Below are 48,258 nucleotides of genomic sequence, written 5' to 3' on the forward strand. Positions count from 1 at the left end.
CTGATCAACGATCATATTGACCATTGCCTCGTCCACGCCGAGGAAGGCGAAGGCCCGCAGCAGGCGATCGAGCAATTCCGGTCGATCTCGAAATATTGGTAGCGATGAAGGCCGGCATTGAATCCCTCAATGCTCGAAAGCTGGCTGTCGGCTATTCGCGTGGCGGGTTTGATTGAAGTGGCTTGGACGAGCTATCGGCCTCCTAAAGTTCGCGATTCCACCTGATCGTCTGAATGTGACGTCGCGCAAATTGCGTCGGATTAACGGACGTCCGCGTCTGAGAAGCGCAGATCAGTCCGTGAGCGACCGGCATTGGGTCTATGCGGCCAGCTGGACGAAAGTTTGCTTCTGCACCCTGGCGGTTTGAATCGGCAGATAACAACCGGCTGAGTTCCGGCCGCCTTAGGGCTGGCGTGGTCAGCGGCGTCGGCCAGGCCGTCCGACGGCTACAGGGGAGCGCGTGCAGCCGTTCCAGCAGCTGGAGCAGGTCGCCGCATCGCAGTTTCAAAGTCATCCTCCCCGTGTCAAGATAGGGCGCGCGCGGCTGGTCGCCAAGTCAACGTTTTGAGCATCGTTGGACGAATGGGGTCTTCGGCCCGAGTAGAGACCACCTCCAAATCGCTGATGTTGCACGGGTTAAGTGCGACCCCATGCGGTGCTGGAGTTCCCCGAATACTAGCTGGGCGGAACCAGCAAGATTCCGTGTTGCGGGCTCATGTCGTCGACCGCGACGGGAAGTGCTCGCGAGTAGGCGCTGAGGCGACCGGACGTTCTCCCCTTCCTGTTGAGCAGTCCCCGGCGCTGGACAGATAGGACGGGGACGCATTCATTCCGCTGGCTCCTCGTCGCAATGGGTTGCCGCGGCGTCGACGAAAAGTGCGGCGAGCTCCGTCCCCAGCGCGGTCGCGATCCTGACCGCGGTCGTCACCCAGATGTTCTGCCTGCCGCGCTCGACCCTGCCCAGATAGGCCCGGTTCATGCCGGCGGCGCGCGAACGCCTCCTGCGGATCGCCGGTTGCCTCGCGCAGGGACCTGACCTTGACCCCGACGACCCTGAGTAGCTCGTCCGACATGCAGCGAAGCTAGCATCGCTCGCCGCTCATCCCAAGCCGGCGCAACCTGCTCGGCGCTCACGCCCCTATGGGCGTGATAGGTCTCCGGCCTTTGGGTCCCACCACGGCCGGTTGGCGTTCGGGGATACTCTGCCCGGGGTCCGCCAAAGATGGAGCGATCCGATGCCGGCCACCCAAATCACCTTCACCAGCTTCGATTCGCTTGAGGACGCGTTCATGGAGGTCGCGACGTCCTGGGGCCTGTCGCCGTCGGAACGCGAGGCGATCCAGGGGACGTCGTTCCCGAGCGGCTCGGGCCGCCGCCGCCGCTCGCGCTTCGTAGGTGACCGCATGGTCCTGGTCATTGAGATCGACTGGCTGCTCGGCGCCCGGATGGAGGAGCGCGAGATCCGCATCTGGCTCCGGCGCCAGGTCGCAGGCGTGTTCGGCTCCTCCCCGATCGAGGACATGTTCGGCTCGACCGACAAGCTGCGCCGCATCCGCGCGCTGCTGGCGCTCGAGGTGTCGCAGTGAGCGCGCGCGGGACGCCGATGCCCGGGCCACCGACGGGCGGCGGGCCACGACCCGCCGCCCGCGCAAGGGGACCACCATAATCAGGGAGGGCCAAGTGGTCAACGAGAACGCTATCGAGATGCGCGCGATGATGTCGCGCTGGGAGGAGCTGCGCGACCGTTGGGCGCTGCGGCCGCACGAGGAGGCCGGGCTGCTCGGCGGGGCCGCGCTGCGCGGTCCGGTCGGCGAGGTCGCCAGCTGGCGCGCGCCTCGCATGGAGCAGCGAATGCGCCTGCTGATCGACTTGGGCGTCGCGCTCGACCTGCTGCTGATCGACGGCGACAGGATCAACTACTGGCTGCGGCGCGAGCGGGACTCGATGGGCGGCCGCTCGCCCATCGAGGTGATGTCGTCCTCCGTCGAGTGGATACGGCAGCTGCGCGGCGTCGCGCAGGACTTCGTCCCGTGAGGCACGCCCTCGGTCCGCGCGCCGCGCGTCGCCGTGCGGACGTCGACCCGGCAGTCGCGGCGTCGGTCGTTGCGATCGTGGACACCGCGGCCCGAGCCGCCGCCCGCTTCGAGCTGGCCAGCACCGTCCGCCATGCCAGCCCCCTCCTCCTCGATGCGCTCGCGGCGCGGGGCGTGACGCTCGGATCCGTGCTCGAGCGCCTCGATCCGCTGTCCGTGCGCACGCCTTCGTTGAGGACGGTCGACCCAGCGAGGATGATCCTGCGCTACTACCGGCATTCCGCCCGGTCCGCGGCCTGGCATGCCTCGGAGCCGTCCGCGCCGCTGACCCTGGCGCCCCGGGAGTCGCTCCATCTCGTGCGCGCCGGGCCGCGTCTCGGACTGCGCGGCTGGGCGGGTCGGCTCCGCATGGCGTCGATCGGCGCCACCGCCTGGCTCGGCATCGACGACCGGCTGCCCGAGACGCTGGCGCTGGCGCTCCCGGGGCGGCACGTCGATGCGCTGATGGACCACCCGCTGCTGACCGGTCGCCGCTACGTCGTGCTCGCTGTGGAGCCGGGGGCACTCGGCACCGTCATCCGCATCCGCACCGGCCTGAGGCGCTGCCGGACGCCGTGGACGGCGCGGGAGGCGCTGGACGCGGGTGCGGACGAGCTCGGCTCGCTCCTGCGCGGTATCGCGACGTGACCCACACGCCGGACGCGTCGCCTCGGCCGGGCCGGAACGCGCGGTGGCGGGTCGAGTGGCGCGTGCCCGGGGACGCGCGCGGCGACCGGCTCCACGTGACCTGCCGCGAGGTGCGGGGCGCGGTCGCGGTCCGGGCGTTGGCGCTGGGCGTCGGGACCCGCGCGGTCGCCGGCGAGTTCCGCCTCTCGGCAGCAGGGCTGCAGCCGCTGGTGGTCGATCTCCAGCGGCTGCGCGACTGGGACCCCGCCTCGGCGCTTCCCGCGTCGTGCCCGCGCGCGCTTTGGTCGCTCGAGCTCGCCGAGATCGCCGCCGCGGACGATCTGCGGCATGCGGTTCGCGCGGCGACCACCGCCGCTATTTCGGCGGGCGTGCTTTCGGTTTCGGATGGAGCGGGGTTGGTACGGCTGGCGTGGGCGCTGGCCGGTGAAGGTCGCCGTGTTCCCTGATGATCGGCAGCATCGCCCGGCGCAGCCTCTCTTCTGACTCGGCGAGCTCGGCGGTCAGCCTGTCGATCGTCGCGCGGTCCTTCTTCTTCTCCGCCATGAGCCGATCGATCCGCTTCTGCAGGAGGGTCGTATCGACGTTGGCTCCGGCCTTCTTGGTGCCAGACCTGGACTTCGGGCCGCCTGCCGTGGACTCGGCGTCATCTGCGCCGTCGGAGCCTTTTTCGTCTGGCGGCCCGGCCCTGGGTGCCTCCGGCTCAGGATCGACGCGGTCGGCCGGGTCGATCCAGTCGGGATGCGGCCCGTGGGTGGCGACCCAGGCGCGGCGGATGCCGATCAGGGCATCCTCCACTCGGGCGAGGTCGCGAAGGCGCACGGCGCCGGCCCGGCCCTGGATCGCCTTCAGCGTGGGGAACTCGCCCGCCGTCACGAGCGCCGTCCCGGCCAGCTCCATCCAGATCCGCCGGGCGGGATCGAGGGCGCCGCTGTTGCGGCCGAGTGTCGCGGGCGCGATCTTCCGGTCCTGCCGCTCGACGCGGTCGAGCGTCGGCCAGGAGCCGCTTCGCGCGACGACGTCGCCCGCGGCCGCGATCCGGGCCCGGGCGATGGCGTTCTCGCTGGGGCCCTGGCCGAGGAACTTCTCGGAAGGCGCCGCCCTGGCGAGCGTCACCGATTTGCGGCGGCTTCTGCGTTTTCCCATGTGCCTCCTCCTAGACCATGAGCGCGTCAACGGGTTCGCCCCGCAAGGCGATCGTCACCGCGGCCAGCTTCTTCCTCTTGCGCACGGCCGAGGCCATGTTCGAGGTGCGCTGATTGGCGATCCGACCCATGTAGTATTGCGAGGTCGAGCGCTTGCGGTGGTTGAGGAGCGCCTGGACCGATTCCTCTGGCATCCCCGCCTCGCGGGCGGCATTCGCGGACGCGTGGCGGATGTCGTGGAAGTTGATGTCGATGACGTTGGCGAAGAGGAACGCGAGGAAGCGGTTCATCTCCGTGCCGTGGATGGCACGCCCGTTGTGCTGGAAGATCCAGGCCTCCGGCTCGGTCCTGCGGTCGCAGAGCTCCCGCGCCGGCGCGATCTCGGGAAGGAACCCGTCCATGTGGCCGTTTAGCCGGGCCACGTATTGCGCGATGTCGGTCGCGTCCTTGAACAGCTCCTGGCTGATCGCGAACTTCACTTCGCGGAGGTCGGGCTCGATCGCGCTGGTCTTCGGGATCGCGAGGAACGTCGGCTCGGCCTTGCCGGTCGACCGGTCGATCGGCAGCGCGTCGGCGTCCTGCCTGATCTGCAGCAGCTCTCCGAGACGGCACATGGTCTCGTCGGCCATCGCGAACCCCAGGTGGACGAAGCGCATCGCGAGCGCGAACTGGTCGAGCGGGACGACGTGCCGCTCCCGCTCGTTTGCCCAGCGCCACAGCACGCCGCGCTTCGCGTCGAAGTTCAGCAGCCCGGTCGCGCTGCCGTTGTAGGCCGGCAGCTTCCAGGTCACCATCTGCTGGTGCCGGCGGCGGCGCTGGCGGACGGTCATGCTCCCTGGAGCGACGAGCGTGCCCATGTTGCTGATCGTGACGAACCACGGGGTGATCGCCGCGCCACGTTCCTTCATCGGAGTGCATCCGCGCCACTCGAAGACGATCTCTGGATGCGCGTCGGGATCGGCGGCGATCTCGCGGAGATGCACGATCAGCTGCTCGTCCTCGGTGGAGCTCAGCCATTTCCTGCGCTCGGCGAGGTCGATCCACAGGTCGCGCTCGCGCCAGGCGCGCCAGTGGCAGATCTGGGAACCCGGCAGCAGTTCGCCCGTGGGCGTCATCACGGTCGTCTCGGCGGAGAAGCCCTCGAACGGCTCTTCGGGTGCGACGCCGTCCCCGGTGCTATCGTCGCCGCCGACGGCGTCGGCGGCGGCCTGCGCGAGCAGTTCCCTCGCCTGCGCCGCGGCCTCCCTCGTTTCGACCTTGAGCAATTTCCGCGCCTTGTCCGCGGTCGGCCCGGTCTTGGTGGCGAGGATGCGTCGCGCCGCACGGGCGGAATGGCCCACGGACCGGCGGTCCAGCAGACGCTTGACGGCTGCGGCCCCCTCGACCTGCGTGACGACGACTTGGTCGAGGCGGCACGCCGCAATGTCGCAGAGCTCCTCGTATCGCGCCGCGGCCTTGTCGCTGGTGAGCTTGCGGTTCTGGCGCCCTATGGCGGGCAGGTCCGCATAGTGCGCGTTCAGCCGCCCGACGAAGTCGAGACGGTAGGGATGTGCCGATGGTACCATCGCGGCGATGCCCCGCAATCCGTCTGGATCGTTCATCCTCGCATAGAGCTGGACCTGCCGCAGGATGATCATCGTGTCGCGGCAGGTCGTGTAGCGCGTGTGCCGGCTCAGCCTGACGCCGCTCGAGAACGCCATGTCGTCGAGCGCCGCCGCGACCTCCGACCCGGAGACCGTCGCCTGCCCAGGGTAGAGCCGTTCCAGGACTTCGTCGATCTGCCGCAGCTTGCGCACACCCACCTGGACGGCGTCCCGGCGCCGGTATGTGGCCGCGGCGACATACGCCCAGAGGAGCGCCGCCTGGCGCAGCGGGCCCATCCCCCAGGCCATGCGTAGCGCCTCGTCCTTCGGTCGGCCGAGGTCGTCGCCGCCGAGCAGGGCCTCGAACGCCGTGCCGGGTGCGCCGCGGAGGCCCGGCGCGGCCCCGAGCACCATCTCGTCGGACAGCCTCACGTCCGAGCCCCAACGTTGGCGCGGCACGCGCTGGACGCCGTCTCGCCAGATCAGCCTGCGCAGCTCGGGCAGCGTGTCCGGATGCAGTGGGGTGAAGGCGCCGAACTCGGAGGGGTGGTGGCCGCCGATCTGGAGGAGCCGCGGCAGCATGCCGTCGACTACCGCAAGCGGCGGCATCTCCCGGCCGGGAATCTTGCAGACACTCCTGGCGCGTTGGTAGCGATCAAAGTCGAGATGGGTGTGGGGATTGCCCATCGCCGCCACCCACTTGTCGTAGAGCGTCCGCCGCGTATCCGCGGGATCGAGCAGGATCCACCTCGTCGTGACGGCCGCGCCGTGCCCAACGACGCCGCCCCTCCTGACGAGGCCCAGCCCGATCAACTTGCGCATCGTCGGGCGCGTGGTGCCGAGCACCTCGCATGCGGCCTCCTGCCTCAGGCGGATCGTCTGGCCGGCGAGCAGCGCGAGATCGACCATGCCGTGGGCCTCCGCGTTGCCGCGGTCGGCCAAGTGCACGCGCGAGGCGGGCGTGAGCATCGTCATTTCTTTTTCCTCCTCGGCAGAGCGTCGTGGGCGGCCTGGGCCTCGGGCATCGAGAGGTATCCCGTGCCGATCGGCGCCGGCGAGGCCGCGCGCTTGGTGGCCCCGCGCTCGCGGCGCTTCCTGACGGCCTCGCGCTGGCGGCGGCGGCCGTCGCGGACGTATTCGAACGCGGCATACTGGCGTGTCTGGTCGGTCGAGAGACCGAACGCGTCCATGATCGCGTCCAGGCCAGCCTTGCGCTCGGCCTTGATCGTGGTCCGCTCGAACAGGTCGCGGATGTCCGAGCTGATCGCCGCGTGGCGATACCATTGCGACGTGGGGGCCCGGCTGGCCGTGTCGGTCCGGATCAGGACCCGGCCGTCGATCGCGTCGCTGAAATGGTAGTAGAAGCCGTCGTAGGTATACTTCGTGCCGAGCTTGCTCGGGAAGAGGGCGTAGGTCGCCAGCTCCGCCTTCGCTTCCTTCGACCCGTCCTCCCACAGCTCGCGTAGATGGTCGAGCATGGAGGAGTTGTGGCGGAAGGGATGCGGGTGCGGCGCCTTGTCGAACCTTTCCTTGATTCGTGCGAGCACCTCGTCGGGGAGGGCCAAAAGCAGGCACAGGTCGTCGCCGCCCCACTTCTTGACCGACCAGAACTCGTCTCCGAAGTCCGCCATGGCCCAGCCGAGCGCATTGCCTTCGGCGGCGCTGGAGTTGCGCGCGCCATTGTCCTGCATCACCATGGCTATGTCGAGGATGGTCGTGGGCACCTTGGCATCGATCAGCGCCTGCGTCATCTGCGGGGCGCAGGCCGACGGGTCCTCGATCGCCGGAGGACTGCTCTTGACGCCCTTGACGTGGAAGCGTCCGCCGGCGTGCTTGAGGCCGTGCTCGGGCTTCATCTGGTGCGCGAGCGCCCATTGCAGCTTCTCGGGCGCCGTCGCCTTGTGCCAACCGTTGACCTCCATCGGGTTGGCGGGGTCGGTGCGAATGCCGTCGCACAGTTTTACGTAGAGCTGCCTGATGGTCGAGACCGCCGTGCGCAGGTAACGCATCGCCGTCGGGTGGCTGACGTCGAAGCCGCCGTCGAGCCTGTTCTCGCCGGGGTCGACCACGCAGCCGATGCTCCGGAGGAAGGCCACGCAGCGCGCGACCGCCTCCTCGAAGGTCTCGGTCAGGAACGCGCGCGGACCTTCGCCCTCGCGGAACCTGAAGGCCAGGAAGCGACGGAGCCAGCGGACGTATTTCCTCGGTGCCTTCTTCTTACCGAGCACATGCCGGAAGGCGCCGCTGAGCACGAGGTCGACCCCGGTGGCCCCAAGGATCCAGCCGTCGTCGGTCATCAGCAGGCTGTCCTCGAAGTTGGCGGCGCCCGGGGCGGTGTGTAGCGGCAATGCCGCGATAGCCGCGCTCGTCCTGTTCCCAGCCATATTTTTCACCTCACAGTTGATTAATATCGATCTTTTTATTTACTACTGTTTTTACGACGTGCAAGATACTATCATACAGGACGTGCAAAAATGCACCTGCAATTTCCTTTAGCCATGATGCGTCTGATAGGATCAGACGATATTGGACGGCGTTCCGAGCTGCGGTCAGGCTTGTCATCCGCCATCACCGTTCGGTTACTGTCCAACATTCGCCACTGGTTGGCACGCCGCATCACACCGATGTCGCGCCGGTGGAGGAGACTATCTTAATGTCGCGACATGCAGAGGATCGCAGTGAGTTTGACGGTGTCGTGCCAGCCTTCAGAAGGCTGCGTTACGTCCGAGGCAAATCGCAAAAGGACGTAACGCACGCGGCATGCATTGGCATCCACCGCTTCCGCAAGCTGGAGAGTAAGGTGGAGCCGCAAGAAGATCTACGACGGCCTCCGCCGCGTGTTCAAAGGGTTTTGGGACCGCAGCGGACTCAAACGATCGAGCGCCGATGTGGAGTCGGACGTCGACGACTGGTGCCGAGTGATTGAAACGACCTTGGAACTGCGCAACCCGCTTGTGCACGGGGAAGAGCTAGTTTCGCAGCGCTTGGGCGATCTCGTAGTGGCACAGCCCCGCCTCGGATTCGGGTATGTCGCCGGCGAAGTCCTCGAACTCAACCTCTGGGACATCATGATTGTCGAGCGGTTCAGACGGCAGGGTCGGCACTCACGAGACGATGGCCAGGTCCGCCTCGACCGCCGCGGCAAGTCGCGGGTGCCACCGGAACTGGTCGAGGTGCGGCGCCCGCACGGCGGGCGTGGCCAGGTATTCGGCAAGCGCCGTCCATCCCGCCACCAGCGGTGCCTCGTCGCCGCGCTCGATGGCGAGTTCGTATAGCGTCAGCAGGAAGGTCGCGACGCAGTCGACCTGCGACTTGCGAACCGGTCCTTCCGGACCGCCGCGCCGGTCGACGAGCCGGTGGTCGGTCGGGATGCCATAACCCGCGCAGGCGTCGCGCAGGGGCGGCAGGGCGTCCCGGCGGCCGCGCTTGTGCGCGCGGAGCAGGTCGCGGTGGTCGACTATGTCGATCCGGCCAAGCCCGTCCAGCCCGAACATCCAGTTCGCCGCCGCCCGGCGGCGGAGCACGGCGACGTCGTGCGAGATGCCGTTGTAGGTCACGAGTGTGCCCTGCGCCTCGGCGAGCGCAGCGATGGACAGGTCGATGTCCATAAGCAGCTCGAATTCGTCGGCGTCGAACGCCGACCGCAGCGAGAAGCCGGACCAGCGGCCATCCGGCTCCTCGGTGGCGGACAGGCTCGAATATGCGGAGATGCGGTGCAGCGCGGGCCGCGAGACCTCCCGCCCGCGCGGCGCGATACCGACCGCCTTCGGATCGGGCAGCGTCTCGAGGTCGAGCACGAGCAGAGGCCCGACGGGGCCGATAGGCAAGTTGCTGGTCATCGGCTTCGCCTCCAAGCCCGTAAGGGGCGTGACGGGCGGATCGGTTTCCGCTGGACCCGGTGGGGACGATCGGCGATCCTCCAGCGACGCCCGGACCATCCGGGTCCAGGTGGGGACCACGCACGTGTTCGGGATCGGTTTTGGCGAGTTGGATGCGGTGGTGCGGATCCTGCACGGCATTGCGCCGGACAACGCCGCGCTGGTGCCACGCTTCAAGTATATGCAGCGGATGGGGTTTCCGGAGGGGGTCAACCTCGGCCGCGGGGTGCGGTCGGCATATGGTCTGGAGGAGGTGCTGAAGGTCCTTCTAGCCTTCGAGCTCCTTGAGACGGGCGCCGCGCCGAGCCGCGTGGTGCGCATGGTGCGGACTGGCTGGCCGGCGCTGATTCCGGCACTCGCGGTGGGCTGGCTGGCGACCCACGAGCGCGGTGCCCGTCCGCGCCGGCTGATGGTCTGCGCGAGACCCGGTGCTTTCCGCGAGCTGGGGGATGGCGACGACCCGTATGCGCCGGTGGCCGAGCCGCTCCGCGCGGTGCCGATGGATCGACTTGTGCAGTGGCTTGAGGCTTTCGACGAGGCGATGCCGACGACCGCGGCCGAGGTGGTCGGCGGCGATCCGCCGAGGCGTCTGGTGATCGATCCGATGCGGCTCGCCGGAGCGTTGCGCGCGGCGCTGCCCGCGATCTCGGCACTAAGGGCGGCCGACGTTGACGCGGCCTACGAGGCTCTGGGCGAGAAGGCCTTCGCCGGCGCACCGATCGCCGCCTGGACGGACGCGGCCCGATGGATGCTGCAGGAGGCGGAAGAAGCGCCGGAGGACGTGCCGGTCGGCGAGCCGCTCTAGCGGGCGAGCAGTCCCCGGAGCGTCGCCGCCCTGATCTCGCCTTCCCTGAACGCGGTGTCGGGAACCGCGACGCGGGCGCGGCAGAAGGCGAGCAGGATCGCGTGGGCCGCACGCGGCGAGCCTGCGACTGCGAGCAGCATCCTGAAGGAATGGTTCTGCATGAAGTCGAGATGGCGGAGGGCCTGGTCTTCCACGCCCCGGTTCTCGAGCCACCTCATAAGAGCGTATACGAAGGGTGCGCCGGGGACGACCTCCTCCTGCAGCGGGCGGTTGGCGTCGTTGTGGAAGTTCGCGACGATGGCGAGGGTGGCCGCGATCTTCCGTCGGCGCAGCGGCGAAGCGTCGTCGGCGCCCGCACGGCGTGACGGGGGGAGAGCCTCAAGCAGCCAGAGCGCCGCGCGCCATTGGTCGGCGGTGGATTCCGGCGCGGTGGATGGCGGTCGCATGGCGCAGGCTAGCCCGGTTGTGCGTTCCCCGCCAGCGGACGATGACATCAGCGCCGACGCGTTCGAACGGCGTTTGACACCAGCGGGCGACATCGACTTCTCGGCTATCGAGTTCCACAACGCGTCTGGCGCGGGCCGCTCCGACATCAGGCGAGCACTCGAGGCGGCGTTGGAACCGCCACCGCTTGGTCGCCCGAAACATTAGGATCGAGCCTCGCAGATCGCGTCGACCAAACTGGTCAGGCGGCGATCCGCCGCAGCTCACCCACCGTGTCGATCAGCGCCACGGTAAATATCTGCATGTCGGCCGCAGTCGTGAACCGGCCCGGCGACACGCGGAACGCCTGCCGCGCCCGGGCCGTGTCGCCGAACATCGCGAGCAGCACGTGGCTCGTCTCGACCTTGTCGGTCGCGCAAGCGCTGGACGCGGAAAAGCTGGCGACGTCCCGGAGACGATGCATCAGCGCCAGAGGCTCCACGCCGGCGATCGACAGCGAGAAGTTGCCGGGTATGCGCTCGGTCGGGTGGCCGTTCAGCTGCACGCCGTCGACGGAGGCCATGACGCGTTCCCCGAAGGCTCGACACATCGCCGTCAGGCGCTCGCCCTCCGGCCGCCCTTCCTTCGCGCAGATCGCCAGCGCCTCGGCCATGCCGACGATGAGCGGCACGTTGAGTGTGCCGGAGCGCAAACCCCGTTCCTGCCCGCCGCCGAAACCGACGGCTGAAAGGCGCGCGCGGGGACTGCGCGACCGCGCGTAGAGCGCACCGACGCCCTTTGGACCGTAGGCTTTGTGGCCGGACACGCTGGCGAGATGGACGTTGCTCGCCGCGACGTCGACGGACCCGTGCGCCATCAGCTGGGCGAGGTCAGCGTGGAACAGCGCGCCGCGCGCCTCGCACAGCGCGCCGATCGCGGCGATCGGCTGGATGGTGCCGACCTCGTTGTTCGCGCCCATCACCGAGACGAGGAGCGTGTCGTCGCGCAGGGCGTCGGCGACCTGTCCCGGATCTACTTGACCGAACTCGTCGACGGGGAGCAACGTCAGCTCGTATCCCTGCCGCGCAAGCTCGCGCATCGGCTCCAGCACCGCTGGATGCTCGATGGCGGTGGTGACGACGTGCCGGCGGTCTGGCTGGGCGCGTGCGGAGCCGAGGATGGCGATGTTGTTCGCTTCGGTGCAGCTGCCGGTGAAGACGATCTCGTTGTCGCGGGCTCCAAGCGCCCGTGCGACCTTCGAGCGTGCCTCGGCGACGGCGGTCTGGGCGGCGTGGCCGTGCGTATGCTCGACGCTCGACGGGTTGCCGAAGACGCCAGTAAAGTATGGAATCATCGCCTCGACCACGCGGGGGTCGGCCGGCGTGGTGGCGTTGTGGTCCAGGTAGATCGGAGACGTGCCGCCGCTCATGCGGCCGCCGCCAGCCGCGCTATGTCGGCGGGCGACTTCGCGCGGACCGATAGCAGGCCGACGCCACGATGGATGTGCGCGGCGAAGCGCAGGACGATCTCCTCGTTGGACAGCGGCTCGCCACGACCCTCGTCCTCCTCGACGAAGCGCACCATCGCGCCGAGGATGCCGGTGATCTCGCCGGTAAGAGTGTAGGAATTGAACTCCTTGCCCCGGTCGTCCGGCGCGCGGATGCTCTCGACGGGCCCTTCCTCGAGCGACATCATCGCGGCGATGCGGCATAGCAGGTTCGGTGTGAGCCCGGTGCGCTGCTGCAGCGAGCGCAGGCGGCTGGTGGCATCGAGCGACGCGTTAAGCTTGGTGTAGCGCACGGTCGTCCTCCTTTCCGTCGTCGAAGTATCCCGGCACGACCGATGTCGATCGCGTCTTGGGGTCGTAGTCGAGGCGGTATGCGTGACTCACGCTTCCGCCCAGCTTGCCGAGCAGCGCCTCGTCGATCTCGGTGTCGGTCGACAGAACGATCACCTGGTGGCTCGCCTCGGGGAAGTAGCGCTCTACGAGCGCGGTGCGGTGGTCGAGGTCGAGGCGAGCGAGCGGCGTGTCGATGATCATCGGCAGCGGTCGGCCGCTGGTGCGCGCGAGCGCCCACAGCATCGCGATCGCGTAGACCTGCTTCTCACCCGCGGACAGGCTCGACTTGGGGATTTCCCGCCCCGAGTGGTCGATGAGCATCGTCTCGAACGTGGCGCGGTCGATGCGCGCGTCGGCGATGAAGTCGTCCTTGCGGGACAGATGGTTGAACCGCGACACGAACGCCCGCTGCAGCTGGACCAGCTTCTGTTCGAGCAAGCGTTCCTCGTATTGCTCGAGCGCGGTGCCGACGCGCTGCGCGAGCGTCGCCCGACCGTCGGCGGCCTTGGCGTCGTTCTGCGCGCGGGTCAGCTTGTCCAGCGTCCGCTCGGCCGTCAACCGGCGGAAGTCGAGCTGCCTGAACTCCTCGATTCGCGTGCGAAGCCTGGCCTCGGACTCCTCGGCCTGACGCTCCGCGAGCGCGAGCTCCTGGGCCAGGCTGCTCGCCCCGTGGCTGCGCGCCCGCTGCAGGTCGGCCTCGATCGCTGCCAAGCGTTCGGTCTGTGCGTCCAGCTCCGACGCGAGGAACGACGCCTGCGGCGTGACGGTGTCACGGACCTGCCCGACCGCGTCGAGCAGTGCGTGGCGGTCGGCGATCGGCAGCGACTTCAGGATCGACCCGACGGACGAGGGCCTCGTGGCCTCATTCGCGAGGAAGCGCTCGATGTCGCGCCAGTGCTGGGGCTTCCATGCCGCCTCGCGTTCGGGCTCACCAACGGCGCGCCAGGCGAGCAGCCGCTCGCGGAGCGCCTCGGCCTCGCGTGTTGCCGCAGCGTCGGTCGAGGCGCCGATCGCGTGCGCTATGCGCCCTATGAGGCTGGGCGCAACGGCGAGTGGCAGCAGCCCGTTGGCGAGTTCGCGGAGTTCAGCGGCGCGGCGCGACAGCTGCGACCGGGCCTCCTCGCGCGCGGCGTCGAGCTTCTCCCGCTTGTTGGCTGCGTCGCCGCCTTCGGCGAAGAAGCGCCGCTTGGTGTCCTCGACGTTGGCGGCCGCCCTGGCGGCGGCGGCTTCCAGTTCGACGACCTCGTCGCTCATCGCCTCGACGTCTCGCTTCAGCGCCTGGAACTCTCGCTCGGCGGTCTCCAACTTGGCTGCGCCAGCGGAATCGGTGTGTCGCGAATGGCGGGCGAGGTAGAGCGCGAGGTCGACGCGCAGGCGTCCGACCAGCTCGATCCCGAGCAGGCCACGAACGGCCTCCGCAAGGCCTTCGTGCGATCCGTCGTGCGCGATGTCGGCGATCTTCTCGCCATCGAAGAAGAAGAACTGCGATACGCCGGGCGGCACGAGGTCCTGCAGGAACTGCGCCCATTCCTCGGGCGGCACCGAGGTGACGGGAGCGTCGTCCTTGAACAGCGCGAGCTTGTCGACCGTCCTGGTGCTGCCCGTGGGCCAGCTGCGTTCGACGCGGAAGCGCTGGACGACGCCGGCCTCGGCATAGTCGAACTCCAGGCCGACCGACGCGATGGCCGGAATCGTCCCGTCTGCCGCGACGTGCACGCGCGAGGCGAGGTGGCGCTCGTATTCGGTCTGGCCGACGCGGGTGCCGAGCGCACGCTTGCCGTAGAGTGCGAGCCGCACGGCCTCGAGGAGCGTGGTCTTGCCGGCACCGTTCTTGCCGCCGATCAGCACGACGGGACGGTCGTGCTCGACGTCGCGGCCGGGGACGAGGTCAAGCGTCTGTCGACCCGCGTAGAGTCCGAAGTTCTCGAGCGTGATCGTCCGCAGGATCATTGGATGACTCCCGCGTCGTCTTCCTCGGTGACCGGCGCGTCGTTAAGGTCCTGGCCGCTGTCGCCGAGCAGGGTGCGGCGTTCGGCGATGATGTCGTCTATGTCGCGCCACTCGCGCTTGAACGCGCCCTCGATCGCGGTGTGGACGCCGTGTCGGCGCTTCAGACCGTGCGATGCGCGCTCGACATCAAGCAGACGGACTACCAATTCGGTGGGAACGCCGTTCTCGGCGCAGATCGCGTCGAGCAGCTCGCCGTCGTCTGCGGTGAACGCGACCGCGTCCTCCGAGATCCAGTTCAGGTCCTTGCCGAGCACTTCGCGGACGATCCGCGGCACGGTGTCTTCCCAGTCGCCACGCTCGGTCCGCCACAGGCGCCGGATCTCGTGCAGCTCGGGCTCGGTGATGAGCGTCGTGTTCTCACCCTCGGGGGCGCTGGCCTTCACGTCCTTCTGCGTGATGAGCAGCTGTCGCAGCATCTTCTTGCAGTGGGCCATCGTGTAGGGCCCGGGCATCGGTCGGTCGGTCTCGCCGATGAACGTGACGGCGCCCGAGCGCCGGCGCGCCTCGCGGTATTTCAGCTTGTCGTCGGGCACCTGCGTCCTGGCGAGGTCGTCGCGGAACTCGAGCAGCGGCGTCATCCACTCCTCACCGGAATCGATCATCGCCTCCATCGCGCGGTCGCGTTCGACCACGGTGCACACCCAGCAGCCGAAGCGCGAGTTGCCGCACGACGGCGTGGTGTCGTCTACCACCAGCGGGCATTCGCCCGACGCCGCGTTGCGATACATGGCCACCAGGTCGCGGTTGTCGTTGCCCCAGGGCGATTGCTCCTGCAGCAGGTAGGTCCAGACCTCGTCGGTCGAGAAGTCGGCGATCGGCGCGTAGACGAAGGCGTTGAGCAGCGACGAGTGCCGCGAGAGGCGCGACCCCTCGATGCTGTGCAGCGACATGACCTGCGCCCGAGTGGCGGATTCCTGGGAGCGCACGCCAAGCACCATCACGACCTCGCCGAACTCGGCGACTCGGCTCTTGATGAACTCGTTGGCGGGCTCGATCTTCAGACGCTCGGTGCACCAGCGGAACTTGCGCGACGGTGCCGGGTAGCCCCGGCCCAGGAGGTTCACCCAGAAGCTGCGGTCGACGTCGGGCATCACCTTGTGCGGTTGAAAGGGCATGTTCTGCTGCTTGGCCGCGACCGCGATTCGCTCGAGCGACACGTCGATGTAGCGCGACACCACGGGCGTCTCGACGAGGGTGTCGGAACTGATCACGTAGACCGGCTTGCGGCGCTCCTCGGCGGGCAACTCGGCCAGCGCCGTCCAGATCAGCTGCAGCGCGGTGGTCGAGTCCTTGCCGCCGCTGTAGCCGACGACCCACGGTCGCGCGTCGGCCGCGTAGATCTGGCGGATCTCCGCGCGCAGTGTCCCGAGAGTGCTTCCGTCGATCGTCTGCCTGCCATTGCTCATGCCATTATTCTTCCCATACCCCATGTTAGCCGGAAAGATCGCCCGCGTGAATCCGTCGCGTGCGCCGCGGCGCGATATTCTTTTCGGAGGTGAGGTGGGCGACCGCGCGCGGAATGCCCTGTGCGGATCGTGCCGATCCGCTATCGTCGTCTAAGGGGCGTGGCGGCAGCGGAGGTTGCGATGGCGAGGGTGGACGGTGTCGGCAAGGTCGGCGTCGATCGGCTGAAGGCCTTCATCGAGACTGGCATGGCGATGAGTCATGTCTACCAGCCGGTGATGATCCGCACGATGCTCGAGGGCGGTGGTGCCGCCACCCGCCGCCAGATCGCCGCGGCGTTCCTAGGTGCCGACCTCAGCCAGCTCGAATACTACGAGAACGTCGTCAGCCGTTACCCCGGCCCCGTCCTTCGTCGGCACGGGATCGTCGAGTTCGAGCGCGGCGTGTATCGTCTGGCGCGCGATCTGCGCCGCATGGACGAGTGGCAGCGCGCCAGCCTGGTGGCGCTCTGCGACGCCAAGGTTGCGGATTTCGTGTCGCATCGGCAGGCGGCGGTCTGGGCGCACCGCTCAGCCAACGCCGACCCTCTGCCCGGCACGCTGCGGTGGCAGGTCATCACGCGGGCGATGGGGCGCTGCGAGGCCTGCGGCGTGAGCGCGCTGATCCGCGCACTCGAGGTCGACCACATCGTGCCGCGAGCCCGGGGCGGCTCCAACGACATTGAGAACCTGCAGGCGCTGTGCAGTACGTGCAACGTCCAGAAGCTCGATCGCGACGCCACCGACTTCCATGCCGCCCATGCGGATGTCACCCATCGGCGAGCCGGTTGCGGGATCTGCGACGCCGCCGGGCCCGACGGCCAGGATCTGGCGATCGTGGTCAAGCTTCCGTCCGGCCTGGCGGTCGCTCCCCGTCGGCACGGCGCAGGCTGGCTCGAGCTGTGGCAGCCCGAGGTGAATGCGCTGCGCCGCGTCGAGGCGTCATCGGCCGTGCCGCGGGGCGCGGCGATGAGCACCGTGATGGTGGGCGCTGGGGATGGCGACCCCGGGCATCTGGTCGTAACCTACGCGGGATGACAACGACCACCCCACCGCCGCCCCCGCCCAGTCCACCCACGCCGCTCGCAACCGGCGACGAGCTGGCGCTGGCCGCCTACAACCAGAATTCGGAGACGTTCCGCGCGCTGAATGCGCTGATGTGGCAGATCCCGCTCATCGCCATGACCCTCACAGGCGGGTTGTGGTTTGGGGTGGCCAGCCTGTCGAAGGAGGAGGGTCTGTCCTATCTCCGTCCGGGCCTGTTGCTCCTTGCCGCGGTGGGCGACGTGGTTCTCATCGTCGTGCTGGAGCGGCTGCGGCATATCATCGGCGAGTATCTAGCGTGGCTTCAGGCGGCGCAGCCGCGGGGCTACGTCGCGGCGACCGGGACGAGGTGGTGGAATTCGTCCAAGGTCGTGAAGGTCGCGTTCCAGGCGATGCTCGCCTTTGCCGCAGTGATCAGCTTCGTGCTATCGTGCCTGGCGATGGCAAGCACACTCGATCCAGGCACCTCGAAGCCTCCGCCGACCGTGGTCGCGTGGTATGACGCCCACGCCCGCGAACTCGCTGACGGCTATGAGGGCCTGGATGCCGCGCAGACCCATCCGCGGCTGTTCTCGATGCTCGCTGGCGTGAAGGGCGCCCGGATCCTCGACGTCGGTGCCGGCACGGGGCGTGACGCCGCTGCGCTGGCGGCGCTTGGCCATCATGTCACCGCTGTCGAGCCCTCGTCAGCCATGCTGCGCCTCGCCCGTGCGCTTCATCCCGGCAATGACATCCTTTGGCTGTCGGACGCGATGCCGTCGCTGGCGAGGGTTCGGGGCACATATGACGTCGTGCTGCTGAGCGCGGTCTGGATGCATGTTCCGCCGGCGGATCGCGCTGCGGCCCTGTCACGCATCGTCGACCTAACGGCACCGCGCGGTCGCATCTACATGACGTTGCGACTGGGACCTGGCGATGTCGACCGCGCCATGTGGTCGGTCAGCGCGGCCGAGGTCGAGAGACTTGCGGCGACGCGTGGCTTGCGGGTCCGGGATCTCGGCAAGCAACCCGACCTCCTCGGTCGGAATGACGTCACGTGGCAGACGCTGCTGCTCGTCCGCGACTGATCAGCGTCCGGTTGACGGCACGGTGGGAATGGCCGCACCCCAATGTGGGGCGCGGCCATTCGGTCAGGCCACGGCCTGGAAGATGTTGAAGGTCGGCGAGTCCAGGGCGACCGTGCGCGATCGTGCCGTGAGGCCGCGGCCCGCGCGGATCGTGCACGCGCCGAGGTTCGTCGGACGCCCGTGGCGCCGTTCGAGCCCCTGCTCGCCGATCGCGAAGTGGAAGGTTGCGGAGACCGGGCCGCGCGGCACCAGCAGATACCGGCCGTCCGCGTCCAGAGCGAGGACGCAGTCGTGCGTGGCGTACGCTCCATCTGCGCCGTTCTGCATCGACACGATGAAGCTCAGCGGCCCCTTTGATGCACCCACGCGTCCGAATTCGAGCATCACCACGTTCAGACCGCCCAATGAGGCCGCCTCGAAGATGCATTTCACGATCGCCGGGTCGCCGCCCTGCCGTGTGCTTGCGAAGATCGTCTTCGAATAGCGACCGGCGTCGGCGTCGACGAAACCAGCCTCCATGAGCTCCCGTGCGGCCTGCGCGTAGCGCTGTAATTGCTCGTGACCTGTAACCATCCCTTAATCCTTTCGCTGCTAGGCTGCGCCGCAGGCTTTTCCCATTTACCTGCTGAGCCACAGCCACTGCTTCTGAACAGCGGCGCCGCAGCGCCATTGCCGCCATGTCGTCCTGCAGGGCGACGGCGGCCGACCGGCCGGCGTGCGCATCGCGTGTCGGCGGATTTCCTGGTCTGAGGACGGTCGCGCGGGCGGGTCAGCCCAGCCAGGCGGCGAACATGCGCCCGAGGGACCACAATGCGGACAGTCCGCCCATCGCGACGGTCGCGCCGACCAGTGCGAATTCGAGCGTTGTCGCCACCCGACCCAACGCGGCCCGCAAGCGGGCTGGGCTAGACGGCCGGCGCGACGGCATCAGGCGCCTTCCGCTTCACCCACAGGTCAGAAGTGCGTGCCATCTCGATCAGCTCGTCGGGGAAGCAGCGCTCCTGGAACGCGACCGCCTCGTCGAAGCTGCCATGCAGCCACCGCTCGTGTTCATCCGGCATGAGCAGGACCGGCATCCTGTCGTGCACCGGCCGGATGGCCTCGTTGCAGTCGGTCATCACGCCCGAGTAGACGGGTCCCCATTCGTCGCTCATCCTCCAGAGCCCGGCCCAGGCGAAAATCGGCTGGTCTTTGACGTTGAACCAAGTACGGGTCTTCGAGCCCTTCGGCCCCTCGGCTTCCGCGAACGCGGTGACAGGGATGAGACAGCGCCACTGGGGCTTGGCGGCGAGGCCCTTCCACATCGGCTTGTTGAGGTCGGCGATGTTGTTGACGGGCTTGGGCTTCGCGGTCGGCGACATGCCCTTCAGGCGGAGCGGGAATCCCCATGCCATGGACTGCAGCGCGCGGACGCCGTCCACCTCGCGCACTACCATGCCGGGAGTGCCGGGATACACTTCCTCAGGCGCGTTGAGCTGCTGCGCCGGAACCCTGACGCCGAAGTGCGCCGCCACCTCGGCGGCGCTCTGCCGGACGGTGTATAGGTTGCACATCGCGGAAGTGTATCAGAAGGCCCGGCGTTCCGAAACAGCCTGATCAGGACAGCCCAAGTTCGGCGAGACCGGCTTCCGACGGGCGCAGGACATGGTCCGGTCAGGTAGCCCGATCCGCATTGTCGGGGCGCGGGATAAGATTCCCGAATTCGTGGATTGAGCAACATCGCCAAGGCGCGGAGAACGACGGATCATCGCTCCTCAGCGCCGTCGTCCACCTTGCCGAGAGACGGCATGGCGCCTAGCGCGGGATCGATCCGCCAGACGCGGCCCGACGCTCCGCAGAACGCGAGCCGCGGCTGGTCGATAGTCACCGTGATCGAATGTCCGAACTGATTCGAATGGGAGGACGCGTCGAGGATCGTCATGTCGTCGGAGAGCATGGCGTGCGTCACCAGCTGGGTGACCGGTCGTCCGAACTTGGCCGTGAGCACGGTCGCCGGGAGCGTCATTCCCGAGATGATGAGCTTGTCGCGGTTCCAGGCGAAGTCTTTGTTCCAGGGATCGTAGCCATGGCAGCTGAGCCTGTCGCTCTCGTCGAACACGGTCAGGTTGCCCGGCAGGTTGGGCCATACTCCAGACGCGATCTGCCGGAGCGCCGCACCGACGTCCATGTGGGTCGCTATGGCGTTCACCACCAGCTGATCGACCAGGCCGTCTGCCCCCTGTCTCGAGAGGACGCGGTGCATCTCGTAGCGTCGATCCATCTCCGGCCGCAGCTTGGCGAGCGCGGCGTCTAGCCGATCGGGGTGATCGGCCTGCTGCCACGCGACTGCGGGTCGCAGCGTGCGGTCGAGGCCCAGGAGAGCCACCTCGATCGGCAGGTCACCGGCGGCTGGCGGGATTTCCTCGCGGACGAAGCGGATGCCGCGGAGGACGACGTTGGTCCCCTCGGCCGACCATCCCGCCAGGATCTGGCGCGTGCGCACGCGCGCACCGTGCAGGATGTCGGCGAGCTGGTCGGCTCCCGTCGACTGGAGCTCCTCGACGGTCCTCACCACGAGATGGGCGACCGCCCCGCCGTCGCGGTCCTCCGGATCGCCCTCGATGTCCTCGTCTTCGGTCGATCCATATCTGACCACCAGCCCGGTGCCCGGGGCGAGCTCGACGACGACCTCGAAGTCGCATATGTCGAGGTAGTGGGCACGGATGCCGATCGACGTCATGCGGGTGCGTCGGTCGCCGATCCTGTGCAGACCCTTCTCGACGCCGTGGAGGATCCTGAGGGCGTGCGGACCGGCCGTCTGCCTTCCCTGGTTCGAGCGCCACACCTTCATGCTGGAATCCTTCCGTCCATGTCGCCGGCCTCGCGCCGGCATTTGCCGCTTGGTGTGCTCAGTGCATGCCCCGCCGGCCGCGTGAGAGGTATGGGGCGGGCTCCGCCTGGGTCACTCGCGGGACGCCGGCTGGGACCCTGGCGGCCGCTGATGCGAGCAACTCGCGGGCATGCTCGACGTTCTCGTCGAACGCCGGACCGGTGTGTATGTCGGTGACGCGGATGAGCGCCGACCCGTCGAACGCGAAGCCGAAGTCCTTGCCATGGGGGACGACGAGGAAGAAGCTCCCCCGATCTGTCCAGAGCTCACACTTGGGCCACGTCAGGATCGTCCCGTTGCGGTCCTCGCACAGGTAGATGTTCACCGGGCCCTCGGCTTCCCTTCCGGGCTCGAACTCCAGATGGATCACGTCCACGTCCAGCTCGGCGGTCGTTCGCGCGAGGAGCAGCTCGTCCACGAACCCCGGCGGACCGTATGAGAACATCACGGTAAGCCGAGGTTTAGGGGACGGCTGCCGCTTCCTGAGCGTCATCAGCCCGCCGAATGCGACGATGAACTTCTCCACGGCGTCGGTGTCTAGATCTTTCATGGAACTCTCCTTTCCTCGCCACCGGCAGGCGGCGTTTTCCACCTCTCTTAGGAGGCAATCAGGCCGCCCCTGGTCGAAGTCGTTCCTCTTCAGTGCTTTCGCCGCTGCCGCGCCTTGTGCCGCTAGGAGGCGTCTGCTCCGTGCCTGCCGGCTCGCTTCTCCGCCTCGATGCGCAATGCCTTCCTGACCATCGCCCTCGCCCTTGCGCACGGGGACGCGCCGGTCGTTACGAGCATCGTGGCGGGCCACTGCACCGGTGGTGCCAGGCCGGCCCTGTCGCCCACTGCCGCGAGGTAGTGCTTGAGGCGGGGGCGGCCTTCGCGCGTCCCGATCTCGCCCTTCCATGCATCGATCGGGGACGGTCGGCCGAGATAGTCGAGCAGGTTCTGGGCGGCTTGGCGTGCTCTGGTGCTGGACTGCGGGGAACCGTCACCCACCTCGGGCAACTTCCCCGCGATCTTCAGGAACGCGGCGGCGCGCTCGAGATAGGGGCCGCGGTCCAGGAAGCTGGATCCCGAGAACAGGTCGCTGACCGAGGCGCGGTGGGGGACCTGCCCAGCGCCCCAGCCGAAGCTGAGGTCGAGGTCACCGAACGCGGCGGACGCCCCCGCGGCGTCGCCGGACGAGCTCTCGAGGCGGGGCGCAACCAGCTCCACGAGCCTGCCACAGTCGAGGCGGAGCTCGGCCACCATGCCCGGCTCCCCGTCATGGTGGGTCTGGCTCGGAAGGTTCGCGGCGGTAGCCTGCGCCGGGCTTTCGGACGCGAACCCGTCGGGCAGGATAGCGACTACCGCCGAAAAGCCGGCGGGCATGCTTGCTGGCCTCGGGAGGATACCGCGCTCCACGGCCCCGGCTAAGATGCCACGCACGATCTCCGGCCAGACGCTCTGCACGATGCCGACCGCGTTCGACTGGGGGACGAGGAGCGCGTTTATCTCGAAGGCCGTGCACAGCGCCATCACACGCGGGAGGTCGTACTCGACCCTGTTGCCGGTGCCGAGCCTGATGGCGTCGGGGAACGGCATGAGGCGGAGCTTCTTGAACCTCCCGACCACGCTACGGCGGTCGCCGCCGGTCAGCTCGACCAGCACATTCTCCAGGTCGCCGTAGCGCATGCGGGGCCACATCGAGGCGACGCCGTTACCCCCGCCCGGGCCTTCTCTCTCGTGGTCGCTTTGCACGGGTTGGTCGCTCCGGTCTTTGGGGGTCAGTATTCGGTGGTCGAGGTGTAGGCGTTGCGCAGGCGCCAGGCCTGCAGGTCGGACCTGAGATAGAATATGCCTCGGCGCTTGAATTTCCGGCGGAAGGTTGGGCCACCTCCCAAATTCCGTAGATTGGATAGATGGCCTGCCGAGCAGTTGAGGAACTCGGCCGCGGCGTCCGTGTCTAACTCAGGTTCGTCCGGATCGACGTCCGATGGTGTGCGAGGCTCTTCCATGAGCTGCAGTTTAGTATACTATCGTATCCTAATCAAGTCCCTTGATCCTGGGCGCGCTTCCGGCGGCGCCTGCGTCGCGCCGGATCGAGCGCCCTGATGCCGTCGATGTCGCCGGCCTCCCAGCACTTTAACGCGGCGGCGAGGAGCTCGCACCACTTGTCGAGCGCCTCGGCCTTCTCGTCGTAATAGTCGTGCAAATGATAGATGCCGACGACCCCGGCGCGCTTGCCGGAGATGTGGTTTAGGATCGCCTCCGTATGGGGGAGCGCGATGCCCATGGCCTGGCATCCAGTCGCCAACGAACGTCGCACGTCGTGGACTACCCAGGGCTCCAGGCCCTCCCCCACCAGTGCGCGGGCGCGTTCGTCGGAAGCGCACAGCGCGACAACAGCCTCGTCTATCGCGACCTTGGCCTTGCTGAACCCGGAGATGGCAACGAGACCGTTGGTGGTGAAGACCGGCCCCCGGCGGCGCTTGGGATCCGGCTGCACCGTCTTGATCAGCTCCACAGCTTGGATCGGCAGTGGCACCAAATGGTCGTTGGCGTTCTTCGTCCGCGCCTTCGGCAGCAGCCAGTCGTCCGCATCGAGGTCGAGTTCGGACCAGGGGACGCCGGCGGTCTCGCGCAGCCGTTGCCCTAGCAGTATGAGAAGGCGGTGGAACGACCGGAAGGGCTCGACTACAGCCCCCAGCGCGACCCACAGCACGACCAGCTCGCCGAGCCGCAGGACGCGGGTGCGCTCCGCCTCCTTGTAGGGCGGTCCCATGCGTTCGAGCGGCGACCGTTCTATATGCCCCTTCTCGATCATCCAGTTGAACATCTGGCGCAGCCACTTGTGCGCCTTGTTGGCGGCCGCCTCGCTGCGCAGCCCGATGGCATCGAGCATGATGGTGACGTCCGCCTTGGTGATCTCTTCGATCGTCTTGCCGGCGAACGCCGGCTTGAGGTCTCGCTCGACGACGCCCTTGATGTCGGTTTCGCTGCGGAGCTTGTTGCGCTGGACGTGGTCCTGCATCCATATGTCCGCGAAGCTCGCGAACATCCGGTCGGCGCGGGCGTCGAGGCCGGCGATGGCCGCGGCGATCGCGGCGTCGCGATCCGCGACGTGGTCGATGCCGAGCCGGACCTGCGCGAGGAGTTCGACCGCGCGCTTACGGGCCTGGTCCGCGGTGAACGGGGAGCCGTGGCGCCCGATCGTCAGCGTGCGCTGCGGCGTGTCGCGCCCAGCCATTCGGTAGCGCAGCAGGTAGGTCCGCACGCCGCTGGCCGCGATGCGTACGCCGAATCCCTTCACCTCAGTGTCCCACAGCATGGCCCGCCCGCCCGCCGTGGGCGTCGGCATCGCGTCGACGGTTGACTTGTTGATGCGTGCGGTGGACTTCTTGCGCCGCTTCTTTGTATCACTTGGCACGTCGGTCTCCCAATATCCGGGAGGCCGATTTGGTCATCACCGGGCCATCACGCTGGAATTAAGAGTAACCAACGACGATGAGCTACAATGACGTATAATCTAATCATTAGAGGGAGTTAATAGCGTCCGAGGACGTAAGATTAAGTGTGGTGTTCTAAGATTATGAACCCTGCGATTCTTGGTAAGGCTGAGGTCGTGAGTTCAATCCTCACCGGCAGCACCATTTTCTCAATGACTTAGCTAATATTTGCCTTCGGGCGAAGTTTGCGCACAGGACCGGCACAGGACGTGCTGGGAACCCCTTCACACGGCCATGCCGTAATTCTTGGTAGTCGGCCATGAAGCGGAATGACCGAAATTAGGTGGGGGGTGGAAACTGTCGGCTAGTCAGACAGGGCGAGCGACTGTTTCTGGGCCGTTAGGCGACAGGCGGGTTCCGGCGCGGCAGTGCGAATTGCGGACATTCGGCTAGGCCGAAGCCACGATGATCCGCTACGCTCTAATCAGCGGCTGAGCCGCAGGTTCTATGCCGCGGCTCCTAGCTTTTCGATGCTTTCAGAATGCTGCGGAGCGACCGCTTTGTCCAATTCCAGCAGGTAGGCGACGTTCTTTTGCGTCTCTGCCACCAGCGCCGGATCGAAGCCTTTCCCGGTAAAGTGCGACAGGTCGTTGGCAAACTCATAGATCGCGGTCTTCCTGTGCGGGTCGAAATTGACCGCTTCGAGCTGGGCGCGGAGCGTCCGCTCGTGCAGCCGTTGGAATCCGTGACCCAGAAAGCGTGGCGGGAGTGTCCGGCTGTGGGGCGAAAGCAGAACCACAGCTTTACAACTTGAAGTATCAATCAGGTATAGGCTTGCGAAAACAGATCGTTAAAATACCTCGCGACCCGCGCATGTGCTTATTGGACTCGACAAAGCCCTATTGAGACGGCATGTTTCAGGGATCGAGATCGTTATCGCATAAATACGAGCACTATTGTCGATCATGCGTGCGTCAGCACCGGAATGCAGTCCTATGAGGTACAGGAGCACGCGCGGCTCGAGCCGCTGTTCGACTGGGTGTTCGCAGTTGACATAATTGCCATTTGGGTTCTGCGCTGATTGGGTTTGGACCCTCAGCACGGTTCCCATCTATCGCCATCATGGAAACGAACCGATCAGAGACCCATTTTATCTTGGATGATAAGCATTTTCATGTTATTTTTAGTTAATTCAAGTTTTATCGGATGGGGGTTGCATGCCGCTGCGACGGATCGGAAGCGAATTTTTGGTCAACTCGACAACTCAGGGCACGCAGGGCGCGCCTGCCGTTGCTCCATTAGCGAACGGCGGATTTGTCATCGCTTGGACTGATGGAAGCCTCGACACAACCCCGGACGTTTTTGCGAGGGTTTTTGACTCGACCGGCGCTCCTTTAGGGTTGAATTTTGCAGTCAATGCAACTCGGATAGGTGGCCAATTTGGCCCGAACATCGCTGGCACAGCCGATGGAGGCTTTGTCGTAAGCTGGACCAACGACGGCAGCTTCGTATCGCGGTTTTTCAACTCAAGTGGAGCACCGATAAGTGGTGAAATAAACAGTCGGATCGTCGGAAATGATCAAACAATCGCAATTCTAAAAAATGGAGATATAGTTAGATCATGGACAGTTCGTAGCAACCCCGGGCAACTCGATAACATCACATCAGTATTAGCGCAGGTGTATGACTCATCCGGACAAGCGAAGTCCGCAGTATTCAATATTATTCCTAATCCTACGATTTACAATCCCCAGGGATATAGTTTGCATCCACTAGGCGATGGATTTATTGCCGTTTGGCCGGATTATAGTGGTCTATATGGCGATAACAGCCAAGGTGGAATAGTTGCGCGGGAGTTTGATGCGCTTGGGAATCCGATGGGTGTACCATTCTTAGTTAACACGCAAACAGCAAATGGGCAATTTGACACCTCAGTAGCAACTCTATCCAACGGTAACATTGTAATTGCCTGGACGGACCAAACCGCATCGTTTGGCGTCGACGTTAAAGCCCAGCTTTTTTCGAATGGGGTACCCCTGTTCGACGATACTGCGAATGTGCGAGATCTCAATACGCTCGATCCGGCGAATTTTTCGGGCCCGTACGACAATGCGGGAGGCGGCGACGACGTTGTTACGCTTCCGAGTGATGGCGGCGGCATTTTAAGATGGGGTCTCTCAGGTGGCTTCCGCGGCGGCACCGGCGACGATGTAATTACCGCCGGATCAAGCGGATACTTGATTTTTGGAGGCCCGGAAGATGCATCGGGATTGTCAGACCACGACACTATCTTTGGCGGCGCGGGCGCGGACCAGATCTATGGCGGCGCCGGGATCGACATCCTGTATGGCAGCAAGAATGGCGACGACCGGTCCAGCGACACGCTTACCGGCGGAAGCGGGGGTGACATATTCTACGCGGGCCATGACGACCGCATTCTCGATCTGACTCTTGGAGAGCCGGTCATCGTCGAAAAGCCAGCCGATTTCGTGGCTTACAAGATAGACCTATCCATAGACGGAAATGGCTATCACTATCTCGTCAACCTCTACAGCCAGGCTCTTGGCTTTTCTGAGCCGACGAAATCTGTATACATCGACTCCGTCGATGCTCGCAGCTTGTCGGTTGCAATCGAAGGCGGCGACATTCGCCTCGTCGGAAGTGCGGTGGCGATCCTGGGACTCGAACCTCCGCCGATTCCGGGATATTCCGAAGCCGGAGTGGCAGCGGCTGCGCTCGTCGTTGAAGTCATCAAAATCATCGGGAACGCCAACGATCTTGGCAAAGCCATAGAAGATTTTTCTTTCCGGGCTTTGCGTCTGACCGAGCCGGATCTTTTTCTGAGCAAACTTGCCAAATCGGCGTCTATTCTTAACAATGCCAATGATTACCGTGAGGCAGTCGTCGCAATCATGGCCGCTGGCGAGCCGGGCGGCGGCGGGCAGGCACGCGAGTTTATTGCCCAGAGCGTTTATCTTGCCGTAAAGGCCACGGTATCCCAAGCGGCACTTGGCACGGGAGTAACGATCGGAACATTGGTCGGCGCCTATTTTGGTGGCATCGGCTCAATCCCGGGCCGCGCAGTTGGCGCGATCATTGGAGCGGTTGCGGGCGACATCGCAGCCAATCAGATCTCGAAACCCGCCATTCTCGGATCAGCCCGCGCCATCTACGATGCCGTGGTTGGAATTCAGCAAGTAATATACGACAGCGTCATCGACAGGCCCGACGCCGATGGCGTCTATACCGGCACACCCGGCGACGACGTGTGTATCGGCACCGACCTGTCCGATACATTCAAGTCATCGAACGGCATCAACTCATATACCGGGTTAGGTGGCACGCGTGATCTTGTCGACTATTCGAACGCATCTGGCGCCGTAAGCGCCAATCTTGCCTCGGGTATCGGCGGCTATGGTCTGGCACCACTTCCCGCTACGCTGCTCGGAGCCCAGGCGACCGCGCTGACCACCGCAAACACGGTCGGCGCCGAAGACGCCTATTTCGACATCGAAGACCTTGTCGGCTCATCGTATAACGACATACTGACCGGCGATGCCAAGAGCAACCGTCTCGCTGGTGGCAACGGTGATGACCTTATCGACGGCGGCGCGGGCATCGACACGATGGTCGGCGGAGCCGGGAACGACGTCTACATCGTCGATGACGCGGGCGATGTCGTGACCGAGCTAGCCGACGGGGGCATCGACGAAATCCGTACGACGGTCGCAACCTATCAGCTGGCCGCTCATGTCGAGGTGCTGACCTATGTCGGGACGGGCGCGGCGACCTTGCGCGGCAATGCGGGCAACAACAGCATCGTGGGCGGTGGCGGCAATGATTATCTCGACGCGAGCCAGGGCGGCGACGATGTCCTCAACGGCGGCGCGGGCAATGATGCCTTTTACTTCGGGGCCGCCTTCAACGCCAATGACAGCGTCGATGGCGGGACGGGCAACAACGACCAGATCGGCTTGCAGGGCGATTATTCGGGCGGGCTGACGCTGGGGGTGAATTCGACCCGCAATGTCGATGTGCTCGCGGTGCTGCCGGGCTTCAGCTACAGCATCACCACGATCGACGCCAATGTCGCGGCGGGTCAGGAACTGGTGATCTATGCCGGTAATTTGGCGGTGGGCAACAACTTCACCTTCAACGGTTCGGCCGAGACCAATGGCACGTTTCGCGTCTATGGCGGGTCGGGGGTGGACAATATCACCACGGGTGCAGGCAATGACGGCATTTATTTCGGCCCAGGCAAGTTCGCCGCAAGCGATTTCATCAACGCGGGCGCAGGGACCAACGATCAGGTCGGGCTCGACGGCAATTACGTCGTGACGATCAGCGGGACGCAGCTCCAAAATGTCGAAGTGCTGGCGCTGCTGCGTGGCATCACCGGCGATCTGGGGACATATGACATCACGCTTGCCGACAATCTGATCGTGGTGGGCCAGACGTTCACAGTGTTCGGCCTCGCTGTCGAAACCGGGTTCACGCTCAATGCGTCGGCCGAGACCGACGGCAATGTCCGGGTGTTCGGCGGGAGCGGTAACGAGACGATCACGACCGGTGCTGGCAACGATTGGATCTTCGGCGGTGGCGGCGCGGACGTGCTCTACGGCGGCCTTGGCGCCGACACGTTCGTCTATGATGCGGTGATTCAGTCGACCGGGGTCAACTACGACCGGATCACCGGCTTCGTATCTGGTGTCGACAAGTTCGACTTTGGTGGGCTCGTGACCGGCGTTGATGCAAGCGTAGGCACAGGCGCGCTGTCGACGGCGAGCTTCGACGCCAATCTGGGCGTGGCGATCGGCGCGGGCCAACTCGCGGCCAACCACGCAGTGCTTTTCCAGGCCGACGCGGGCGATCTCGCGGGCAAGACCTTCCTCGTGGTCGATGCCAACGGCATCGCAGGGTATCAAGCAGGCCGGGATTATGTGATTCAGGTCGACCTGCCGGTCACCGCGCCCAATCCCCTGGCTCAGTCCTCGTTGGGGCCGTTGCTCGAGAAGCGATTCCCGTCCGATACCATCAGCATCTCGGACGACATCGGTCCTGCGTATATCGCAGCGTACGATAGTGGGCGTGGATCACTTGTGACCAGTGATTTTATCTGACGACCACCCTGTTTAATCGATCTTGCGGCTTCCTGATTTTGCAGCTGCGGCCGCAGCTGCAATAATAGCAGTCTAAGATGGGCCGATGTTACGGTTCCTCAAAACGACGGCAATCGGCCTATCACCAACGCTTCCCGCATGGCGGTCTTCCTTACCACGCTCAGCGATGGGCGGGTTGGGAAGAGCATCGTGTCCACTCCGATTCAGTAACGACCTCCAATTGACCTGTCGCCTTTCGGCCAGCTTTGCTCTATTGGTCCTCAGCTCAGTGAAACGACTGAACGTCCGCCCTTGCCGGTGGGTTCAACTGGTCGACGCAACGCATCATTCTCATGATGAGAAGGAGTGGTGCGATGAAGCAGCGTCGTCGGATATATTACTCGGCCTCTCAGCGGGCGGAGATTTGGGACAGGTGGCAGCGCGGCGAGTCGATGAGTTCGATTGGTCGCGGCTTTGAGCGGGAGAGCTCGTCGATCTTCTCGGTGCTCTCACCGTCGGGCGGGATCCGCCCACCCGATCGGAAGCGATCCGGGCGAGCGCTCAGCCTGGCCGACCGCGAAGAGATATCCAGAGGTCTCGTCGCCAGCCGTTCACTGCGCGCCATTGCAGTCCAGCTCGGCCGCGCGCCGTCAACGATCAGCCGGGAGATTAGCCGTAACGGTGGCGCTGATCGGTATCGTGCCACGCTATCGGATCAGGCGGCATGGGATCGTGCGTTGCGCCCGAAGCGCTGCAAGCTTGCTTGCCACCCGGGCTTGCGACGAACAGTATCGCGCAAGCTACGCCGCAAATGGTCACCAGAGCAGATTGCGGGCTGGCTCAAGCATAGCTTTCCGGACGAAGACCAGCATCGCGTGTCACACGAGACGATCTACAAGAGCCTTTATATTCAGGCGCGTGGCGTCCTCAAGAAAGAGCTGCTTGCGCATCTGCGGGCGAAGCGCGCGATCCGGCGCTCGCGCCACGCCAGCTTGAAGCGCGACGGGCTCGGCCAGATCAAGGACGCGGTCTCGATCAGCGAACGACCCGCTTGCGTCGAGGACCGCGCCGTGCCCGGGCACTGGGAGGGCGATCTCATCTCGGGGGCACGAGGCAGCCATGTCGTGACGCTGGTCGAACGCCAGTCGCGCTACGTGATCCTGGCCAAGGTTCCGAACAAGGAGACTGCCAGCGTCGTCTCGGCCTTGATCAAGCAGGCGCGCAAACTGCCCCACGAACTCTATCGATCGCTGACGTGGGATCGCGGCAAGGAGCTTGCCGACCACCGGCGCTTCACCCTCGCGACCGACGTCGCCGTCTACTTCTGCGATCCCCAAAGCCCATGGCAGCGCGGCACCAACGAAAACACCAACCGCCTGCTGCGCCAGTATCTGCCCCACGGCGTCGATCTGTCGACCTTCAGCCAGGCCCAACTCAGCGCCATCGCCCGACAACTCAACGAGCGACCGAGAAAAACCTTGATGTACCAAACGCCAGCTGAGAAGTTCGCTCAGAGCGTCGCGTCGATCGGTTGAACCCACCCCGCAAGCTGCCGTTCGTCGCGGCAGCTGGGTATGGCGGGTCAGTGCGAGGTGCTGACCTTCAGCGAGGCGTGAAAGCGTTTCGGATTGAATGGCAAGTTTCAGGAATGCCGATCGCAGTGTCGAAAGACGACAATTGGGGCGCAAAGCTGCCGATTTTGGAAACGACCGGAAGCGTGTCGTAATCCGAAAAGCCGCTTTATGGCGCTATAACCCATGGCGCGCTTGCGGTTATCAGCGACCGCCCTTTGCCCGTCCTTTGTGAGATTGCGGGTAGGCGACGAAAACTGCATACAAAATTGATTCAGATGATTTTTCTATCGTCGATTTACTCCACGCCGTTGCCTTCGGACGGCAAGGGTGTGAAGTTCGCTGACGATCTTGGCGTTGGGCAGGATTGCGCGCTAGCGCGCCCGTAATCGTTTGTCGCAACTGCAAGTGGCAGATCACAAGATCAAACCGAGCCAGCCCGACGCAAATTTGTACTATGTCGAGCGGATGATCATCGCGGCAAGGATGCCCGGAACAAAGGATTCTTTTTCTACGCTAGACCCCCGAGGGGGAATCGATTTCGCATAGGGTTAGGGGTCTTAATGGTCGCTCAAAGCGATTTCGAAAAAATTTTTCGGGCGCCGGTGATCACGCGAATCGGATGCTATATCGCGTCAGTTTGTCGGCCTGAACTCACCTGTTCGCGTGTTTACGACGCCGCGCGGCCCTGCCTGGGTGTAAAGGTCACCGTTGCTGTCTGAGTATGTGCCGGGGCCAGCTCGATTGAGGGCAGGAGGGCCGAAATCCAGTGGGGCAACGTTAGATGGCGGCAGTTGGCTATAGCGCGAAGACCGATAGTTCTCGCTCAATGAGCCGCGGGCCCCGCTAGCAGCCGGGCTCGGGTCGATGCGGACCGGCAACTGAGGAATCGAACTATAGGTGGGCTGGGAATAGATCGGATAAGGGTCCTGCGGCGCAGTCGCGCCACCATTTAAAATTGCACTGACTGCCGCGAGGTCCCTGTTGCTGGGGTTACTCGCTAGGATGCGGGCAACTGCCACATCGCGAAGTTCGCGGGTCGTAGCAGATGCATCCGGAGTCGCCGACCCGATGAACTGCTGTTGCCGCAAGGCCTCTGCGCGCGCCCGCTGCTGCGCCTGCAATTCCGCCAATATTTGGTCGGGAGAGCCACCGGGGCCCTGCGCGGTGCCGGGATCGGCGTTTGGCGCGCCAAGACTATTGGGAGCAGGGACGGCGAGTAACCCAATGATTGCCCCGAAGCCAACTACGAGCAAAAAATTCCGCACATCCGGGGACATTCACGCCTCCACGCGACAAGCTTTGGAGCGATTCACTCGCGCTTACCCTCTCGGCAGTTCGCATCGGATCGCACTTCGACCGCCTATGTCGCGACAAGGTCATTTACATATAAGAGTTGATAAACTCATAATGTGTAAATTGCGATTCGCTGTCCGATGGACATGCGAAAGCTGGTAGGGAGAAATGTCGCACGCCTGCGTCGAGAAAGGCAACTGACGCAGGAAGAGGTTGCGGCGCGATCTGGCTTCAGCCAGCAATATCTGAGCAGTCTTGAACGTGGCCGACGCAACCCGACCGTGATCACGCTTTACGAGCTGGCCTTGGCTCTTGAGGTGAGTCATGTTGCTTTGGTGTTGCCCGACGACGAAGCCTGAACTGGCGCGACTCCAAGGAGGTCGACCCGGAGAGCGGTGATGCTCCCAACGCCGGGGGTTCCAACGATCAAAATGCTGGACCGGAAAGCGAACCGCTACGACTGCGGCACGTCGATCGCACAGGGGTCACCCAGGCGCTCGTTGGCGCGCCGAGCCTGCAACGGCTTGCCGCCGCCATCGACAAAAACGCGGAGCCGATCCCCGCCTCAAGCACCTGTGCACAGCGTCGCGAGCTGGTGACCGACTATTCGTCTCGCGGTACCCAGTAGCGGTGGTACTGACCTTGGCTGGTCCATTTTCGTTTCCGGCTCCAACCGAGGCTCAACAAGACCGGGCTCAGATATTTCCCCTGCGTGCCTAGCGCCCTTTCTAGTTCGACCATCGCGAACGGGCGGTTGCGGCTGATCTCCGGTAGGCTCTCGAACCAGTCAAGAACTTGCTGGCGAAGGTTATGCGACACAGCCAATGGCTGCTGTGCTTCCTCACTCAATTCCCTCTTGAGGCGGGCGATGTAGGCATTAGGCACGGCAAATCTCGCTGGTGGTTAGGAAAACTTGGCTAAAACCGGCCCCGTTCAGTCGAATCGGGACCGTTTCGGGTAGAAGTTCCATCCCCGAAACCCCGAATCCCCTTTAGGGGTTCGGGGCGGGAGAACTGTTCGGGATTAGTCAGCAAGGGCTACGCCCCCATCATTCAGCGAAAGGTGCCCACGGCGAATGAGAGCGTCGACAGCTTCCTTTGCTCTGTCGCGCTCCTTCCCTGCCGCTGCGGTGAGCACGGTCGCGACTTGCTGGACTGCGGACTGATAATTCATCCGCTGGCCGACTGCCGGGAGTAGCTGCTGCAATTTGGCCATCACTGCCTTCTGGTGCTTGCCGGTGACCCTAGCCTTTGTCACAACCGGGACAATGGCCGTCTGCTGCACGGCGCAGCTCTTGACTGGCCCATAAAAATCTTGCGCGACTTCGTAGGTCACGAGTTCGAAATCCCTCGAGATATCGCTGCTATCGTCCTTCGCTTTGACGACATGCCACTTGCGGTGACCGGGCAGCTTAAGAACCTCGATCACGACGTCCATTGCGGCGAGAAGCGACGAGTGACCGCGAAGACCTTGCGACCGGTTCTTTCCGGCATGGTGGACCAGGATAACCAACCCACCCACGATCGCTGCTACACGCTTTGCGCTGGCAATGAGCCTTCCCATGTCCTGCGACGAGTTCTCGTCCGCACCAGGAGACGCCTGATTGAGCGTGTCGATGACGACGATCGCACCGCTACCGATCGTCGCCACGATTTGGGTAGCGAGGAACTGCACGCTTTCATCTGAAAGGAGGTGAAAGTCGCGGCACCAGAACCGCAGCGTATTGTCGCAAGATTCTCCGGTGTGCTTCTCAACCGCAGCAACTCGCTTAGCCATCCCGCCCTGCCCTTCGAGCGCGACATATGCGACCGGCGCCCGTTTGACGGGGAAGCCAAACCATGTTGCGCGACCGTTCGCGACTGCATGAGCCAAATCGAGCGCGAGGAACGATTTGCCCGAACCCGGTTCGCCATAGATCGCGACCAGCCCTTGCGCGGGAAGCAAGCCCCGCACGACATAGGACACGGGTGGTAGTCGCTGCAACTCAGACGCGGTCAGCAACGGTCCGATTTGCGATGCCGGAATCGGCGGTGGCGGTGGTGGCGGCGGTGGCGGCGGCAGAGGCGGCAAAGGGGGAAGCGGGGGAATCTGGCCCGACAACTGCATCGCGCTATCGCTCCAGCCGTTTTGGCGAGCATGGTGGATCAACGTGCCCAGCGTGATCCCTCGCGAGGGATCAAAAGCTGCAAACAGCCTGTCAACGGCATCAGCGTCATACCGGTGCCGCGCCCGCGCACTCCATTTGTGTGCAATCGCCAACGCGCAGGTCCAACCAGTCGACGAAAGCGCCCAGATAATGGAGCGCCATGATTCATAATCCGTGTCGGAGGAGACCGAATCCAGCATCGAGAGGACCGCCGCAACATTAGCAGTCGTTTCCGGTCGAGCCGCAATCACCGGCTGGGCAGGAAGCCCAGTGCCCGTCACGACGGATCGGGGGAACCAGCGCTGTTCGACGGCGATGAGTGCGGCGGATATATCCTTGAGTGTGCCACGGCCACCCTGGCCGGTCACGGTCATGAATCGCTTCGTGGAATAGAGTTCACGACCGTCGCCTACGTTACCGCCTTTCAGTGGGGTGGTGCAAAAACCGAACATCCGCAGCCCGTTTCCACTTGGCGACACCTCGACGTATGGGTCGCCAAGTTCACGCCATAGCGCGTTATGCTCCACCATTTGCGCTGCGCAGCGATCAAGGTCGATCGCGGTCAAGTAGACGGGTGTGCCATTGACGATAATCGGGTGCTGGTCGCTCAGCACGAATCCGATCCCCTTCGCCATGTCGCGACGCCAAGCAGCCAGCGCTTCAGAAAAACTGAGCCAGCTTGCAGGGTTGAGCGGATTGATCTTTTGACCCGTCTGAGGATCGACAGGGAACTTGTCGAACTTCCCGTCAGGTTTAGGCGGCCCCGGCCACCAGCCGAGCCACCGCGCTTCGCGCTTGAGCAGGTCCGGAATATTTTCGGGCTCGACCGGCGCGATCGTTGGCACCCGCTGAGACGTCGCGGTGGAGTCGATCATGCTTTGCTGGCCGCCCCCCAAACGCTCACGTCGGCGATCGGAACATCCCCCATGCCGAAGATGACGCACCTCAGAAATTCGACCGCAAGCCACGCAATAACGCGAAATTCATCGGGTTCTATTTCGACTGAAATGGCCAATATCAACACATTGATATTAAAATAGTTTGTCTCAATCTCCCCGTCGAGCAAATATTCAGACAGGGTGTAGAGTTCTTGCCACACGCGTTGACCAAGTTCGGATTTGAGGAACTGGCTATGCTTACGCAGGATCGGGCGTACATCATCGCTTTGCGTAAATTGCGTGAAGCGTTCAGCAGCTGAGCGGTGCGCAGATTCGGAGTAACTGTTCATTCTTGCCCCCGTTCCGCGATCGCCACACCTGCGTCGCTCGCTCGTTGACTGCGCCGCTGCGCCAGTTCGGCGGTAGATGCGACGGCAGGCGACATACGGGAGGTCGCCCACGCATCTAAATCATCGGGAGTGTATACAGGGAAGCGGCCCATTTTGCGGAACCGCGGCCCACCACCGACAGAAGCCAGCTTGGCCAATGTCGCCACGGTGAAGGCGCCATACCTTTCAAGAAGATATTGAGCAGCCCTGTCGCGTCGAAGATAGTCCATCACAGCGCCATCCTTGTTTACACCGCCTTAAAGCGGAGATGGCGTACTATTTATTATCCAAATTTACTAAATTCAAGAAGATTTACTTGACTTCCTTGGAATCACTACCTTGTTGAATTACCATCATGCAAGACATTCATATTCAGCTTAGCAAGACTACCATCACGGACTGCCAAACAAGTATGCATTCAGACAATGTCCTTCTTGAACGGCAATACATCGGCTGTTGGTATCATGCCTGCGGCTGCTGCAATCGTGCTCTCGATATCGTTGAGCGCGCGACGTTCGGCGCTGTCGGCTATGTGGGCATAGCGCGCGGTCGTTGCCGGTGAAGCATGCCCTAGCAGCTTACCTACGACGGACAGGCCAAGGTTGGACGCTACGCCAACGGATGCAAAGCTATGCCGGAGGTCGTGTAACCGAAGGTCGGTTAATGCGGCGTAATTGGTGATGCGCTTCCAAGGGCGCTTCAGGTCGCTACGGGGCTTTTCTTTCGATTCGCCGACTATGACGTAGGGGTTGCCCTTGACGCGCGGCAGCTCGGCCAAAACCTTCATGGCCGCTGCGCCAATGAGAACCTTCTTCGCACCGGTCTTCGAAGTTGGCAGGTTCAGGATTCCGCGCTCCAGATCGACATGCTGCCATTGAAGGCGAAGAATTTCGCCAGCCCGACATCCTGTCAGCATCAAAAGGCGGATGGCCGCTACGGCGTGCGGCGCGATCACCTCGCGCTGGTCCCCGCCCTTCTTCGGCCTGTGCTTAGCGTTGGGGCCCTCCTTGAGTTGCCACGGAAGCCCGATGGTCTCCGCCTCGCGTAACGCATCGCCCAGCCGCATGATCTCATCCGGCGAAAGGAAGCGTTCGCCCTTGCCATCGGCATAGACCTTCACGCCAGCGCGCGGGTTCGCTTTGATATACTCGTGCTTCACGGCGTAGCTGAAAATGCCGCCCAATAGCCGGACAGTGCGAGTTGCGGCGCCCTTGCCGCCTGTAACGATCGCGCGGCCGTGCGCCTTCGTCTTCACATCAGCAGCTGTTTTGCCATTGGCGACGGCGCGCATAAACTTCTCGATGTCACCGCGCTTCACGTCACTGATTTTCATCGAGCCAAGCAAAGGCTTGATGTGTCGTTCGATGCGGCCCTTGTCCGTCGATATGGTCGAAACCTTCTTATGCTCGCAGCCCTCAGCGAGATATTCGTCGCACAGTTCGGCGACCGTCATTTCGGCGCGACGCTTTGCCTTCGCTTCCGCGTAGTCGATGCCGCTCTTAGCATTGCGAAGAATCGGTTCGGCTTCCTTGCGCGCCAGTTCGACGGTCCAAGGCTTGCCATAGACGCCGATCGTAACGCGGCGGGTCACGCCCCGGCGCCCGCCGAAGTCGTATTGAGCGATGAACGATTTGGCCCCGCTCGGGCGCACTGACACCCCGAAGCCGGGCAGAGAGCCGCACCATGCGACGTAAGGCTTCGCGCCCGCCTCTAGACCGTCCACGATCCCCTTCGTCAGCTTGGCAACTTTCATGTGGGCATCTCCGACACAGGACCGACAAAGGACGGTCGCGGTAAGTTGATGCCATTTTGATCGATCTTAGGCAAGGGAAGGTAGTTGAAAACCCTAGAAAACTGTGGTTAATGGATGCTGTGGAAAAGGTAAGTAAGGCCAATCCAGTTTGTTCACTGCCCTTGGTAAGGCTGAGGTCGTGAGTTCAATCCTCACCGGCAGCACCATTTTTTCAATGACTTAGTTGTTGAAGTCCCTTGTCGACAGCGTGGTGGCAAGCCTCCGGCAAGCGGCGGCGGTGCAGCGCCCCGCGACGCGAACGCGACCGGGCGCTCCGTTGGCATGTGAACCGGCGCCGAGGCGGGACCCCATGAGTTGTGAGCTCAGCATCGCCAACTATTCCGGAATCGCCAGTCGTGCGCGGTCGCTATCGGCGCCGAGAACGGCCCCGCCAGCAAGAGTTTTCTTGAACAACCGCAAGCGCCGGCGCCGGACAAGCACGGGGTCGCTCTTGGGCGCCGATTCACCGGCAATTCGCCCGATCGCGGCGTGATCGCGCCGCCGATGGAATCTGCGAACGTCGTGCCGTTTGTGGCGGGGGAGCCGCAGTGGCAATTGGCCGGGGCCGAAGTGCCGGAGGGGTGGCTGCCGAGGGAGGGGGAAGGATAGGGGATATCGGCGTTCGAGCGTGCGGCGCGCCATCCCCGCTTGCCTGTCCGTGCCGCTCGGTTATGCAGGGCAGGATGACGCTCGACACTCTTCTCGCGAAATGGCTGGGCAAGGACAAGGCGGGCGAACGCGCTGAATATCAGCAGTTTCTGACCGAGCTGATGCAGGCGCTCGGCGTCGCCACGCCCGGCGACGACGGCGTACCGGCGGAGCATTTCCGCTTCGAAATGCCGGTCCAGTCGGCGGCGGTCTATGGCGGCAAGGGTACCAAGCGGATCGACCTGTACAAGCGCGGCCACTTCATTCTGGAGGCCAAGCAGAGCCAGCTCGGCCCCGGCGAGGTGCTGGCCGACGACCCGTCCGAACCGCCCGCTGAAACGATCTACGACCTGTTCGGCAAGCCAATCGGCACCGCGCCCGCCAAGGGCAAGCCCAAGCGCCGCTATGACCGGTTGATGGAAGATGCCCGATTGCAGGCGCAAAATTATGCGCTGGCGCTGCCGGCCGATCATCCATGGCCACCCTTTCTGATCGTTGCCGATATCGGTCGCGCGTTCGAGCTGTATTTTGATTTCGCCGGCAACGGGCGCGGCTATCGCCCCTTCCCCGACGAGCGTGGCTATCGCATCGCGCTCGGCGATCTGGCCAGCGATGCGCTGATCGACGGGGTTGAGAAGACCGCCGCCGATACGCTGCGCGCGATCTGGACCGATCCGGCCAGTGTCGATCCCCGCGCGCGCGCGGCCAAGGTTACCCGCGACATTGCCGAACGATTGAGCCGGGTCGCCGCGCAGCTCGAAAAGGACCAGCGCGAACTGCGCCCCGGCGACGCGGAAATCGCGCTGGGCATCGAAGCGACCAGCCTGTTCCTGATGCGGACCTTGTTCTGCATGTTTGCAGAAGATGTCGGCCTGCTCCCCAAGGACAGTTTCAAGACCTTCCTGAGCGACGCCGAAGGCCGGTCGGACCAGTTTTGGCGCAGCGGCCTTGAGGATTTGTGGCGTCGCATGAACGATCCGCAGCCGACCAACCGATACTGGTCGCACGGCGATGCAATCGTCCGCTATTTCAATGGCAACCTGTTTGCCGGGGCCAAGGTTTATGACCTGCCCGGCGAGTTCAAACGCGAGTTGCGCGTCGCCGCCGATCAGGATTGGCGATCGGTCGAACCCGCGATCTTCGGCACCTTGCTCGAACAGGTGCTCACCACCTCCGAACGCGCCAAGCTCGGCGCGCATTATACCCCGCGCCCCTATGTCCAGCGGCTGGTGCAGGCGACGGTGATGGACGTGCTGTCGCCGGAATGGGAAGCGGTGCTGGCGGCGGCGCGGATGGCGGCGGATGCCGGAGATGCGCAGGCGGCGATCAAGGGCGTTGCGGCTTTTCACGCGCGACTTGCCAGCCTGCGCATTCTCGATCCCGCCTGCGGCACTGGCAATTTCCTCTATGTCGCGATGGAAAATTTACTGCGGCTCGAATCCGAAGTGCGGCAGTTCGTGATCGGGCTGGGCGGCAGCCTTGACCCGGCGGTGCACCCCAACCAGTTCCTCGGGCTGGAACTGAACCCGCGCGCTGCGGTGATTGCCGAACTGGTGTTGTGGATCGGCTGGCTGCGTTTCCGCCTCGCCAATACGCCGGAAGCGATCGGCGAGCCGGTGCTGCCGCCCTTGAGCAACATCAATGCAGGCACCCACGGCGGGTTTGACGCCGTGCTGGTGCGTGACAACATGGGCGAGCCCGACACCGCCAACCCGCGCCGCCCGGTCTGGCCCGAAGCGGACTTCATCGTCGGCAACCCGCCCTTCATCGGCGGCAAGGACATTCGCGACCGGCTGGGCAGCGACTATGCGGAGACGCTGTGGAAAGCCAATCCGCGCGTGCCCAAATCGGCCGACTTCGTGATGCATTGGTGGGACCGCGCGGCGGATATCCTGACGCGGCCCGACACGCGGTTGATACGCTTCGGCTTTGTGACGACCAACAGCATTACGCAGGTGTTCTCCAGGCGCGTGATCGAGGGCTGGCTTGCGCCTTCAAGCCCCTCCCCTGAAGGGGAGGGGTTGGGGTGGGGCGTGTCCGCAAGCGATGACTCGGTGAGACTGACAGGCCCCACCCCCAACCCAGTGTCGGTTCGGTCAGGCTCCCAGCCTGACCTGAACCGTGCGGGGCACGGTTCAACCGACACTCCTGAAGGGGAGGGGCTTTCAAATAAGCTCCACCTCACCCTCGCCGTTCCCGATCATCCCTGGACGCGGGTGACGAAGGACGCGGCGGCGGTGCGGATCGCGATGACCGTGGCGGTGGCCGGGGCGGGCGAGGGGCGGCTGATCGAGATTGTCGGCGAAACCGCGCTCGACACTGACGATCCGAGGATCGAGGAGCGCGTCGAGACCGGGCGGATCAATGCCGATCTGTCGGTGGGCACCGATGTGACTCAGGTGGTGCCACTGAAGGCGAACGAGGGGCTGTGCTCGCCCGGCGTCAAGCTGCACGGTGCTGGCTTCATCGTCACGCCTGCCAAGGCGCGCGACCTGGGGCTGGGGACGCGACCGGGGCTTGAGGCGCATATCCGCGACTATCGCAACGGTCGCGATCTGCTCCAGCGCCCGCGCGGCGTGATGGTGATCGATCTGTTCGGGCTGAGCGAGCAGGCGGTGATGGACCGGTTCCCAGAGGTGTATCAGCATTTGCTGACCACGGTGAAACCCGAGCGCGATACCAACAATCGAGTCACGTACCGCAACCTGTGGTGGGTTTTCGGAGAACCACGTCGCGACCTTCGACCGGCGCTGGCCGACCTTTCCCGGAGCGTCGGCATCGTCGAAACGTCAACGCACCGCATCTTCCAGTTCCTTGATCCGAGCATCCTAGCCGACAACAAGATCATCGTGATTGCCGATGACGATCCCAATACGTTCGGCGTGCTTCAGTCGCGCTTGCACACCGATTGGGCCATCGAAGCCGGCGGGTGGCTCGGGTTCGGCAACGACCCGGTTTACGTCAAAGGGAAAGTCTTCGATCCCTTCCCCTTCCCCGATCGCAGCGACGCCGTCGCCGCCCTTGCCGAGCGGCTCGATGCCACCCGCCGCGTGGCGCTCGACGACAGCCCGTCGCTGACCATGACCGGCCTCTACAACTTCGTCGCCGCGATCCGCGACGGCACGCTGCCGACAGAGCAAGAGGCAGCCGCCGTCCGCGCGCGTGCCTTCATCGTTGCCAAGCTGCACGACGATCTCGATCTGGCAGTGGCGGATGCCTATGGTTGGGGCGACGAGTGGCGCCGCGCGCCGCTGCCCCCCGCCGAAATCGTCCGCCGCTTGGTCGCGCTTAACGCCGCGCGCGCGGCCGAGGAAGCGAACGGCCATGTCCGCTGGCTGCGCCCCGATTACCAGATCCCGCGCTTCGGCGGCTGACCCCGCCTCACCGCGCCGTCATCACCCGCGCCGCCATCGCTTCCTCGCGCGCCGTATAGGCCGACCGCCCCGTTGGCGCGTCGTCGGCCACGGCGGTGGTGTAGAACGCGATCCCCCGGCCCGTTGCCGGATCGACCCATAGCCCTGACCGGAGGCCGTAAGCCTCGCCCGCATGGCCGATCCGCGTCTTGCCATCGCGGATCAGAGCGTCGCGGCATCCGGCTTGGGCATTGCCCGAGGTCAGGAACATCACACCCAGCCCGAAGGCGCAGTAGAAGCCGCCCTCGATATCGCCATTGTGGCCGTCGTAGCGCCACTGCGGCTGCGTCATCGTGGCGAGGCTGGCGCGCGAGAGGAAACCGGGGCGGGCCAGCGCGGCGCCGATGCGGGCGAGGCCGGTGGGGGCGATCCGCATCCCGCCTTGCGGCGAGAAGAAGCCGCTGCTGTGGCTGAGGCGGTAGCGGGTCAGGTCGCAGCTGCCGTCTTGCGCGGGCGTGCCGGGGCAGGCGGGCGGGCGACCGTGCAGGTCGTCATGCGCGACTTCGCCCCACGCGCGGTAGAGCACGACCGCGTGGCGCGCGGCGTCGGGGGTGCAGGTCGACCAGTTGAAACAGCCCGCGATCTTGAGTGGCGCGAAGACTTGTTCGGCCATGATGCGGTCGAAGCGCGTGGCCGTAGCGCCCTCCATCACGGCGGCGATCAGCGGATAGTTGAGGTTGGCATAGGCGAAATAGCCTGCGCCATGGCCTGCATCCCACGCGCCGGGCTCGGCCATGCGCGCGGTCAGGTCGCCGTCGAGCGCGATGCCATAGCCCGCCGCGTCGCGCACGCCGCTGGTGTGCGACAACAGCCGCCGCAGCGTGACGGGGGCGTCGGGGTAGGCCGGGTTGCGCAAGGTCCAACCGAGATAGGTCGAGACATCACGGTCGAGATCGAGCGTGCCGCGTTCGACCAGCCGCATCACCGCGAGCGCGACCGCGAGCTTCGAGATCGATGCGACCCGCACCGGATCATCGGCGGTGACCGCGCGGTGGGTGGCGCGGTCGGCCTCACCCTCGGCAATGCGGGCGACGACGCGGTTGCGCTCGAAGCGCACGCCGGCGCTGGCGGGGAGCGGGGTGGCGGCGGCGAGGAGGAAGGGGAGCATGGCGTGTGATGCTGGCGGCGGGCGGCGCGAAGATCAAGCGGCTTGAGCCGCGCCGCGCCGCGCCCTAAACCCGCGTGGATGGCGGGGTATCAACTGCGCGACCGGGTGGACTTGCCCGAAACGACGCTGGATCGCGCGGGGCTCGCGCTCGGCGCGGGCGGGCTGCTGGGCGGCGCGGTGTGGCTGGTGCTGGCGTGGGGCAGCGGCACGGCGAGCGCGCTGGCGGTGGCGACAGCGTTCATTCTGGGGACGGTGTTCACGACGCTGGGCATTGCCGCGGTCGGCGTGCCGGTGTGGCTGGTGTTGCACCTGAACGGCTGGCGGCGGCTGCGGCAAGCGGCGCTGGCGGGGGCGGCGATCGGCTTTGGCCTGTTCCTGTTCGCGCAAACCTATGGCTTTGGCCTGTTCGAGGCGCCGCCGAGCGATGGCAGCGCGTTGCTCTATCGCTGGGCGAGTGCGGTGGCGACGAGCCTGCTGCTGGCGGGCGTGGCGGCGGCGATTGCGACGGTGATGTGGGTGATCGCCTACCGTCCGCGCGGGTGAGGGGTCAGGCAGGGCCGATCCGGTACGCGCACAGCTTGTTGCCTTCAGGATCGCGGAAATAGGCGCCGTAAAAGGCTTGCGGCCCTTCTTCGCCGCGCACTCCAGGCGGGCCATCGCAACTGCCGCCGAGTTCGATCGCCTTGGCGTGCAGCGCGTCGACCTTGGCACGGCTATCGAGCGGGATCGCCAACATGTTGCCGTTGCCTGCGACCGCAGGCTCACCGTTGAAGGGCCGCGTCAACGCCACACCGGGCTTGTCCCAAGCCGTTCCCCAAAGGGTGAAGCCCCCTGTGTCCTCGCCAAATTCCATAATGCGCTTGGCGCCGATTGATCCAAGCAGTGAGTCGTAGAAGGCGCGCGCCTGAACAATGTTGTTGGTGCCAAGGGTCGCATAGCCAATCATCGCAGTCCCTTCCCATATGCTGTCAGATCATTTCTACCACGGCCAGCGACGCGACGCACCAGCAACTAGCACCCGCCCAACCGTCGCCCGGTGGTGCGCGATTTCATCGTCATCGACATCCGCCCGGACATGGTCCCCGTCCCCGAGACCGAATAGCTGGTCGGCGTATAGGTCCCCTGCGACACCACGCGCATCGTGCCGTTCGGGCGGTTGCAGACGAGCTCGGTCGCGATCTGCCCGCCGGTCGCCGAATAGCGGACGAAGCGGCAGGCCTTGTCGGCGTTCATCGCCGATTGTGGCCCGGCTTCGGCTTGTTTCGGGGTGATGCAGCTGGTGACGACCATTGGCTGGCCCTTCATCGCGGCGGTGACTCCCGGCGGTGCGCCTTTCAGCTGCACGTCGAGGATTTCGACGCGATTCTCCCATTTGCCGGGCGTAATGATCGGCCCCGGCGGTGCTGCTGCGACGCCCAGCAAGGCCAGTGACGCGACGATCCGATAGCGTGCCATCGACCGAACTCCCCCTGCCGCGCGCGACTCCATGCGCGCGTTGCTTATGGCGGGATAATCCCCATATGTTCTGCTTATGGCAATCCAGATTCGCACCAGCCTCGACGAGCCCGAAACGGGGCAGGCCTTCGTCCCGCACCGGCCCGAACGGCCGCCCAAGGCCGAGGGCGGCAAGGCGTTCCGGATCGTGTCGGATTACACCGCCGCGGGCGATCAGCCGACGGCGATCGCCGAGCTGGTCGAGCAAGTCGAGGCGGGCGAGCGCGACCAGGTGCTGCTCGGCGTCACTGGCTCTGGCAAGACCTTCACGATGGCGAAGGTGATCGAGGCGGTGCAGCGCCCCGCGCTGGTGCTCGCCCCCAACAAGATCCTCGCCGCGCAGCTTTACGGCGAGTTCAAGTCGTTCTTCCCCGACAATGCGGTCGAATATTTCGTCAGTTACTACGACTATTACCAGCCCGAAGCCTATGTCGCGCGGTCGGATACTTATATCGAGAAGGAATCCTCGGTAAACGAAGCGATCGACCGGATGCGGCATTCGGCGACGCGCGCGCTGCTCGAACGCGACGATGTGATTATCGTGGCGTCAGTCTCGTGCCTGTACGGCATCGGCTCGGTCGAGACCTATTCGGCGATGATCTTCGACCTGAAAAAGGGGCAAACGGTCGATCAGCGCGAGATCGTGCGCAAGCTCGTGGCGCTTCAGTATAAGCGCAACGACGCGGCGTTCGCGCGCGGCAATTTCCGCGTGCGCGGCGACAATCTGGAGATTTTCCCGTCGCATTATGAGGATACCGCGTGGCGCGTGTCGTTCTTCGGCGATGATATCGAAGATATTGTCGAATTCGATCCGCTGACGGGGAAGAAAGTCGCGAGCCTGAATTACGTGCGCGTCTATGCGAACAGCCACTATGTCACGCCGGGGCCGACGCTCAAACAGGCGATGGAAGCGATCAAGTTCGAGCTGACCGAGCGGCTGAAGGAGCTGGTGATCGAGGGCAAGCTGCTCGAAGCGCAAAGGCTCGAACAGCGCACCAATTTCGACCTTGAGATGATCGCCGCGACGGGCAGTTGTGCGGGGATCGAGAATTACTCGCGCTTCCTCACCGGCCGCATGCCTGGCGAACCGCCGCCGACCTTGTTCGAATATCTCCCCGACAATGCGCTGCTGTTCGTCGATGAAAGCCATGTCACGATCGGCCAGATCAACGGCATGTCGCGCGGCGATCACCGCCGCAAGCTGACGCTCGCCGAGTACGGCTTTCGCTTGCCGAGTGCGATCGACAACCGCCCCTTACGCTTCAACGAATGGGAAGCGATGCGCCCGCAGACCACGTACGTCTCGGCGACGCCGGGCAGCTGGGAAATGGAACAGACCGGCGGCGTTTTCACCGAACAGGTGATCCGCCCGACCGGGCTGATCGATCCGCCGATCGAGATCAAGCCGGTCGAAGAACAGGTGCAGGACCTGATCGTCGAAGCGCGCAAGACCGCCGAGGCGGGCTATCGCACGCTGGTCACGACGCTGACCAAGCGGATGGCCGAGGATCTGACCGAATTCATGCACGAAGCGGGCATGCGCGTGCGCTACATGCACAGCGATGTCGAGACGCTGGAGCGGATCGAGCTGATCCGCGATTTGCGGCTGGGGGTGTATGATGTGCTGATCGGCATCAACCTGCTGCGCGAGGGGCTCGACATCCCCGAATGCGGGCTGGTTGCGATTCTCGATGCCGACAAGGAAGGGTTTCTGCGCAGCGAAACGTCGCTGATCCAGACGATCGGCCGTGCGGCGCGCAATGTCGACGGGCGCGTGATCCTCTATGCCGATCGCATCACCGGCTCTATGGAGCGCGCGATGAACGAAACCGGGCGGCGGCGGGAGAAGCAGCTCGTGTATAACGAAGTCCACGGCATCACCCCGACGACGATCCGTCGCAACATCGGCGACATCATCAAGGACGTCGCGAGCCGCGATCAGGTAACGGTCGAAATCGATGAGGACCGCCCGCACATGGTCGGCCACAATCTGCGCGCGTATATCGAGGAGCTTGAGAAGAAGATGCGCAAGGCCGCGGGCGATCTCGAGTTCGAGGAAGCCGGGCGATTGCGCGACGAAATCCGATCGCTGGAGGCGGAGGAGCTTGGCCTGCCGGTGGATGAGCGGAAAGCGCCGGTGATGGGGCGTTCAAATGAGGGGAAACCGGGGACGCGCAAGACCCGCTACGGGAAGAGCCAGAAGATGCGCGCGGGGATGGCGGGGAGTTCGCGGCGGGGGCGTTGATGGCGCCTGCGCTATTGCGAGATTTGGCGATACGCTAGTCTAAAGCTTCAAGGTCAATGTGCCTTGGTTCTAAGGACATAAAGTGAGTAAAATCTCGAAATTACATGCTTGGATCGTCGCCAACCCTCGTGCTTCCATTCCGTTTCGCGATTTCGAGCGGTTAGTCGTTGCGTTCGGATTCTCGCCAATTCGACAACTAGGAAGCCATCGGTTGTATGCGCGTCCCGACGTACGGTTTGTCGTCAACATCCAGCCGCGCGGAAAAGAGGCGAAGAGCTATCAAATTCAGCAATTCCTCGCTATGTGCGATCAATACGGGCTGAAACTGGACGACTAGATTGCCACGGTATCACATCGATCTGTTCTGGTATGAAGACGACGCATGCTGGGTTGCCAACGTGCCTGACCTGAAGACGTGTTCGGCGCACGGCGATACGCCGGAGGAAGCCTTGGCTGAGGTGCAGATCGCCATGCAGGTCTGGCTCGAGGTTGCCAAGGACATGGGGTTTCCCATTCCTGAGGCGCGCTATCGGCCGACCCGGTTCGCTGCCTGACCCCCCCGCGGCGTTCCCTTCTAAGAGCACACAATGGCGTATATGCTTCGTCTGGAAAGACGGAGACGCATATGACGTCGAAATTGCAGACTATCACTAATCCCGACTGGCTCGAGAACGAGCATGCGGGCCAAATGCTGGTTGCCGAGTTTCTTGAACCGCACGCGTTGAGCGTCGAGCAGCTTGCGACGGACATCGGCGTCACGCCCAATCGCATCGCGGAAGTGGTCGACGGTGTGCGTCCGGTCGATGCTGAGCTCGATCTGCGTTTCGCTCGCTATTTCGGCATGTCGGAGGGCTTCTTTCTGCGCCTCCAAGACCGATACGAAATCGTTGAAGCCAAGCGCGCGCTCAACGGCGCGCTCGATCGCATCGTCCCGCGCGCCGCCTAACCCCCAACCCTAATTCTGCGTCAGATCCTCGCACCCTACAATTGCGCCGATCCGTGCTACGTGTATTATCTCACACATACACTAGCATGAGGATCAGCCCGATGAAGCGCCTGCTGCTGCTTGCCCCGCTGTTGATCGTCGCGGGGTCCGTGCCAACCTTCGCAAAGCAAGCGCCCCGGCCCGATATCGCCGCCGCCGTGGCCGCCCCCGGGCGTGCGGCGTCCGACATCAAGCTCGACGAGAGCCGCAAGCCTGCCGAAGTGCTGGCCTTCGCGGGGCTCAAGCCGGGCATGAGCGCCGCTGATGTGATGGCAGGCGCGGGCTATTGGACCGAGATCATGGCGCGCGTGGTCGGCCCCAAGGGCAAGGTCGTCGCTTATGAACCGAGCCAATTCCTGCCGACCGAAGCCAAGGACAAGGCGGTGTGGACCGGGCTTATCGCGCGCAATCCCAACGTCACCCAGGTCGCCTATCCGTTCGATGCCTTCGCCGCACCGGCGGGCAGCCTCGATCTGGTGATGATGAACCTCGTCTATCATGATCTTTATTGGGAAAGCGCGCAGTTCAAAGTGCCGCGCACCGATCCGGCGGCGTTTCTGCGCGTGCTGTATCAGGCCGTGAAGCCCGGCGGCGCGGTGGTGGTGATCGATCACGTCGCGACCCCGGGCGATACGCGCGCGACCGTCGAAAAGGTGCACCGCATCGATCCGGCGGTGGTGAAGGCGGACTTCAAAGCAGCGGGCTTCGTGCTCGACGGCGAAAGCGACCTGCTGCGCAATGCGGGCGACGATCATACCAAGCTGGTGTTCGATCCCAGCGTGCGGGGGAAGACCGACCGGTTTGTGTTCCGGTTTCGCAAGCCGAAAGCGCGCCGCGGCTGATTTCAGGCGGCGCGTTTGGGGCCGGCAATATTGGCGATAAAGGCGCCTGCAACCGCTTCCATATTGGCGAGCCTGCCATCAACGGTCGACACGCGAACCTGCAGGCCGTC

General features: G+C 64.6%; 42 protein-coding genes. 17 read left to right on the forward strand and 25 right to left on the reverse strand.

Annotated elements, in window-relative coordinates; all coding sequences use genetic code 11:
• Positions 1–826 precede the first annotated feature (826 nt).
• Positions 827–979 carry a hypothetical protein gene (locus K2W81_RS00845; RefSeq protein WP_294100491.1) on the reverse strand — a complete coding sequence of 51 codons (153 nt, stop codon included), beginning with the start codon at positions 977–979 and terminating at the stop codon, positions 827–829.
• A gap of 256 nt (positions 980–1,235) precedes the next feature.
• Between K2W81_RS00845 and K2W81_RS00850 the strand changes: the two genes are divergently transcribed.
• From K2W81_RS00850 to K2W81_RS00865, 4 genes are all read left to right on the forward strand, one after another.
• The gene (locus K2W81_RS00850; RefSeq protein ID WP_294100492.1) at positions 1,236–1,586 is read left to right on the forward strand and encodes a hypothetical protein; all 351 of its coding nucleotides are present in this window, start codon (positions 1,236–1,238) and stop codon (positions 1,584–1,586) included.
• Positions 1,587–1,680: 94 nt separating this feature from the next.
• Complete coding sequence (locus tag K2W81_RS00855; protein WP_294100495.1) at positions 1,681–2,034, forward strand: hypothetical protein; 354 nt, start codon at positions 1,681–1,683, stop codon at positions 2,032–2,034.
• Between the two features lie 77 nt (positions 2,035–2,111).
• Positions 2,112–2,720, forward strand: coding sequence for a hypothetical protein (locus K2W81_RS00860; RefSeq protein WP_294100497.1), 609 nt, complete (start codon positions 2,112–2,114; stop codon positions 2,718–2,720).
• Positions 2,717–3,166 (forward strand): hypothetical protein, encoded by a 450-nt coding sequence (locus K2W81_RS00865; protein ID WP_294100499.1) that lies wholly within the window; start codon positions 2,717–2,719, stop codon positions 3,164–3,166. Before K2W81_RS00860 ends, K2W81_RS00865 begins: the two co-directional genes overlap by 4 nt.
• Here the strand turns inward: K2W81_RS00865 and K2W81_RS00870 are convergent.
• From K2W81_RS00870 to K2W81_RS00885, 4 genes are all read right to left on the reverse strand, one after another.
• Positions 3,075–3,863, reverse strand: coding sequence for a hypothetical protein (locus tag K2W81_RS00870; RefSeq protein WP_294100500.1), 789 nt, complete (start codon positions 3,861–3,863; stop codon positions 3,075–3,077). The two genes, K2W81_RS00865 and K2W81_RS00870, sit on opposite strands and share 92 nt — an antisense overlap.
• A gap of 10 nt (positions 3,864–3,873) precedes the next feature.
• Positions 3,874–6,420, reverse strand: coding sequence for a hypothetical protein (locus K2W81_RS00875; RefSeq protein WP_294100502.1), 2,547 nt, complete (start codon positions 6,418–6,420; stop codon positions 3,874–3,876).
• The gene (locus tag K2W81_RS00880; protein ID WP_294100504.1) at positions 6,417–7,742 is read right to left on the reverse strand and encodes a hypothetical protein; all 1,326 of its coding nucleotides are present in this window, start codon (positions 7,740–7,742) and stop codon (positions 6,417–6,419) included. Before K2W81_RS00880 ends, K2W81_RS00875 begins: the two co-directional genes overlap by 4 nt.
• An 807-nt stretch (positions 7,743–8,549) precedes the next feature.
• Entirely contained in the window at positions 8,550–9,284 is a 735-nt protein-coding gene (locus tag K2W81_RS00885; protein ID WP_294100507.1) for a hypothetical protein, read from the reverse strand.
• Between the two features lie 124 nt (positions 9,285–9,408).
• On the opposite strand from K2W81_RS00885, the gene K2W81_RS00890 reads away from it, so the two are divergent.
• Positions 9,409–10,128, forward strand: a complete 720-nt coding sequence (locus K2W81_RS00890; RefSeq protein WP_294100509.1) for a hypothetical protein — start codon at positions 9,409–9,411, stop codon at positions 10,126–10,128.
• Here K2W81_RS00890 and K2W81_RS00895 read toward each other — a convergent pair.
• From K2W81_RS00895 to dndC, 5 genes are all read right to left on the reverse strand, one after another.
• On the reverse strand, positions 10,125–10,721 hold the full coding sequence (locus tag K2W81_RS00895; RefSeq protein ID WP_294100512.1) for a hypothetical protein: 597 nt from the start codon (positions 10,719–10,721) through the stop codon (positions 10,125–10,127). The two genes, K2W81_RS00890 and K2W81_RS00895, sit on opposite strands and share 4 nt — an antisense overlap.
• 92 nt (positions 10,722–10,813) lie before the next feature.
• Positions 10,814–11,980 (reverse strand): cysteine desulfurase family protein, encoded by a 1,167-nt coding sequence (locus K2W81_RS00900; RefSeq protein ID WP_294100515.1) that lies wholly within the window; start codon positions 11,978–11,980, stop codon positions 10,814–10,816.
• On the reverse strand, positions 11,977–12,351 hold the full coding sequence (gene dndE, locus K2W81_RS00905) for a DNA sulfur modification protein DndE (protein WP_294100517.1): 375 nt from the start codon (positions 12,349–12,351) through the stop codon (positions 11,977–11,979). Before dndE ends, K2W81_RS00900 begins: the two co-directional genes overlap by 4 nt.
• The gene (dndD, locus tag K2W81_RS00910; protein WP_294100519.1) at positions 12,332–14,341 is read right to left on the reverse strand and encodes a DNA sulfur modification protein DndD; all 2,010 of its coding nucleotides are present in this window, start codon (positions 14,339–14,341) and stop codon (positions 12,332–12,334) included. The genes dndE and dndD overlap by 20 nt, the downstream gene beginning before the upstream one ends.
• Complete coding sequence (gene dndC, locus K2W81_RS00915; protein ID WP_294100521.1) at positions 14,338–15,807, reverse strand: DNA phosphorothioation system sulfurtransferase DndC; 1,470 nt, start codon at positions 15,805–15,807, stop codon at positions 14,338–14,340. The genes dndD and dndC overlap by 4 nt, the downstream gene beginning before the upstream one ends.
• Positions 15,808–15,927: 120 nt before the next feature.
• On the opposite strand from dndC, the gene K2W81_RS00920 reads away from it, so the two are divergent.
• Positions 15,928–16,881, forward strand: coding sequence for an HNH endonuclease signature motif containing protein (locus tag K2W81_RS00920; protein ID WP_294100523.1), 954 nt, complete (start codon positions 15,928–15,930; stop codon positions 16,879–16,881).
• A complete protein-coding gene (locus K2W81_RS00925) occupies positions 16,878–17,954 on the forward strand; it encodes a bifunctional 2-polyprenyl-6-hydroxyphenol methylase/3-demethylubiquinol 3-O-methyltransferase UbiG (RefSeq protein WP_294100525.1) in 1,077 nt (358 codons plus the stop codon). Before K2W81_RS00920 ends, K2W81_RS00925 begins: the two co-directional genes overlap by 4 nt.
• A 63-nt stretch (positions 17,955–18,017) precedes the next feature.
• Here the strand turns inward: K2W81_RS00925 and K2W81_RS00930 are convergent, their stop codons facing one another.
• From K2W81_RS00930 to K2W81_RS00960, 8 genes are all read right to left on the reverse strand, one after another.
• Complete coding sequence (locus tag K2W81_RS00930; RefSeq protein WP_294100527.1) at positions 18,018–18,527, reverse strand: hypothetical protein; 510 nt, start codon at positions 18,525–18,527, stop codon at positions 18,018–18,020.
• Between the two features lie 332 nt (positions 18,528–18,859).
• Positions 18,860–19,507, reverse strand: a complete 648-nt coding sequence (locus K2W81_RS00935) for an SOS response-associated peptidase family protein (RefSeq protein ID WP_294100529.1) — start codon at positions 19,505–19,507, stop codon at positions 18,860–18,862.
• 191 nt (positions 19,508–19,698) lie between these two features.
• A complete protein-coding gene (locus K2W81_RS00940) occupies positions 19,699–20,784 on the reverse strand; it encodes a hypothetical protein (RefSeq protein WP_294100531.1) in 1,086 nt (361 codons plus the stop codon).
• A 58-nt stretch (positions 20,785–20,842) separates the two neighbouring features.
• Positions 20,843–21,373, reverse strand: coding sequence for a hypothetical protein (locus K2W81_RS00945; protein WP_294100532.1), 531 nt, complete (start codon positions 21,371–21,373; stop codon positions 20,843–20,845).
• Positions 21,374–21,495: 122 nt separating this feature from the next.
• Positions 21,496–22,488 carry a hypothetical protein gene (locus tag K2W81_RS00950; RefSeq protein ID WP_294100533.1) on the reverse strand — a complete coding sequence of 331 codons (993 nt, stop codon included), beginning with the start codon at positions 22,486–22,488 and terminating at the stop codon, positions 21,496–21,498.
• 92 nt (positions 22,489–22,580) lie between these two features.
• Positions 22,581–22,811: a helix-turn-helix domain-containing protein gene (locus K2W81_RS16440; protein WP_366932195.1), complete on the reverse strand. Its 231-nt coding sequence runs from the start codon at positions 22,809–22,811 to the stop codon at positions 22,581–22,583.
• Positions 22,812–22,843: 32 nt separating this feature from the next.
• The gene (locus K2W81_RS00955; RefSeq protein WP_294100534.1) at positions 22,844–24,223 is read right to left on the reverse strand and encodes an integrase family protein; all 1,380 of its coding nucleotides are present in this window, start codon (positions 24,221–24,223) and stop codon (positions 22,844–22,846) included.
• A gap of 524 nt (positions 24,224–24,747) precedes the next feature.
• Positions 24,748–25,041: a hypothetical protein gene (locus K2W81_RS00960; RefSeq protein ID WP_294100535.1), complete on the reverse strand. Its 294-nt coding sequence runs from the start codon at positions 25,039–25,041 to the stop codon at positions 24,748–24,750.
• Positions 25,042–26,119: 1,078 nt separating this feature from the next.
• Here K2W81_RS00960 and K2W81_RS00965 point away from each other — a divergent pair.
• From K2W81_RS00965 to K2W81_RS00975, 3 genes are all read left to right on the forward strand, one after another.
• Positions 26,120–29,362, forward strand: coding sequence for a bluetail domain-containing putative surface protein (locus tag K2W81_RS00965; protein ID WP_294100536.1), 3,243 nt, complete (start codon positions 26,120–26,122; stop codon positions 29,360–29,362).
• A gap of 353 nt (positions 29,363–29,715) precedes the next feature.
• Positions 29,716–30,876: an IS30 family transposase gene (locus tag K2W81_RS00970; RefSeq protein ID WP_294100538.1), complete on the forward strand. Its 1,161-nt coding sequence runs from the start codon at positions 29,716–29,718 to the stop codon at positions 30,874–30,876.
• A 1,472-nt stretch (positions 30,877–32,348) separates the two neighbouring features.
• Positions 32,349–32,567 (forward strand): helix-turn-helix transcriptional regulator, encoded by a 219-nt coding sequence (locus tag K2W81_RS00975; RefSeq protein WP_294100539.1) that lies wholly within the window; start codon positions 32,349–32,351, stop codon positions 32,565–32,567.
• Between the two features lie 664 nt (positions 32,568–33,231).
• On the opposite strand, the gene K2W81_RS00980 is transcribed toward K2W81_RS00975, so the two are convergent.
• The 4 genes from K2W81_RS00980 to K2W81_RS00995 form a co-directional block, all read right to left on the reverse strand.
• Positions 33,232–35,229 (reverse strand): AAA family ATPase, encoded by a 1,998-nt coding sequence (locus tag K2W81_RS00980; protein ID WP_294100541.1) that lies wholly within the window; start codon positions 35,227–35,229, stop codon positions 33,232–33,234.
• Positions 35,226–35,582: a hypothetical protein gene (locus K2W81_RS00985; RefSeq protein ID WP_294100543.1), complete on the reverse strand. Its 357-nt coding sequence runs from the start codon at positions 35,580–35,582 to the stop codon at positions 35,226–35,228. Before K2W81_RS00985 ends, K2W81_RS00980 begins: the two co-directional genes overlap by 4 nt.
• Complete coding sequence (locus K2W81_RS00990) at positions 35,579–35,851, reverse strand: DNA-binding protein (protein WP_294100545.1); 273 nt, start codon at positions 35,849–35,851, stop codon at positions 35,579–35,581. The genes K2W81_RS00985 and K2W81_RS00990 overlap by 4 nt, the downstream gene beginning before the upstream one ends.
• Before the next feature lie 188 nt (positions 35,852–36,039).
• Positions 36,040–37,374 carry a site-specific integrase gene (locus tag K2W81_RS00995; RefSeq protein WP_294100547.1) on the reverse strand — a complete coding sequence of 445 codons (1,335 nt, stop codon included), beginning with the start codon at positions 37,372–37,374 and terminating at the stop codon, positions 36,040–36,042.
• 722 nt (positions 37,375–38,096) lie between these two features.
• Here K2W81_RS00995 and K2W81_RS01000 point away from each other — a divergent pair.
• Positions 38,097–41,435: a DNA methyltransferase gene (locus K2W81_RS01000; RefSeq protein WP_294100549.1), complete on the forward strand. Its 3,339-nt coding sequence runs from the start codon at positions 38,097–38,099 to the stop codon at positions 41,433–41,435.
• Between the two features lie 7 nt (positions 41,436–41,442).
• Here the strand turns inward: K2W81_RS01000 and K2W81_RS01005 are convergent, their stop codons facing one another.
• Positions 41,443–42,582 (reverse strand): serine hydrolase, encoded by a 1,140-nt coding sequence (locus K2W81_RS01005; RefSeq protein WP_294100550.1) that lies wholly within the window; start codon positions 42,580–42,582, stop codon positions 41,443–41,445.
• A gap of 78 nt (positions 42,583–42,660) precedes the next feature.
• Between K2W81_RS01005 and K2W81_RS01010 the strand changes: the two genes are divergently transcribed.
• Positions 42,661–43,125 carry a hypothetical protein gene (locus K2W81_RS01010; RefSeq protein WP_294100551.1) on the forward strand — a complete coding sequence of 155 codons (465 nt, stop codon included), beginning with the start codon at positions 42,661–42,663 and terminating at the stop codon, positions 43,123–43,125.
• A gap of 4 nt (positions 43,126–43,129) precedes the next feature.
• On the opposite strand, the gene K2W81_RS01015 is transcribed toward K2W81_RS01010, so the two are convergent.
• Positions 43,130–43,528: a VOC family protein gene (locus K2W81_RS01015; RefSeq protein ID WP_294100552.1), complete on the reverse strand. Its 399-nt coding sequence runs from the start codon at positions 43,526–43,528 to the stop codon at positions 43,130–43,132.
• A 65-nt stretch (positions 43,529–43,593) separates the two neighbouring features.
• Positions 43,594–44,037 carry a DUF3617 domain-containing protein gene (locus tag K2W81_RS01020; protein ID WP_294100553.1) on the reverse strand — a complete coding sequence of 148 codons (444 nt, stop codon included), beginning with the start codon at positions 44,035–44,037 and terminating at the stop codon, positions 43,594–43,596.
• 76 nt (positions 44,038–44,113) lie between these two features.
• Between K2W81_RS01020 and uvrB the strand changes: the two genes are divergently transcribed.
• The 5 genes from uvrB to K2W81_RS01045 all read left to right on the forward strand — a co-directional run bounded on the left by uvrB (position 44,114) and on the right by K2W81_RS01045 (position 48,148).
• On the forward strand, positions 44,114–46,321 hold the full coding sequence (gene uvrB / locus K2W81_RS01025) for an excinuclease ABC subunit UvrB (RefSeq protein WP_294100554.1): 2,208 nt from the start codon (positions 44,114–44,116) through the stop codon (positions 46,319–46,321).
• A gap of 82 nt (positions 46,322–46,403) precedes the next feature.
• Positions 46,404–46,658, forward strand: coding sequence for a type II toxin-antitoxin system HicA family toxin (locus K2W81_RS01030; protein ID WP_294100555.1), 255 nt, complete (start codon positions 46,404–46,406; stop codon positions 46,656–46,658).
• Position 46,659: 1 nt separating this feature from the next.
• Positions 46,660–46,875: a type II toxin-antitoxin system HicB family antitoxin gene (locus tag K2W81_RS01035; protein ID WP_294100556.1), complete on the forward strand. Its 216-nt coding sequence runs from the start codon at positions 46,660–46,662 to the stop codon at positions 46,873–46,875.
• Between the two features lie 71 nt (positions 46,876–46,946).
• Positions 46,947–47,267 carry a HigA family addiction module antitoxin gene (locus tag K2W81_RS01040; RefSeq protein ID WP_294100557.1) on the forward strand — a complete coding sequence of 107 codons (321 nt, stop codon included), beginning with the start codon at positions 46,947–46,949 and terminating at the stop codon, positions 47,265–47,267.
• Between the two features lie 101 nt (positions 47,268–47,368).
• Positions 47,369–48,148 (forward strand): methyltransferase domain-containing protein, encoded by a 780-nt coding sequence (locus K2W81_RS01045; RefSeq protein ID WP_294100558.1) that lies wholly within the window; start codon positions 47,369–47,371, stop codon positions 48,146–48,148.
• The last annotated feature ends 110 nt before the right edge of the window (positions 48,149–48,258 follow it).

This window comes from Sphingomonas sp. (assembly GCF_019749955.1).
Lineage (GTDB): Bacteria > Pseudomonadota > Alphaproteobacteria > Sphingomonadales > Sphingomonadaceae > Sphingomonas.

What these genes read in the sequence shown, in the direction of transcription:
- K2W81_RS00845 (WP_294100491.1), bottom strand. Translation starts at nt 979, where the DNA reads ATGAACCGGGCCTATCTGGGCAGGGTCGAGCGCGGCAGGCAGAACATC.
- K2W81_RS00850 (WP_294100492.1), top strand. Translation starts at nt 1,236, where the DNA reads ATGCCGGCCACCCAAATCACCTTCACCAGCTTCGATTCGCTTGAGGAC.
- K2W81_RS00870 (WP_294100500.1), bottom strand. Translation starts at nt 3,863, where the DNA reads ATGGGAAAACGCAGAAGCCGCCGCAAATCGGTGACGCTCGCCAGGGCG.
- K2W81_RS00875 (WP_294100502.1), bottom strand. Translation starts at nt 6,420, where the DNA reads ATGACGATGCTCACGCCCGCCTCGCGCGTGCACTTGGCCGACCGCGGC.
- K2W81_RS00880 (WP_294100504.1), bottom strand. Translation starts at nt 7,742, where the DNA reads ATGACCGACGACGGCTGGATCCTTGGGGCCACCGGGGTCGACCTCGTG.
- K2W81_RS00885 (WP_294100507.1), bottom strand. Translation starts at nt 9,284, where the DNA reads ATGACCAGCAACTTGCCTATCGGCCCCGTCGGGCCTCTGCTCGTGCTC.
- K2W81_RS00895 (WP_294100512.1), bottom strand. Translation starts at nt 10,721, where the DNA reads ATGTCGGAGCGGCCCGCGCCAGACGCGTTGTGGAACTCGATAGCCGAG.
- K2W81_RS00900 (WP_294100515.1), bottom strand. Translation starts at nt 11,980, where the DNA reads ATGAGCGGCGGCACGTCTCCGATCTACCTGGACCACAACGCCACCACG.
- dndD (WP_294100519.1), bottom strand. Translation starts at nt 14,341, where the DNA reads ATGATCCTGCGGACGATCACGCTCGAGAACTTCGGACTCTACGCGGGT.
- dndC (WP_294100521.1), bottom strand. Translation starts at nt 15,807, where the DNA reads ATGAGCAATGGCAGGCAGACGATCGACGGAAGCACTCTCGGGACACTG.
- K2W81_RS00925 (WP_294100525.1), top strand. Translation starts at nt 16,878, where the DNA reads ATGACAACGACCACCCCACCGCCGCCCCCGCCCAGTCCACCCACGCCG.
- K2W81_RS00930 (WP_294100527.1), bottom strand. Translation starts at nt 18,527, where the DNA reads ATGGTTACAGGTCACGAGCAATTACAGCGCTACGCGCAGGCCGCACGG.
- K2W81_RS00935 (WP_294100529.1), bottom strand. Translation starts at nt 19,507, where the DNA reads ATGTGCAACCTATACACCGTCCGGCAGAGCGCCGCCGAGGTGGCGGCG.
- K2W81_RS00940 (WP_294100531.1), bottom strand. Translation starts at nt 20,784, where the DNA reads ATGAAGGTGTGGCGCTCGAACCAGGGAAGGCAGACGGCCGGTCCGCAC.
- K2W81_RS00945 (WP_294100532.1), bottom strand. Translation starts at nt 21,373, where the DNA reads ATGAAAGATCTAGACACCGACGCCGTGGAGAAGTTCATCGTCGCATTC.
- K2W81_RS00950 (WP_294100533.1), bottom strand. Translation starts at nt 22,488, where the DNA reads ATGCGCTACGGCGACCTGGAGAATGTGCTGGTCGAGCTGACCGGCGGC.
- K2W81_RS16440 (WP_366932195.1), bottom strand. Translation starts at nt 22,811, where the DNA reads ATGGAAGAGCCTCGCACACCATCGGACGTCGATCCGGACGAACCTGAG.
- K2W81_RS00965 (WP_294100536.1), top strand. Translation starts at nt 26,120, where the DNA reads ATGGGTGTACCATTCTTAGTTAACACGCAAACAGCAAATGGGCAATTT.
- K2W81_RS00970 (WP_294100538.1), top strand. Translation starts at nt 29,716, where the DNA reads ATGAAGCAGCGTCGTCGGATATATTACTCGGCCTCTCAGCGGGCGGAG.
- K2W81_RS00975 (WP_294100539.1), top strand. Translation starts at nt 32,349, where the DNA reads ATGGACATGCGAAAGCTGGTAGGGAGAAATGTCGCACGCCTGCGTCGA.
- K2W81_RS00980 (WP_294100541.1), bottom strand. Translation starts at nt 35,229, where the DNA reads ATGATCGACTCCACCGCGACGTCTCAGCGGGTGCCAACGATCGCGCCG.
- K2W81_RS00985 (WP_294100543.1), bottom strand. Translation starts at nt 35,582, where the DNA reads ATGAACAGTTACTCCGAATCTGCGCACCGCTCAGCTGCTGAACGCTTC.
- K2W81_RS00990 (WP_294100545.1), bottom strand. Translation starts at nt 35,851, where the DNA reads ATGGACTATCTTCGACGCGACAGGGCTGCTCAATATCTTCTTGAAAGG.
- K2W81_RS00995 (WP_294100547.1), bottom strand. Translation starts at nt 37,374, where the DNA reads ATGAAAGTTGCCAAGCTGACGAAGGGGATCGTGGACGGTCTAGAGGCG.
- K2W81_RS01000 (WP_294100549.1), top strand. Translation starts at nt 38,097, where the DNA reads ATGACGCTCGACACTCTTCTCGCGAAATGGCTGGGCAAGGACAAGGCG.
- K2W81_RS01005 (WP_294100550.1), bottom strand. Translation starts at nt 42,582, where the DNA reads ATGCTCCCCTTCCTCCTCGCCGCCGCCACCCCGCTCCCCGCCAGCGCC.
- K2W81_RS01010 (WP_294100551.1), top strand. Translation starts at nt 42,661, where the DNA reads ATGGCGGGGTATCAACTGCGCGACCGGGTGGACTTGCCCGAAACGACG.
- K2W81_RS01015 (WP_294100552.1), bottom strand. Translation starts at nt 43,528, where the DNA reads ATGATTGGCTATGCGACCCTTGGCACCAACAACATTGTTCAGGCGCGC.
- K2W81_RS01020 (WP_294100553.1), bottom strand. Translation starts at nt 44,037, where the DNA reads ATGGCACGCTATCGGATCGTCGCGTCACTGGCCTTGCTGGGCGTCGCA.
- uvrB (WP_294100554.1), top strand. Translation starts at nt 44,114, where the DNA reads ATGGCAATCCAGATTCGCACCAGCCTCGACGAGCCCGAAACGGGGCAG.
- K2W81_RS01040 (WP_294100557.1), top strand. Translation starts at nt 46,947, where the DNA reads ATGACGTCGAAATTGCAGACTATCACTAATCCCGACTGGCTCGAGAAC.
- K2W81_RS01045 (WP_294100558.1), top strand. Translation starts at nt 47,369, where the DNA reads ATGAAGCGCCTGCTGCTGCTTGCCCCGCTGTTGATCGTCGCGGGGTCC.